60 protein-coding genes and 1 riboswitch (2 of these 61 cut by a window edge) are annotated in these 57,671 nt (G+C 32.0%); of the genes, 31 read left to right on the top strand and 29 right to left on the bottom strand.

From position 1 onward, the window contains the following. Window positions 1-121, bottom strand: partial view of a peptidylprolyl isomerase gene (locus KLA_RS05945; RefSeq protein ID WP_013619787.1) — the 5' end (the start) only. It extends 590 nt beyond the left edge of the window; the window shows 121 of its 711 coding nt (coding positions 1-121); it begins with the start codon at window positions 119-121; the stop codon falls past the left edge of the window. Between KLA_RS05945 and KLA_RS05940 the strand changes: the two genes are divergently transcribed. Both KLA_RS05940 and KLA_RS05935 read left to right on the top strand, forming a co-directional pair. Next, window positions 120-761, top strand: a complete 642-nt coding sequence (locus tag KLA_RS05940) for an NUDIX hydrolase (RefSeq protein ID WP_034644558.1) — start codon at window positions 120-122, stop codon at window positions 759-761. The two genes, KLA_RS05945 and KLA_RS05940, sit on opposite strands and share 2 nt — an antisense overlap. Window positions 762-799: 38 nt before the next feature. After that, complete coding sequence (locus KLA_RS05935) at window positions 800-1,606, top strand: lysophospholipid acyltransferase family protein (RefSeq protein WP_013619785.1); 807 nt, start codon at window positions 800-802, stop codon at window positions 1,604-1,606. Between the two features lie 85 nt (window positions 1,607-1,691). Here the strand turns inward: KLA_RS05935 and KLA_RS05930 are convergent, their stop codons facing one another. From KLA_RS05930 to xerD, 3 genes are all read right to left on the bottom strand, one after another. Further along, a complete protein-coding gene (locus KLA_RS05930; protein ID WP_034644557.1) occupies window positions 1,692-2,339 on the bottom strand; it encodes a hypothetical protein in 648 nt (215 codons plus the stop codon). Between the two features lie 5 nt (window positions 2,340-2,344). Further along, on the bottom strand, window positions 2,345-2,839 hold the full coding sequence (locus KLA_RS05925) for an RNA polymerase sigma factor (protein WP_013619783.1): 495 nt from the start codon (window positions 2,837-2,839) through the stop codon (window positions 2,345-2,347). Window positions 2,840-2,905: 66 nt separating this feature from the next. Beyond that, window positions 2,906-3,802 (bottom strand): site-specific tyrosine recombinase XerD, encoded by an 897-nt coding sequence (xerD, locus tag KLA_RS05920; RefSeq protein ID WP_013619782.1) that lies wholly within the window; start codon window positions 3,800-3,802, stop codon window positions 2,906-2,908. 173 nt (window positions 3,803-3,975) lie between these two features. On the opposite strand from xerD, the gene KLA_RS05915 reads away from it, so the two are divergent. From KLA_RS05915 to KLA_RS05900, 4 genes are all read left to right on the top strand, one after another. After that, window positions 3,976-4,527 carry a hypothetical protein gene (locus tag KLA_RS05915; RefSeq protein ID WP_034644556.1) on the top strand — a complete coding sequence of 184 codons (552 nt, stop codon included), beginning with the start codon at window positions 3,976-3,978 and terminating at the stop codon, window positions 4,525-4,527. 162 nt (window positions 4,528-4,689) lie between these two features. Further along, window positions 4,690-5,193, top strand: coding sequence for an outer membrane beta-barrel protein (locus KLA_RS05910; RefSeq protein WP_034644555.1), 504 nt, complete (start codon window positions 4,690-4,692; stop codon window positions 5,191-5,193). Window positions 5,194-5,271: 78 nt separating this feature from the next. Continuing rightward, window positions 5,272-5,694 (top strand): type II 3-dehydroquinate dehydratase, encoded by a 423-nt coding sequence (gene aroQ, locus KLA_RS05905; protein WP_034644554.1) that lies wholly within the window; start codon window positions 5,272-5,274, stop codon window positions 5,692-5,694. A gap of 10 nt (window positions 5,695-5,704) precedes the next feature. Next, the gene (locus KLA_RS05900; RefSeq protein ID WP_034644553.1) at window positions 5,705-6,433 is read left to right on the top strand and encodes a diphthine--ammonia ligase; all 729 of its coding nucleotides are present in this window, start codon (window positions 5,705-5,707) and stop codon (window positions 6,431-6,433) included. Window positions 6,434-6,441: 8 nt separating this feature from the next. Here KLA_RS05900 and KLA_RS05895 read toward each other — a convergent pair whose 3' ends face one another. Further along, the gene (locus KLA_RS05895; protein WP_013619777.1) at window positions 6,442-6,732 is read right to left on the bottom strand and encodes a DUF3817 domain-containing protein; all 291 of its coding nucleotides are present in this window, start codon (window positions 6,730-6,732) and stop codon (window positions 6,442-6,444) included. An 84-nt stretch (window positions 6,733-6,816) separates the two neighbouring features. Next, window positions 6,817-8,208 (bottom strand): dihydrolipoyl dehydrogenase, encoded by a 1,392-nt coding sequence (gene lpdA, locus KLA_RS05890; protein ID WP_013619776.1) that lies wholly within the window; start codon window positions 8,206-8,208, stop codon window positions 6,817-6,819. A 156-nt stretch (window positions 8,209-8,364) separates the two neighbouring features. On the opposite strand from lpdA, the gene KLA_RS05885 reads away from it, so the two are divergent. After that, window positions 8,365-9,267, top strand: coding sequence for an MBL fold metallo-hydrolase (locus KLA_RS05885; RefSeq protein ID WP_034644552.1), 903 nt, complete (start codon window positions 8,365-8,367; stop codon window positions 9,265-9,267). A gap of 3 nt (window positions 9,268-9,270) precedes the next feature. On the opposite strand, the gene KLA_RS05880 is transcribed toward KLA_RS05885, so the two are convergent. The 4 genes from KLA_RS05880 to KLA_RS05865 form a co-directional block, all read right to left on the bottom strand. Next, window positions 9,271-9,798 carry a DUF1572 family protein gene (locus tag KLA_RS05880; protein ID WP_034644551.1) on the bottom strand — a complete coding sequence of 176 codons (528 nt, stop codon included), beginning with the start codon at window positions 9,796-9,798 and terminating at the stop codon, window positions 9,271-9,273. Window positions 9,799-9,800: 2 nt separating this feature from the next. Beyond that, window positions 9,801-10,211, bottom strand: coding sequence for a peptide-methionine (R)-S-oxide reductase MsrB (msrB, locus tag KLA_RS05875; protein ID WP_013619773.1), 411 nt, complete (start codon window positions 10,209-10,211; stop codon window positions 9,801-9,803). Continuing rightward, the gene (gene msrB, locus KLA_RS05870) at window positions 10,211-10,699 is read right to left on the bottom strand and encodes a peptide-methionine (R)-S-oxide reductase MsrB (RefSeq protein WP_013619772.1); all 489 of its coding nucleotides are present in this window, start codon (window positions 10,697-10,699) and stop codon (window positions 10,211-10,213) included. The genes msrB (KLA_RS05875) and msrB (KLA_RS05870) overlap by 1 nt, the downstream gene beginning before the upstream one ends. A gap of 124 nt (window positions 10,700-10,823) precedes the next feature. Beyond that, complete coding sequence (locus tag KLA_RS05865) at window positions 10,824-11,357, bottom strand: hypothetical protein (RefSeq protein WP_034644550.1); 534 nt, start codon at window positions 11,355-11,357, stop codon at window positions 10,824-10,826. 172 nt (window positions 11,358-11,529) lie between these two features. On the opposite strand from KLA_RS05865, the gene KLA_RS05860 reads away from it, so the two are divergent. Together KLA_RS05860 and KLA_RS05855 are read left to right on the top strand one after the other, a co-directional pair. Then, the gene (locus KLA_RS05860; RefSeq protein ID WP_013619770.1) at window positions 11,530-12,339 is read left to right on the top strand and encodes a M48 family metallopeptidase; all 810 of its coding nucleotides are present in this window, start codon (window positions 11,530-11,532) and stop codon (window positions 12,337-12,339) included. 84 nt (window positions 12,340-12,423) lie between these two features. Beyond that, complete coding sequence (locus tag KLA_RS05855) at window positions 12,424-13,743, top strand: MFS transporter (protein WP_013619769.1); 1,320 nt, start codon at window positions 12,424-12,426, stop codon at window positions 13,741-13,743. 75 nt (window positions 13,744-13,818) lie between these two features. On the opposite strand, the gene KLA_RS05850 is transcribed toward KLA_RS05855, so the two are convergent. The 4 genes from KLA_RS05850 to KLA_RS05835 are packed head-to-tail and all read right to left on the bottom strand — an operon-like array spanning window position 13,819 to window position 16,715. Beyond that, complete coding sequence (locus KLA_RS05850) at window positions 13,819-14,541, bottom strand: head GIN domain-containing protein (RefSeq protein ID WP_034644549.1); 723 nt, start codon at window positions 14,539-14,541, stop codon at window positions 13,819-13,821. A 14-nt stretch (window positions 14,542-14,555) separates the two neighbouring features. Beyond that, window positions 14,556-15,632, bottom strand: a complete 1,077-nt coding sequence (locus tag KLA_RS05845) for a hypothetical protein (protein WP_034644548.1) — start codon at window positions 15,630-15,632, stop codon at window positions 14,556-14,558. Next, a complete protein-coding gene (locus tag KLA_RS05840) occupies window positions 15,613-16,161 on the bottom strand; it encodes a hypothetical protein (RefSeq protein ID WP_034644547.1) in 549 nt (182 codons plus the stop codon). The genes KLA_RS05845 and KLA_RS05840 overlap by 20 nt, the downstream gene beginning before the upstream one ends. Then, window positions 16,158-16,715 carry an RNA polymerase sigma factor gene (locus KLA_RS05835; protein ID WP_034644546.1) on the bottom strand — a complete coding sequence of 186 codons (558 nt, stop codon included), beginning with the start codon at window positions 16,713-16,715 and terminating at the stop codon, window positions 16,158-16,160. Before KLA_RS05835 ends, KLA_RS05840 begins: the two co-directional genes overlap by 4 nt. A 218-nt stretch (window positions 16,716-16,933) precedes the next feature. On the opposite strand from KLA_RS05835, the gene lon reads away from it, so the two are divergent. Continuing rightward, a complete protein-coding gene (lon, locus tag KLA_RS05830) occupies window positions 16,934-19,378 on the top strand; it encodes an endopeptidase La (RefSeq protein ID WP_013619764.1) in 2,445 nt (814 codons plus the stop codon). A 54-nt stretch (window positions 19,379-19,432) separates the two neighbouring features. Then, the gene (gene cmk / locus KLA_RS05825; RefSeq protein ID WP_034644545.1) at window positions 19,433-20,125 is read left to right on the top strand and encodes a (d)CMP kinase; all 693 of its coding nucleotides are present in this window, start codon (window positions 19,433-19,435) and stop codon (window positions 20,123-20,125) included. Window positions 20,126-20,182: 57 nt separating this feature from the next. Here the strand turns inward: cmk and KLA_RS05820 are convergent, their stop codons facing one another. After that, window positions 20,183-20,563 (bottom strand): LysM peptidoglycan-binding domain-containing protein, encoded by a 381-nt coding sequence (locus KLA_RS05820; protein WP_013619762.1) that lies wholly within the window; start codon window positions 20,561-20,563, stop codon window positions 20,183-20,185. 272 nt (window positions 20,564-20,835) lie between these two features. On the opposite strand from KLA_RS05820, the gene rpsA reads away from it, so the two are divergent. The 8 genes from rpsA (at window position 20,836) to mtaB (ending at window position 28,851) form a co-directional block, all read left to right on the top strand. After that, window positions 20,836-22,668 (top strand): 30S ribosomal protein S1, encoded by a 1,833-nt coding sequence (gene rpsA, locus KLA_RS05815; RefSeq protein ID WP_013619761.1) that lies wholly within the window; start codon window positions 20,836-20,838, stop codon window positions 22,666-22,668. Between the two features lie 210 nt (window positions 22,669-22,878). After that, window positions 22,879-23,418 (top strand): bifunctional pyr operon transcriptional regulator/uracil phosphoribosyltransferase PyrR, encoded by a 540-nt coding sequence (gene pyrR, locus KLA_RS05810; protein ID WP_013619760.1) that lies wholly within the window; start codon window positions 22,879-22,881, stop codon window positions 23,416-23,418. Window positions 23,419-23,428: 10 nt separating this feature from the next. Continuing rightward, the gene (locus tag KLA_RS05805; RefSeq protein ID WP_013619759.1) at window positions 23,429-24,355 is read left to right on the top strand and encodes an aspartate carbamoyltransferase catalytic subunit; all 927 of its coding nucleotides are present in this window, start codon (window positions 23,429-23,431) and stop codon (window positions 24,353-24,355) included. A gap of 6 nt (window positions 24,356-24,361) precedes the next feature. Beyond that, window positions 24,362-24,694 carry a hypothetical protein gene (locus KLA_RS05800; RefSeq protein ID WP_013619758.1) on the top strand — a complete coding sequence of 111 codons (333 nt, stop codon included), beginning with the start codon at window positions 24,362-24,364 and terminating at the stop codon, window positions 24,692-24,694. Between the two features lie 69 nt (window positions 24,695-24,763). After that, on the top strand, window positions 24,764-25,669 hold the full coding sequence (locus tag KLA_RS05795) for a ribonuclease Z (protein WP_013619757.1): 906 nt from the start codon (window positions 24,764-24,766) through the stop codon (window positions 25,667-25,669). A gap of 133 nt (window positions 25,670-25,802) precedes the next feature. Next, complete coding sequence (locus KLA_RS05790) at window positions 25,803-26,726, top strand: EamA family transporter (protein WP_034644601.1); 924 nt, start codon at window positions 25,803-25,805, stop codon at window positions 26,724-26,726. Between the two features lie 88 nt (window positions 26,727-26,814). Further along, window positions 26,815-27,462 carry a pyridoxamine 5'-phosphate oxidase gene (pdxH, locus tag KLA_RS05785; protein ID WP_034644544.1) on the top strand — a complete coding sequence of 216 codons (648 nt, stop codon included), beginning with the start codon at window positions 26,815-26,817 and terminating at the stop codon, window positions 27,460-27,462. Window positions 27,463-27,522: 60 nt separating this feature from the next. Next, on the top strand, window positions 27,523-28,851 hold the full coding sequence (gene mtaB / locus KLA_RS05780; RefSeq protein ID WP_034644543.1) for a tRNA (N(6)-L-threonylcarbamoyladenosine(37)-C(2))-methylthiotransferase MtaB: 1,329 nt from the start codon (window positions 27,523-27,525) through the stop codon (window positions 28,849-28,851). 88 nt (window positions 28,852-28,939) lie between these two features. Here mtaB and KLA_RS05775 read toward each other — a convergent pair whose 3' ends face one another. Further along, window positions 28,940-29,236 (bottom strand): N-acetyltransferase, encoded by a 297-nt coding sequence (locus tag KLA_RS05775; protein ID WP_013619753.1) that lies wholly within the window; start codon window positions 29,234-29,236, stop codon window positions 28,940-28,942. Window positions 29,237-29,435: 199 nt separating this feature from the next. Between KLA_RS05775 and KLA_RS05770 the strand changes: the two genes are divergently transcribed. Then, window positions 29,436-30,068, top strand: a complete 633-nt coding sequence (locus KLA_RS05770; RefSeq protein ID WP_235183522.1) for an alpha/beta hydrolase — start codon at window positions 29,436-29,438, stop codon at window positions 30,066-30,068. A gap of 55 nt (window positions 30,069-30,123) precedes the next feature. After that, window positions 30,124-31,068, top strand: a complete 945-nt coding sequence (locus KLA_RS05765; RefSeq protein ID WP_034644542.1) for a lytic transglycosylase domain-containing protein — start codon at window positions 30,124-30,126, stop codon at window positions 31,066-31,068. 79 nt (window positions 31,069-31,147) lie between these two features. Here KLA_RS05765 and KLA_RS05760 read toward each other — a convergent pair whose 3' ends face one another. Both KLA_RS05760 and KLA_RS05755 read right to left on the bottom strand, forming a co-directional pair. Next, window positions 31,148-31,663, bottom strand: a complete 516-nt coding sequence (locus KLA_RS05760; RefSeq protein ID WP_013619750.1) for a membrane protein — start codon at window positions 31,661-31,663, stop codon at window positions 31,148-31,150. Between the two features lie 7 nt (window positions 31,664-31,670). After that, window positions 31,671-32,558, bottom strand: coding sequence for a DUF6263 family protein (locus KLA_RS05755; RefSeq protein WP_034644541.1), 888 nt, complete (start codon window positions 32,556-32,558; stop codon window positions 31,671-31,673). A gap of 166 nt (window positions 32,559-32,724) precedes the next feature. On the opposite strand from KLA_RS05755, the gene rpmH reads away from it, so the two are divergent. Further along, a complete protein-coding gene (rpmH, locus tag KLA_RS05750) occupies window positions 32,725-32,886 on the top strand; it encodes a 50S ribosomal protein L34 (RefSeq protein ID WP_013619748.1) in 162 nt (53 codons plus the stop codon). A 117-nt stretch (window positions 32,887-33,003) separates the two neighbouring features. After that, the gene (carB, locus tag KLA_RS05745) at window positions 33,004-35,856 is read left to right on the top strand and encodes a carbamoyl-phosphate synthase large subunit (RefSeq protein ID WP_013619747.1); all 2,853 of its coding nucleotides are present in this window, start codon (window positions 33,004-33,006) and stop codon (window positions 35,854-35,856) included. A 143-nt stretch (window positions 35,857-35,999) separates the two neighbouring features. Here carB and KLA_RS05740 read toward each other — a convergent pair whose 3' ends face one another. From KLA_RS05740 to KLA_RS05695, 10 genes are all read right to left on the bottom strand, one after another. Beyond that, a complete protein-coding gene (locus KLA_RS05740) occupies window positions 36,000-36,629 on the bottom strand; it encodes a DUF1266 domain-containing protein (RefSeq protein ID WP_013619746.1) in 630 nt (209 codons plus the stop codon). A gap of 186 nt (window positions 36,630-36,815) precedes the next feature. Beyond that, complete coding sequence (locus KLA_RS05735; RefSeq protein WP_034644540.1) at window positions 36,816-37,550, bottom strand: LytR/AlgR family response regulator transcription factor; 735 nt, start codon at window positions 37,548-37,550, stop codon at window positions 36,816-36,818. Further along, window positions 37,543-39,246 (bottom strand): histidine kinase, encoded by a 1,704-nt coding sequence (locus KLA_RS17515; protein ID WP_051456048.1) that lies wholly within the window; start codon window positions 39,244-39,246, stop codon window positions 37,543-37,545. The genes KLA_RS05735 and KLA_RS17515 overlap by 8 nt, the downstream gene beginning before the upstream one ends. 97 nt (window positions 39,247-39,343) lie before the next feature. Continuing rightward, window positions 39,344-39,958, bottom strand: a complete 615-nt coding sequence (locus tag KLA_RS05725) for a hypothetical protein (protein ID WP_034644539.1) — start codon at window positions 39,956-39,958, stop codon at window positions 39,344-39,346. A gap of 96 nt (window positions 39,959-40,054) precedes the next feature. Continuing rightward, on the bottom strand, window positions 40,055-40,600 hold the full coding sequence (locus KLA_RS05720; RefSeq protein WP_013619742.1) for an acyl-CoA thioesterase: 546 nt from the start codon (window positions 40,598-40,600) through the stop codon (window positions 40,055-40,057). Between the two features lie 3 nt (window positions 40,601-40,603). Beyond that, window positions 40,604-40,969 carry a hypothetical protein gene (locus tag KLA_RS05715; RefSeq protein WP_034644537.1) on the bottom strand — a complete coding sequence of 122 codons (366 nt, stop codon included), beginning with the start codon at window positions 40,967-40,969 and terminating at the stop codon, window positions 40,604-40,606. A gap of 34 nt (window positions 40,970-41,003) precedes the next feature. Further along, window positions 41,004-42,335 carry a DNA recombination protein RmuC gene (rmuC, locus tag KLA_RS05710; protein WP_013619740.1) on the bottom strand — a complete coding sequence of 444 codons (1,332 nt, stop codon included), beginning with the start codon at window positions 42,333-42,335 and terminating at the stop codon, window positions 41,004-41,006. 108 nt (window positions 42,336-42,443) lie between these two features. Next, the gene (locus KLA_RS05705) at window positions 42,444-43,142 is read right to left on the bottom strand and encodes an ABC transporter ATP-binding protein (RefSeq protein WP_316931897.1); all 699 of its coding nucleotides are present in this window, start codon (window positions 43,140-43,142) and stop codon (window positions 42,444-42,446) included. A gap of 113 nt (window positions 43,143-43,255) precedes the next feature. Continuing rightward, window positions 43,256-44,287, bottom strand: coding sequence for a FecCD family ABC transporter permease (locus KLA_RS05700; RefSeq protein WP_034644535.1), 1,032 nt, complete (start codon window positions 44,285-44,287; stop codon window positions 43,256-43,258). 1 nt (window position 44,288) lies between these two features. After that, window positions 44,289-45,443 carry an ABC transporter substrate-binding protein gene (locus KLA_RS05695; protein WP_034644534.1) on the bottom strand — a complete coding sequence of 385 codons (1,155 nt, stop codon included), beginning with the start codon at window positions 45,441-45,443 and terminating at the stop codon, window positions 44,289-44,291. Window positions 45,444-45,511: 68 nt separating this feature from the next. Further along, a riboswitch (cobalamin riboswitch) is annotated at window positions 45,512-45,720 on the top strand. A gap of 92 nt (window positions 45,721-45,812) precedes the next feature. Between KLA_RS05695 and KLA_RS05690 the strand changes: the two genes are divergently transcribed. Together KLA_RS05690 and KLA_RS05685 are read left to right on the top strand one after the other, a co-directional pair. After that, a complete protein-coding gene (locus tag KLA_RS05690; protein WP_034644533.1) occupies window positions 45,813-47,678 on the top strand; it encodes a TonB-dependent receptor plug domain-containing protein in 1,866 nt (621 codons plus the stop codon). A 95-nt stretch (window positions 47,679-47,773) separates the two neighbouring features. Beyond that, window positions 47,774-49,021, top strand: coding sequence for a CARDB domain-containing protein (locus KLA_RS05685; protein ID WP_034644532.1), 1,248 nt, complete (start codon window positions 47,774-47,776; stop codon window positions 49,019-49,021). A 78-nt stretch (window positions 49,022-49,099) separates the two neighbouring features. On the opposite strand, the gene KLA_RS05680 is transcribed toward KLA_RS05685, so the two are convergent. Beyond that, entirely contained in the window at window positions 49,100-50,623 is a 1,524-nt protein-coding gene (locus KLA_RS05680) for a S41 family peptidase (protein WP_034644531.1), read from the bottom strand. A gap of 230 nt (window positions 50,624-50,853) precedes the next feature. Between KLA_RS05680 and KLA_RS05675 the strand changes: the two genes are divergently transcribed. The 6 genes from KLA_RS05675 to KLA_RS05650 form a co-directional block, all read left to right on the top strand. Next, the gene (locus KLA_RS05675; RefSeq protein ID WP_013619734.1) at window positions 50,854-51,363 is read left to right on the top strand and encodes an RNA polymerase sigma factor; all 510 of its coding nucleotides are present in this window, start codon (window positions 50,854-50,856) and stop codon (window positions 51,361-51,363) included. Then, a complete protein-coding gene (locus tag KLA_RS05670; protein WP_034644530.1) occupies window positions 51,350-51,769 on the top strand; it encodes a hypothetical protein in 420 nt (139 codons plus the stop codon). Before KLA_RS05675 ends, KLA_RS05670 begins: the two co-directional genes overlap by 14 nt. Window positions 51,770-51,778: 9 nt before the next feature. Beyond that, window positions 51,779-52,312, top strand: coding sequence for a DUF4252 domain-containing protein (locus KLA_RS05665; RefSeq protein ID WP_013619732.1), 534 nt, complete (start codon window positions 51,779-51,781; stop codon window positions 52,310-52,312). Between the two features lie 66 nt (window positions 52,313-52,378). After that, on the top strand, window positions 52,379-52,924 hold the full coding sequence (locus KLA_RS05660; protein WP_013619731.1) for a DUF4252 domain-containing protein: 546 nt from the start codon (window positions 52,379-52,381) through the stop codon (window positions 52,922-52,924). A 162-nt stretch (window positions 52,925-53,086) separates the two neighbouring features. Next, window positions 53,087-53,896 (top strand): mechanosensitive ion channel family protein, encoded by an 810-nt coding sequence (locus tag KLA_RS05655; protein WP_013619730.1) that lies wholly within the window; start codon window positions 53,087-53,089, stop codon window positions 53,894-53,896. Window positions 53,897-54,082: 186 nt separating this feature from the next. Beyond that, window positions 54,083-57,671, top strand: partial view of an endonuclease gene (locus KLA_RS05650; protein WP_034644529.1) — the 5' portion only. 2,081 nt of this gene lie beyond the right edge of the window; 3,589 of the gene's 5,670 nt are visible here — the first part of the coding sequence; the start codon lies at window positions 54,083-54,085; the stop codon falls past the right edge of the window.

Genomic DNA, 57,671 nt, shown 5'->3' with positions numbered 1-57,671 from the left:
CAACAGTATCATTTTTAACTTTAGTCTGTTTAACTTTTTGTTTGGGTTTGGGTGTATTGTTGCAACCAGTAGTTAAAATTAATAGTAATAGTATAGCGTAAGATAGTATCTTTGTATTCATGAATTTTGATGATTTTACCAAAAGAATTTCAAAAATAAAGAATCTTCCATTATTAGGTGAAGAATCTCATAATAAAATGGCTCCGTCTATTAGAATTGATGAGCTAAGTAGAATGAAAAACCAACGCGATAAAGCACGTAAGGCAGCTGTTATGGCATTATTTTATCCTACAAAGGAAAATAGTACTAATTTGCTGTTAATGTTACGTAAAACCTATAAGGGTGTACATTCCAATCAGGTTGGTTTTCCTGGAGGGAAAGTAGAGAAAGAAGATGAGAATTTGTTGCATACTGCTTTAAGAGAAACTTATGAAGAAGTTGGTGTGCCTCAAAATAAAGTTCAGGTTATGGGCAAATTGTCTTCAATTTATATACCTCCAAGTAATTTTGAAGTTCAGCCTTACATTGGTGTGTATCCTAACCCTACGCCTTTTGTAATACAGGAGTCAGAGGTAGAGCATTTGGTAGAGGTTTCTCTACTAGATTTTATGGATGATAGTAAAATTAGTACTCAAAATTTAACAACTTCTTATGCTAAAAATATTGATGTACCTGCTTTTAAATTAAATGGTTACGTGGTTTGGGGGGCAACTGCAATGATTATGAGTGAACTTAAAGAGCTACTAAAACAATTGTTATAATTATATAAATTTGTAGATTTGGCAACACAACAATAATTATGGGTTTATTTAAAAAGAATCCTTTTGGGCATATACTATTTTTAAAAAAATGGTTAATACGCGTTGCGGCAGTAATAACACACCGCAGGTACAAAGGGTTTAATAAATTAGAAATAGAAGGATCACAAATACTTAGAGATTTGCCAGATAAAGGCGTGCTTTTTGTGTCTAATCATCAAACTTATTTTGCAGATGTGGTAGCAATGTTCCATGTTTTTAATGCAAGTTTAAGCGGTAGAGAAGATTCTATTAGAAACATAGGTTACATTTGGAAACCAAAGCTTAATATGTATTATGTAGCTGCTGCAGAAACAATGAAAAAAAGTCTTTTAACTAAGATTTTGGCTTATGCAGGTTCTATTAGTATACAGCGTACTTGGCGTGCAGACGGGCAAGATGTAAAAAGGCAAGTAAAAATGAGTGATATATCTAACATTGGTACTGCTTTAGAAGATGGTTGGGTTATTACTTTTCCGCAAGGAACAACCACACCTTGGAAACCTTTACGTAAAGGAACGGCGCATATTATAAAAAAATATAAGCCAATAGTTGTGCCAGTAGTAATAGATGGCTTTAGACGTTCTTTTGATAAAAAAGGTTTACGTATTAAGAAAAAAGGTATTTTACAATCTATGGTTATAAAAGAACCTTTAGATATAGATTATGAAAACGACTCTTTTGAGTCTATTATAGATAGGTTAGGACACGCTATAGAGCAAGATCCATCTTTCTTAAAAGTAATCTCTAAGGCAGATTTAAAAGCTTTGGAAGAAGAAAACGAACTTAGAAAGTGGAAGTTAGATTAGTTTTAGCATTTAACCTCTTTACAAAAAACAAAAACCATCTGTAAAATTCAGATGGTTTTTTTGGTTATAAAAAGGGCTGTTTGGTTTAAATTTCCATTTTCTTTAGTTCAAAGTAATTTCTATTAAGCTTTTTAAGTAATAATCCATATAGTAAAAAGTAGATTAATGCAAAAAGTACGGTTGTTACTAGTGCAACCACAATAAAAGTAATTACCATTATAGATTTAAACTTCTCTGGAGATATACCTTGTGGTAACTCTTGGTTGTATACAGTAGTAAGCATATTTGGGTCAAAATAAACAGTAAAAGCTTGTGCAAGCATTGTAAATAATAACATTCCTAAGCTAAATATTATATAGTACTTTACAGTTTTTCTTGTGCGTATAATGTTTTTCATTAATGTTTTAGAGTCGTCTAAAACAGATATTTCCTTGTATCTTTTGTAAAACTGAAAAATAAAATAAAAAATACATGTGTATTGTATAAAAGTTACAATCATAAAAAATGTGCCGTAGGCATTGCCGTAGTACATTTTTGATACGTGCTCTCTTGTGCTAGGAAAAATAAAAAGTATATTAGGTAGTAAAAACTCTAAAATACTAATTATAAATATCCACTTTACGATAGAAGAAGATCTCTTCCATATCATTTTGTAAATATCATTGTAAGACAATTTAGGAAGCTCATCTCCCTTTTTTTGCCAATCTTTTTTTAAGATATCCAATTCATCCATATATATTAAGGATTTAAAATGGTTTTTAATTTTTTCTTTATTCTATTCATCTTTACTCTGGCATTAACCTCAGAAATACCTAGTGTTTCAGATATTTCCGCATAGTCTTTATCCTCTAGGTAAAGAAACACTAATGCTTTGTCTATGTCTCCTAGCTGCTTTACTGCTTTGTACATTAATTTTAGTTGTAATTCTTCTGTTTCATCATATTCATCGGCCTTAATTTTAAAAATTACAGACTCATAACTTTGTGTACTTACTTTTCTTTTAGATTTTCTGTATAATGTAATTGCAGTATTTAACGCAACTCTGTACATCCAGGTACTAAACTTAGAGTCACCTCTAAATTTAGGGTACGCTTTCCATAACTGTATTGTTATTTCCTGAAACAAATCATTATGAGCATCTTTATCATTAGTGTATAGTGTACAAACCTTGTGAACAATATTTTGGTTGTTCTCTAGTTCTGTTACAAAAGCATGTTCTAATTCTTTACTCACTTTTAAGTAGATAGTTGTAGCCTGTTAGTAGTTGTAATTTTGTATTTGTTACAAATAAATTTAAAATTATTTTCTAGGGTGGTAGTTTTCAATAACTTGGCTTAAGTGTTTTCTATCTATGTGTACGTATACTTCAGTTGTTGTAATACTTTCGTGACCTAACATTTGTTGTATAGCTCTTAAATCTGCTCCGTTTTCTAAAAGATGTGTTGCAAATGAGTGGCGTAGTGTATGCGGACTAATTGTTTTTTTTAACCCAATGGTTTCTGCAAGTTGTTTAATAATTGTAAAAATCATTGCACGGGTTAATTGCCTACCTCTTCTGTTTAAAAACAAAATATCTTCAAACCCTTTTTTAATGTTTAGATGATTTCTTATTTCATCCTTATATATATTAATGTACTTTTTATTAATGTTGCTAATAGGAACAAAACGTTGTTTGTCTCCCTTTCCTGTAACTCTTATAAAGTCTTCTTTAAAAAATAAGTCAGATAGTCTTAAGTTGGTAAGCTCAGACACACGTAAGCCACAACCATATAAAGTTTCTAACATAGCTCTATTGCGTTCACCTTCTGGTTTACTTAGGTCAATTGCATCTATTAAATCGTTAATTTCCTCAACAGACAGTGTATCTGGCAGCTTTCTTCCAATTTTTGGAGCTTCTATTAAATCCATAGGATTATCTGCTCTGTAATCTTCAAAAATTAAATAATTAAAAAAACTTTTTAGGCCAGATATAATTCTTGCTTGCGACCTAGGGTTAATACTTGCAGAAATTTCATAAATAAATTGCTGTGTAGTTTCCTTAGAGATAGAAATAGGAGATTCGGTGATGTTTTTTTTGTTTAAAAATGTAATTAATTTTTCAACATCTAAAACGTAATTCGTAATAGAATTCTCCATTAACCCTCTTTCAATTTTTAGAAAGTGTTGATAATCAGTTAATCCCTGTCTCCATTTCATATAGGTTAAAATTAAGTTAATAATTTGGATAAAAAAAGAGTTTTAAAACCCCTGTTTTTTATGTTTTTTACTCACCACAAATACTTACATTTACACAACAAAAACTGTAAGTAAACAAAATTAACAAACTATGTTTACTGCATAATTATAAACTAAAAATTAAAATTATTTTTATGAAAAAGTTATTTATTGTAGCTATCACAGCTCTAGGATTTACTTTTGCTGCACAAGCACAAGATGCAGCTACTTCTACTAACGGTGGTCAAACTGCTCAAGGTAAATGGTTAATTGAAGCTAACACTGGTTTTGGTGGTCAAGGTGGAACTCAAGCGGCTAGTACTTCTTTTGGTTTAACATCTGTAGATGGTGAAACTGCTTGGTCTTTAGGTGCTGAAGGTGGTTACTTTGTTGCTGATGATTTAGCGGTAAAAGTTGGTTTAGGTTACCAAGACTTAGGGGATGATGAAAGTGCATTTTCTTATAAAGTAGGTGCTAAATATTACATCGCTAGTATGATTCCTGTACAAGTTGATTATACAGGTACGAGTATTAAAGATGCAGATGAAAATCCTAGCTTTTTAGGTTTGCAAGGTGGTTATGCTATTTTCTTAGGTGAAAATGTTAGTATTGAGCCAGGTTTACGTTATAACATTGCTTTAAATGATGACTCATTTTTTAATGAAGATGTTTTTCAATTAAACATAGGTTTCGCTTTACATTTCTAAGCAAAAACTCACTAATAGTATTAAAAGCTGTCTAATATTTTAGGCAGCTTTTTTTATAAAGTTAAATGTTAACCTTATGTGAAATGTAGTTTTTTTATTACATTAAAAGTAGGTTTGTTGTGTATATTTGCTTTTGAATTTTTAAACAAAAATATTTATTTCATGAAAAAGTTATTTATTGCAGCTATTGCAAGTTTGGGGTTTGTCATTGGAGCTCAAGCTCAAGAAGGTTTTGGAGCAGGTGTTAATTTAGGTATTCCAATGGGAGATTTAGATGATTTTTATGGCTTTAATGCAGGTGTTGATATACAGTATTTAGGTGCTGTTTCAGAAACTTTTTATGCTGGGGGTACTATTGGGTATTCTCACTATTTTGGTAAAACTTATGATGCAGGTCCTGGTATTGAAATAGAGCAAGAAGATATTCAGTTTTTGCCAATTGCTGCCGTAGCTAAATTTATGATTACAGAAGATTTTTCTGTAGGTACAGATTTAGGTTATGCTCTTGGCCTTAAGGAAGATGTAGATGGTGGTTTTTATTACCGTCCTAAATTAGGTTATAGAATAGCAGATTCAATTGAGCTTAACTTATCATATGCTGGTATTAGTTTGGAAGATGATATAAATGCATCTACTTTTAACATAGGATTTATGTTTCAGTTGTAAAAATAACTGATATAGAATATTTAAAAGGAAGCCAATTGGCTTCCTTTTTTTATGCGTAATATTTAGTATTTTTACCATATGAAAATACTTATAATCAATGGGCCAAACCTAAATCTTTTAGGTAAAAGAGAGCCAACAATATATGGTAACACAACGTTTGTAGATTATTTTGCTAAGCTACAACTTAACTTTAAAAATGTTGAGCTTAGTTATTACCAGTCTAATATAGAAGGTGAACTTATATCTAAAATACAAGAAGTTGGTTTTTCTTATGATGGTATTGTACTAAATGCAGCTGCTTACACGCATACATCTATTGGTATTGGAGATGCAATAAAAGCTATAGAAACCCCAGTTGTAGAGGTGCACATCTCTAATACATTTGGGCGTGAAGAATTTCGTCATCAATCTTATATATCTCCCGTTGCTAAAGGCGTAATACTTGGTTTTGGCTTACAGAGTTATGACTTGGCTATACAGAGTTTTTTAGCTACAAAATAAAGCATCTATAATGCATAAAACATATTTTAACTGGAGTAGTGGTAAAGACTCTGCCTTGGCATTGTATAAGATGCAACAGTCTAATGCGTATAAAGTAGATAGACTTGTAACTTCTGTAAACTCTACATTTAATAGGGTATCTATGCACGGTTTGCGTTTACCGCTTTTAGAGGCGCAAGCAAAAGCAATTGGTTTGCCTTTACAGACCATTATGTTAAATGCAGATGTGTCTATGTCTAGTTATAATGAGGTTATGAAAACCACAATGCAAGGTTTAATTCTTAAAGGTTATACACACGCAGTTTTTGGTGATATTTTTTTAGAAGATTTAAAAAAGTATAGAGAAGACAAACTCAAAGAAGTTGGGGTAAAAGGTGTTTTTCCGCTATGGAAACAAGACACAAAAGTGTTGCTTAAAGAATTGGTGCAATTGGGTTTTAAAGCAATTACAGTTTGTGTTAATGCTAAATTGTTAGATGAGTCTTTTGTTGGTAGAGAGGTAGATGAAAGTTTTTTTAATGATTTACCAGAGAATGTAGATCCTTGCGGAGAAAACGGAGAGTTTCATACGTTTGTGTATGATGGACCTATTTTTAAGCAACCTGTGAGTTTTACAGTAGGCGAGAAAGTGCAGAAAGGATATGCGCCAACGACTAACAAAGATGACAATTGCTTTAAAAAAGATGAAGATACTACTTGGGATACTTCCTTTTGGTATTGTGATCTTTTGCCTAAATAAAAAAAGCCCTATGCTTTTAAGGCTTTAGGGCTAAAATATTTTTCTTCAATATAAAATGTACCAAAAGGTAGTAAAGACGCTATAAATAAGATAGCGTACCTTTTAATTCCCCATTTTAGATGTCTGCATACAAAAAATGCTAATATGGCATAAGCTATAAATAGTACACCGTGTGCATTACCAATATAAATGTTAGGGGCTTTAATATCTGCCATATATTTTAAAGGCATGCCAACACCAAATAATAATAGGTAAGATATTCCTTCTAGTATGGCAATAAGTCTAAATGCTTTAATCATATTTTTAAATTTAAAAAAGCCTAAAATCTAAGTGTAAAAAAACGCTTAGACTTTAGGCAATTTATGTATAAGTTTAGTTAACTATTACAAGTGTATAACCTCGTCATAAGCATCTGCTACGGCTTCCATAACAGCTTCACTCATTGTTGGGTGCGGGTGTATAGCTTTTAGTATTTCATGACCAGTAGTTTCTAGTTTACGTGCAACAACTGCTTCTGCAATCATATCTGTAACACCAGCACCAATCATATGGCAACCTAACCACTCACCGTATTTAGCATCAAAAATAACTTTTACAAAACCATCTGGAGTGCCAGAGGCTTTTGCTTTTCCACTAGCAGAGAATGGGAATTTACCTATTTTTAAGTCAAATCCTTTTTCTTTTGCTTGTTTTTCTGTTAAACCAACAGAGGCAACCTCAGGAATACAGTATGTACAACCAGGAATGTTACCATAATCTATAGGTTCTACGTGCATACCTGCTATTTTTTCTACACAAAGAATACCTTCTGCAGAAGCAACGTGTGCTAAAGCTGGTCCTGGAGTAACGTCTCCAATTGCGTAGTAACCAGGTATGTTAGTTTGGTAATAATCATTTACCATAATTTTGTCTCTGTCTGTAGCAATACCAACGTTTTCTAAACCAATGTTTTCTATGTTAGTTTTAATACCTACAGCAGATAAAACAACATCTGCTTGTATAATTTCTTCTCCTTTGCTTGTTTTTACGTAAACACTAACTCCGTTGCCAGAAGTATCTACTTTAGTAACCTCTGAAGAAGTTTTAACTTTAATGCCAGCTTTTTTAAAGCTACGCTCTAATTGTTTAGAGATATCTTGGTCTTCTACAGGTACTACATTAGGTAAATATTCTACAACTGTAACCTCTGTACCTATAGAGTTGTAAAAGTATGCAAACTCCATACCTATTGCACCACTACCAACTACTACCATTTTTTTAGGTTGTTCAGGTAAAGACATTGCTTCTCTGTATCCAATAATTTTTTTTCCGTCTTGCGGTAAACTTGGTAACTCTCTACTACGTGCGCCAGTTGCAACAACAATGTGGTCTGCGCTATATTCGGTTTCTTTACCATCTGCATCTTTAACAGCTATTTTTTTACCAGCTTTTAAAGTACCGTAACCTTTTATGACTTCAATTTTGTTTTTCTTCATTAAAAATTGAACTCCTTTACTCATCCCTTCAGCAACACCACGACTACGCTTAATAATGGCTCCAAAATCTTTATCAACATTTTCAGCATTTAAACCATAGTCACCAGCGTGTTTTAAATACTCAAAAACCTGAGCAGATTTAATTAATGCTTTGGTAGGGATACAACCCCAATTTAGACATACACCGCCTAAACTTTCTTTTTCTACAATAGCTGTTTTTAAACCTAATTGTGAAGCTCTAATAGCAGTTACATAACCACCTGGTCCACTACCTAAAACAATAACATCAAAATTGCTCATATATATACTTTTTTTTGTCTCAAATTTTAATCTCACAAATGTACAAAACCAATTAGCAATTAGCAATTACCAAAATCTATAAATATGAATAATAACATATTGCTAACTTTTTAGTACTTATCTTTATATTTTATACATAAAAACAAACACTATTTAATGATGAAAACAACAAAATTTGCTTTTTTACTGCCATTTTTAATGTTTGCAGCAATTGTGCAATCACAGTCTAATGACGTAAAAATACAAGTAGATAAGCTTACGCCGCAAATGTATATGTTAACAGGGCAAGGTGGTAACATAGGTGTTTTTGTTGGAGAAGAATATGTGTTAATGATAGATGACCAGTTTAGTAGGTTAAGCACAAAAATAAAGCAGGCAATAAAAAGCATTACAACTAAACCAATTGCATACTTGCTTAATACGCATATGCACGGAGACCACACTGGTGGCAATGCTAATTTTAACAACCAAACAACTACTATAATTGCACATCAAAAAGTTAGAGAACGATTGGTAAATGAGAATGAAAAGGCATTTTTGTCTAAAAAAATAGATTCTGTTACCGCACATAAGAAATTACCAGAAATTACATTTTCTGATACAATGTTGTTATATGATGCAGATGAAACTATAATGGCTATTCATGTGCATAACGCACATACAGATGGCGATGCGCAAATTTATTTTAGTAAAAATAATGTATTGCATATGGGAGATACGTATTTTTCTGGTAAATACCCTTATATAGATTTAAATCGTGGTGGTAGTGTAGGAGGTTATATAAATGCATTAAAGAAAGCGGCTATTTTAGCAAATGAAGACACAAAAATTATACCTGGTCACGGAAAATTATCAAATAAAAAAGAGTTAGAAAGTTATATTTTAATGTTAGAAACCATTTATGTTAATGTGAAGAAAGAAATTGGCGCAGGTAAAAGCCTAGAGCAAGTAATAGCTAATAAGCAAATTACTGCTAATTATGATGCTACTTATGCGTGGAGTTTTATATCTGCGGAAAAAATTAGAGAAACATTTTATAAAAGCTTAATGAATAAGTAGTGGTTATTTCCCAAACATTTTTTTGTTAAACTCTTCAGATTTTCCTGCAGGTATAGATAGTGATTGCCATTTTTTACCTTTTAACATTCTGCCAACATATGCAATTTGGGCAATGTGGCCAGCATAGTGTGCTAATTGTCTGCTAACTGCTGCCATTACAGAATGCTCTACAGCTCTAATTTTAATTTTAGTATTAAAATTGTCTTCGTTTATATTATCTATTGCAGTAAATAAGCAATCCCAACCCTTGTTCCAGTGTAGTAGCATTTCTTCCTTATTTTGGTATGGAGCAACAAACTCAGATTCTCTATTTCGCCATTCTTTTTCTCCGTCTTCTGTAAAAAAGTTTGTCCACCTGCTGAGCATATTACCTACCATATGTTTTACAATTATAGCTATACTATTGTCTGCTTCACCATAAGTCCAATGCAAATCTTCATTGGTAAGTTGGTCAAATGTTTTTTCTGCCATTGTTTTGTTTCGGTTAAACTCAAACAACATACTTTCTTTATAGTCATCAACAAAACTCATTCTTATTTTTTTAAAGACGGATTAAAATTTAAACTAGCAGAATTTATGCAGTAACGTTGCCCAGTAGTTTCTTGTGGGCCATCATCAAAAACGTGACCTAAATGTCCGCCACAATTAGCACAAACGGTTTCTACTCTTGTCATACCATGACTAGTGTCTTTTATGTATTCAATAGCGCCTTCTACTGCTTCATCAAAAGAAGGCCAGCCGCAACCGCTTTCAAATTTATGATCCGCTTCAAAAAGTTTAGCATTACAGCCTTTGCAATTGTAGCTTCCATCTTTAAAATGAAGATTAAATTCGCCGGTGTGTGGGTATTCTGTTCCTTTGTTTCTTAAAACGTTGTAAGACTGTTCAGGAAGCAGAGCTTTCCATTCTTCTTCGGTTTTTTCTACTGTATATTTTTTACTCATTATTTTGTAGGTGTAAATTTTAAAGCAGCGCCATTAATACAGTGTCTTTCTCCTGTTGTTTTTGGTCCGTCGTTAAAAACGTGACCTAAATGTCCGCCACAAACAGCGCAATGTTCCTCAGTGCGCTTGTATCCAATTTTATAATCAACATCAAAAGCTACATTGCCTTCTATTGTTCTATCAAAACTTGGCCATCCCGTACCAGATTTAAATTTATGTTCGCTTTTAAATAAAGGTGTATTGCATGCAGCACAACTATAAATTCCTTTTTCTTTAATATTTAATAGTTCGCTAGAAAAAGCACGTTCTGTACCTGCTTTACGCAATACGTTATATTGTAATGGAGTTAATTGAGCTTTCCATTCTGCATCTGTTTTTTCAACTTTAGCTAAAGTTTGTTTTTTTGTAGCTTCCTTTGTTTTTTGCGAGTTTCCTTTGCAACTTAAAAATAGGGCTACTACACTTAAAATTAGTAATTTCTTATACATCATCTTTATATTTTAAGGTTATTCAAATTTAGTCGATTTTAAACGCAATTCCTATCAAATTTAAGACATAAAAAAAGCCTCTACTTTTAAAAGCAGAGGCTAGTTATATTGTATAGTATTTTTACTATAAAGAAACGTGTATGATATTTTCTTCTTTAGTATCTAAAATGCCCATAACGTCATTAATATTTCCGGTATCTAATTTACCATTTACAGCTTCTGCAGGTAAAATAGCCACTCTAAATACTTGATTATCTGTATCTGCAGATTGTAAGGTTGAAAGATCAAAATCTGAATCTAAAAAGAACCTAGCATCTACAAAAGTATGATCGTAATTATAAATTAAAGTACCTTGGTCTAACAATCTAGTTTGTGGCATTAAACGCCAAACGTCTATAGGTTGTCCGTCCGTTCCATCTAATTGTTCCCATAAAATATAAACTAAAACAACGTCAGATTCAAAAACTTCAACAGTGTTAGGGAATTCAAAGGTTAATTCATAATTATTTTCATCAGAGAAGGTTCCGCTAACTTCATATATACTTCCTGTAATGTTTACACCATCTAATCCATCTACACCGTCAATTCCATCAGACCCGCTACAAGCCGTTAAAATTATTGCAAATATTGCTGCTACTGCTAAGGTAATTTTTTTCATAATATATAATTTGTTTCGTTTTTCTTTTTTTGAATGATTCAAAAAGCGTTCCAAATTTAAAATTAGAGAATTTATTTTGTAATTAAACTAAACAATTGAGATATTATCTATGATATTATTAAGACATAGAATATTTTTGTATTTTTAAAAACACACTAAACACATTACTATTATGAGAAAAATATTTTTAGTATTAACTATTTTTATAGCGGTTTCTGCTTGTAAAACAAATCCGTTTACAGGTAAAAAAACATTGAATATGTATCCTAACAGTTCAATATTTCCTACTGCTTTTGCGCAATATGATCAATTTTTAAATGAAAATAAAACAATAACAGGTACTAGCGAGGCAAAAATGATAACTTCTGTTGGGCAACGTATAGCCTCTGCTGCAGAACGTTGGTTAACGGCAAACGGCTATCCGGGTTATTTAAAAGATTATAAATGGGAATATAATTTGGTAGATGATGCAACTGTAAATGCTTGGTGTATGCCAGGTGGTAAAATTGTTTTTTACACAGGTATTTTACCAATTTGTCAAGATGAAACAGGTATAGCTGTTGTAATGGGGCATGAGGTAGCACATGCGTTAGCTGATCATGGGGCGCAGCGTATGTCTGCAGGACAGCTACAACAAATTGGAGCAGTTGCCGGTAATGTTTTAATTAAGGACGAAGGAACAAAAAATACATTTAACCAAGCATATGGCATAGGGTCCCAAGTAGGGGTAATGTTACCTTTTAGTAGAGGTCATGAAACTGAAGCAGACCGTATAGGATTGCAAATTATGGCTATTGCTGGTTATAACCCAGATGAAGCAGCAGAGCTTTGGAAAAGAATGAAAGCAAATAGTGGAGGACAGTCTCAGCCAGAATTTATGAGTACGCACCCATCTAACGACACAAGAATAAATAACTTAACACAATGGGCACCTGCAGCTAAGGAAGAAGCCAAAAAATTTGGAGTAACTTCTTTTAAGTAACATTGGCGTAAAAGTAAAATTCATTAATAATTGTATATTAGAGCTGTTCAAAACTAAATTTGAACAGCTCTAATATTTTTATTTATGACCAGTATTGCATTAGTAAAAGGAAGCAAAAAACTTTTAAACGCCTGGGCCTTTTATGATTGGGCAAACTCTGTTTACAGTTTAGTTATAGCATCTGCAATATTTCCTATTTTTTATGGAGCCCTATTTAGGGCTGCTAACATAGAAAAAGTAACCGTATTTGGCGGCGAAATTGCCAGGGCTCCTTTAATTAGTTATACCACATCATTAGCGTTTGTTTTTATAGCTATTATTACACCTTTAATTTCTGGAGTAGCAGATTATTTAGGAAATAAAAGGATGTTTATGAAGTTCTTTTGCTATTTAGGAGGTGTGTCTTGTATTGGTTTGTATTGGTTTTCATTAGAAAATATATACTTTGGTTTGGTTTGTTTTTTTATGGGGTTGGTTGGTTTTTGGGTAAGTTTTGCTATAAACAATTCTTATTTGCCAGATGTTGCGCATCCAGAACAAATGGATGCTATTAGTGCCAAAGGTTTTTCTATGGGGTATGCGGGTAGTGTTTTGCTATTACTTTTTAATTTACTTATGGTAATGAGGCCAGAAATTTTTGGTATTGAGACAGATACTAATGGTATTGCAGAACTTAAAGCAATGAAGTATTCTTTTGTTACTGTTGGTATTTGGTGGATAATTTTTAGTCAATATACATTTTATTATTTACCAAAAGGTAATAAGCAAGAAGGTGACCGCAGTAATGTAATCTTAAATGGATTTAAAGAATTAAAAGGAGTTTGGGGGCAACTTGGAAGTCAGGTTAAATTAAAGCGTTATTTAATAGCTTTTTTTGTGTATAGTATGGCTGTACAAACAGTAATGCTAATTGCTACTTATTTTGGAGAAGAAGAAATTGCTTGGGGGACAGATAAAGAGCGTACAACAGGCTTAATAGTTAGTATTTTAGTGATACAAATAGTTGCCATTCTTGGTGCATTAGTAACAGCAGCAGCATCTAAAAAGTTTGGAAATGTAAAAACACTTGCAGTAGTAAATATATTATGGGTAGTAATATGTGTTTATGCCTTTTTTATGGTAACACCTATAGATTTTTATATTGGTGCAGGCTGTGTAGGTTTGGTTATGGGTGGTATACAAGCATTGTCTAGGTCTACTTACTCTAAGTTTTTACCAAATACTAAAGATACTACGTCTTTTTTTAGTTTTTATGATGTTGCCGAAAAAATTGGAATTGTAATTGGTACTTTTTTATACGGTTTTGTGGCGCAAGTAACAGGTAGTATGCGTAATGCTATTGTGTTTTTAGCAATATTTTTTATTGCTGGGGTTGTATTGCTTTTACGTGTAAATAAGAAGTAATCAATACAGTAGTATTTGTAATAAAAAAAAGAGAGGTTGTAAATAGCACCTCTCTTTTTTTTTGTTTATAGTTTTTTATCCTTTAGAAACACCACCAGAACCAGAGGTTTTACTTTCTATTTTTTTAGGATTACCTCTGTATTTAATATCTCCAGAACCAGATACTCTAGCGTCTATAGTTTCTTTTGCAGTTACCTTAATATCTGCAGAACCAGATACTAATGCTTTTACATAGTCTGCTTCTAAATCATATGCAGAGATGTCTCCAGAACCAGAAACTCTAACTGTAAAGTCGGTAGCAGAGCCACTAAGATTTATGTCTCCAGATCCAGACATACTAGCTTTTAGTTCTTTTGTTTTAACTTTTAGGTTTATGTCTCCTGAGCCAGATATACTAGTTTCAAAAGTATTACTTACTAATGTTGTTTTGCCAATAATATCTCCAGAGCCAGATAATGTGGCTTCATTAATATGTTCTACAGGTACGGTAACTAATAATTTACTGTTTCTAGATGGAGATAAATTCATCCCTTTTTCAGCTTTAATCACAAGTTTACCATTCTTAACTTCGGTTTTAATGTGGCTTATAATATTTTCATCTCCGTGAAGTGTAATTTTTCCTTCTTTACCATCTATAAGTTCTACATCAAAAAAACCAGATACAGATATTACTTCATAATCACCTACATTTCTAGAGTCTGTAATAATGTTTCCGTTTCCTTTAACGCGTTTGCCCCATTGTGCATTTGCTGTAATTGCTATAGATAAAGCTAAGCTAAGTGTTAGTATTTTTTTCATAGTATGTGTTCTTGTTAATTTTTATGTATTGATATGCTTCCGTACTCGGTAGTTATGTTTACAAAGTTATTGCTGTTTTCTGATCCGCAAGAGCCTTTATAATTTTTTTGTGAGTTTTTAACTTCTTTTAAACTTAGGTTGCAATTGTCTACACCACTAATTCCTCCGTATGAAGATTTTAGGTTAAACTTAAAATTATAATTGTTATTGTACCCAACCTTAACACCTGTGTAATCTGCATTTATTATTACGTTGCCACAGTTTTCTGTAAGTTCAGAAATTTTTATAGAACCATAATCTGCATCTAAAGTGACGTTTCCGTTTACTTTACCAAGTTTTATACTAATGTAATCTCCACTACCTTTTATATTTTTAGCTTGGTTTACAGATATGCTACCATAATCACTAGTGTAGTCTATGTCTTGCGCGTTAATTATAGATGCGCTAGTATAGTCTGTGTTTAATATTAAGTTGCCTGCTTTAGTAATAGTAAAACCAGAATAGTCTGCATTAATTTTGGCGCTGTTAACGTAATCTATTTCAGATTTAGAGGTGTAATCAAAATTTAAGTTGTTGTTGCGTCCTCTTAATTCACCAATATCTAGCCTACCATAATCACAGTTTATGGTTGCGTGGCCATCAATCCTATCTAAAGTAATAGAACCATAATCATTAGTTAAGTCTATGTTATTTTTAACAGGTAGTTTAATAGTGTAGTTAATTTGCATATTAACGTTGTTGCTATTTCCCCAGCCCCAACTGCTGCTTTTGGCTATGTTGGTTTTAGCAGAAACGGTACTGCTAGACCCTTCAAAATTTACGGTAATATTGTCTAGTTTACGCTGAACTTTTTCTTCGTTATTACCACTAGTTTTAATATGTACTTCTATTTCTATACGGTTTTGATCCCATGAAGTAATATTAAGGTTGCCGTATTTGTTGTTAACTTTTAGTAATGCATTAGTATTAACAGTAAAGTTTTTTTTAATGGTTTTTTCTTTTGTGTATTTGCCTTTGTCATTATTGGCAGTACTTAGAAAAGGAATGGTAAGTAAGAGTAAAGTTATAATCTTATAGTGTAAAGTTTTCATCATTATAGTTCTTTAAATTTTTAATAGTATCAATTTGTTCCATAACATCTTTTACAAGATCTATTCTGGTTTGGTAATTGGTTATTATGGCGCTTAGTATAAGTTTTGTGTTGCCGCCGTTTACAAGGTTTTGTTCTAGTTTTTTATAGTCATTTTCTAATTTAGTTAACTGTAAAAGAGTATCATCTATAATTTTTTTAGTACTAGGAGATGTTTCTTTTTTTAATTCATTTACCTGATTATTAATTAAACTTGCAAAGTAAAACTTGGTTTCAGTTATTTCTGGGGCTATTTCTGCAATTTGCTCGTTAGTAGTTTGCTTTTGGTAAAAATATGAGAAACCTATTGCACATAAAAAAGCTATAGATGCTGCAATAGCAAATGGTCTCCAAGAGCGTTTATTATGTCTTTTGTTACTAGTGTTAAGCTTCTCTATAAAATTAGCAGTATGTGTGGTACTAGGTTCTTGAGTGTCAAAACTACCTTTTAACTCTTTAAATAAATTATCTATATCTATATTGTTTTTCATATGCAAGCGCTAGTTAATTGTTTACGCAAACTTTCTTTAGCTCTAGAAATTGTAGTTCTACAATTTGCATAGCTAATATTCATTATTTCACTTATTTCTTCATAGTCATACCCTTCAATTAAATGTAAGGTCAAAGAAACTCTATAATTGTCTTTCAATTGTTTCATGGCGTCCATCACTTTTTGAGCCTTCAATTGTGTTTCACCATTATCTATTGTACTACTATCATTATCTTTGACCCTGTACATTATGTCGTCTAAAGCAACTTCTGTGTTTTTTTGTTGCTTTCTGTATTGGTAAATACTATTGTTAATTACTATTCGTTTTAACCAAGCCCCAAAAGCTACTTCACCTTTATAGGTATGTAATTTTGTAAAGGCACTTAAAAACGATTCTTGCATTATATCCTCTGCTTCAGCGCTGTGTTTTACAATTCGGTATGCAGTATTGTGCATTGCTTTATAATACCTATTATAAATCTCTAGTTGTGCACTTTGCTTACCTTCTTTGCATTGTAGCAATAAAGTATTGATATGTTCTTTTTGTTGGCTCAAAAAAATGTATGGTTTGTTTTATAGATGATAGATTAATTTAATTGTTACAATTTTTTTTAATTCTGTTTGGTATTGGCATAAGAATTGACTTTATAAAGGCAATTAAACTACTGCACAAGCTACGTAATATGGGCTTTTGCTATGTATTTATAAAAATAACTAAATTTAAATAATAGATTTCTGTTTTTATTTTATGACAGAATGACTGAAATATAATTATGCGAGATTCAGAATTTGACAATTTGGCGCTACAAGGTATTAATGAAGAAGCAGAGCTTATACCATTATTAACACCTGAAGACGAGGAGGAAATGAGCAAAGAACAATTGCCAGAAATGTTACCTATTTTACCATTACGTAATACGGTACTTTTTCCGGGTGTTGTGGTGCCAATTACGGCAGGCAGAGATGCTTCTATACACTTAATTAAAGACGCTAATGAAGGGTCTAAGGTTATTGGTGTAGTTGCACAAAAAGATGAGCAAACAGAAAACCCAGGAATAGATGATATACACACTTTAGGTACTGTTGCCAGGATATTACGTGTTTTAAAAATGCCAGATGGTAATACAACAGTAATTATACAAGGTAAAAAAAGATTTGAGGTTGCAGAAGTGTTAACAGAAAAGCCTTATATGACAGCAACTGTACGTGAGGCTAGTGAGGTTAGGGCAGAGGAAGATACGCCAGAGTTTAAAGCCATTATAGAGTCTATTAAAGATATGGCTTTAAAGGTAATATCAGAGAGTCCTAACATACCTAGTGAGGCTTCTTTTGCTATAAAAAATATAGAAAGTAACTCATTTTTAATAAACTTTGTTTCATCTAACTTAAGACTGCCGGTTAAAGATAAACAAGAGTTGTTAGAGATAGAGAATTTAAAGGAAAGAGCTTTGGCTACCTTAAAATTTATGAATGTTGAAATGCAGAAACTGCAACTTAAAAACGACATTCAATCTAAGGTGCGTACAGATATGGACCGCCAACAACGAGAGTACTTTTTGCACCAACAAATGAGAACCATACAAGAAGAATTGGGTGGTGGCGCTACTGCAGAAGATGAACTAACAGAACTTAGAGAAAAGGCAAAAGACAAAAAGTTTACCAAAAAAGAAAGAGAGTACTTTAATAAAGAACTAAGTAAAATGCAGCGTATGAATCCGCAAGTAGCGGAATATGCAATACAGCGTAATTACTTAGACTTTTTTGTGAGTTTGCCATGGGGTGAATATTCTACTGATAAGTTTGATTTAAAAGCGGCTCAAAAAATATTAGACAGAGACCATTATGGCTTAGAAGATGTAAAAAAGAGAATTATAGAGTATTTAGCAGTGTTAAAACTGCGTAATGATATGAAATCTCCAATTTTATGTTTATACGGACCTCCTGGTACGGGTAAAACATCTTTAGGTAAATCTATTGCGGAGGCTTTAGGTAGAAGCTATGTTAGAATGTCTTTAGGAGGCTTAAGAGATGAGTCTGAAATTAGAGGTCATCGTAAAACTTATATTGGTGCAATGCCAGGTAGAGTTTTAAAAAATATTAAAAAAGCAGAGCACTCTAATCCTGTTTTTGTTTTAGATGAAATAGATAAGTTATCTAACAGTCATCAAGGAGACCCTTCTTCTGCCATGTTAGAGGTTTTAGATCCTGAACAAAACAATGAGTTTTATGACAATTTCTTAGAAGTTGGGTATGACCTGTCTAAAGTAATGTTTATTGCTACAGCTAATAATTTAGGAGCAATACAGCCTGCTTTAAGAGATCGTATGGAAATTATTAACGTATCTGGTTATACTATTGAAGAAAAGGTAGAGATAGCTAAAAGGCACTTGTTACCTAAGCAGTTAAAAGAACACGGTTTAAAGCCTAAAGATTTAAAAATTGGCAAAGCACAATTAGAGAAAATTGTAGAAGGTTATACAAGAGAATCTGGTGTGCGTACTCTAGATAAACAAATAGCTAAAATGGTGCGTTATGCAGCAAAATCTATAGCTACAGAAGAAGAGTATGAGGTTAAAGTAACTAATGAAATTGTAGAAAAAGTTCTTGGACCTGCTAGGTTAGAAAGAGATAAGTACGAGAATAATGATGTTGCAGGTGTTGTAACTGGTTTAGCTTGGACAAGTGTAGGTGGAGATATTTTATTTATAGAGTCTATTTTATCTAAAGGTAAAGGCGCTATGAATATTACTGGTAACCTAGGTAAAGTAATGAAAGAATCTGCAACCATAGCTTTAGAGTACATAAAATCTAATGCAGATTATTTTGGTATTAAAGACGATATTTTTGACAAGTATAATGTTCATATACACGTGCCAGAAGGTGCCACACCAAAAGATGGTCCTAGTGCAGGTGTAACAATGTTAACCTCATTGGTGTCATTATTTACACAGCGTAAAGTTAAAAAGAGCTTGGCAATGACAGGTGAAATTACACTACGTGGTAAAGTGTTGCCAGTTGGTGGTATAAAAGAGAAAATATTAGCGGCTAAAAGAGCAAGAATTAAAGAAATAATTTTGTGTGAAGATAACCGTAAAGATATTTTAGAAATAAAAGAAGAATATTTAAAGGGGCTTACTTTTCATTACGTAACAGATATGAGTCAGGTTATAGATATTGCTGTTACAAACCAAAAAGTAAAAAATCCTAAAAAAATCTAGATTACAAAAGGCTATTTAATTATATTTAAATAGCCTTTATTTAAGTACATTATTATGAAAAAAATAACAATAGCTATAGACGGGTATTCCTCTACAGGAAAAAGTACTATTGCTAAACAACTGGCAAAAGCTCTTGGCTATGTGTATGTAGATACAGGCGCAATGTATAGAGCTGTAACTTTATACGCCATAAGAAAAGGTTTTGTGTCAGAAACCAGTGAAGATTTTGAATCACTTATAGCTGCATTACCTAGTATTAGCTTAAAGTTTGTGCATAATGAAGATTTAGGCTTTTCAGAAATGTATTTAAATGATGAAAATGTAGAAAAAGAAATAAGAACGTTAGAGGTGTCTAAACAAGTTAGTAAAGTTGCAGCTGTAAAAGAAGTACGTACTAAACTTGTAGAAATGCAAAAGGCAATGGGTAAAGAAAAGGGCATTGTTATGGACGGCAGAGATATTGGATCTGTTGTTTTTCCGGATGCAGAATTTAAGGTTTTTATGACGGCTTCTCCAGAAACCAGGGCGCATAGGCGCTATAAAGAATTGTTAGATAGGGGAGACGATGTTACTTATGATGAGGTTTTAAAAAATGTTAGAAGCAGAGATTATATAGATTCTAATCGAAAAGAATCACCATTAGTTTTAGCAGAAGATGCCATTGAGTTTGACAATAGTGATATGGGACTTATAGAACAGTTTGAGCGTATGCATAATTACGCATTGCGCATTATAGAAAAACAATAATATAAAAAAACGGCAATCTAAATTTAGATTGCCGTTTTCTTTTAAAACCACTGTATTTTATAAATTTGGTATTACCAAAACTTGGTCAGGGTGTATTACGTCAGGATTTTTTAGAAGATTAGTATTTGCTTCAAAAATCTGTTTGTATTTCATAGGATCACCATAATAGTGCTTTGCAATTTTACTTAAAGATTCGCCACCTTGTACAGTATGTCTGTGGTAAACAGATTCATCAGCAACAGTAATGTTAGCTTTAACATCTGCAGGACTATCACCACCAATTTCTTTAATTTTATCCCAAATTAGGTTTTTTTCGTACTGTGTAGCAGCCTGCCCTTTAATTTTTAAAACGCCACTTTCTTCAGTCACATCTCCGTCTTTAATGGCTAATTTTTCACCAAGGTCTAAAACAGACTGGTATTTCGCTTTTACGCTCATAATGTTTATTATTTATAGTTAATTAATAATGCCTAATATAGTAAATATTACATCAATTTTAAAGTAAAAAACTTAAAAAAGCAATCCGTTTTTGTAATTGCCTGAAAATTAGTTAAAAAGAGTGTTTGTTTTACTAGAGAATAAGTTGTATTTTTGCAGCCCTTTTTAACGGTAGTATAAGAGGAAAAGGGATTAATTAAAACTTATATAACATCTTTTGTAGTGGTAGTATAACTCTTATAACGCTGCAAAATACAAATTTTAATCAGCAAATGGCTGAAGAGAAAAACAACGCCCAAGTAGAGGAATCTACACAGGCACCAGAAGTAAAAACTGCAACACCTAAGCAAGATCCAAAAGAATTTTTGGCAAGTTTTGATTGGGATAAGTACGAAGAAGGAATTGAGCGCGTAGACGATTCTAAATTAGAAGAGTTTGAAGCAATGGTTGCTGAGAACTTCGTAGATACTGCAGATGAAGAAGTAGTTACAGGTAAAGTTGTTCATTTAACTGAGCGTGAAGCTATTATTGATATTAACGCTAAATCTGAAGGTGTTATATCATTAAACGAATTCCGTTACAATCCAGATCTTAAAGTTGGTGACAACGTTGAGGTTTTAATTGATATTCGTGAAGACAAAAGCGGGCAATTAGTATTATCTCACAGAAAAGCTAGAACAATTAAGGCTTGGGACAGAGTTAATAATGCTTGTGAAAAAGAAGAAATCGTTAATGGTTTTGTGAAGTGCAGAACTAAAGGTGGTATGATCGTAGATGTATTTGGAATTGAAGCATTCTTGCCAGGTTCTCAAATAGACGTGAAGCCAATTAGAGATTACGATCAGTATGTTGGTAAAAACATGGAATTCAAGGTTGTAAAAATTAACCAAGAATTTAAGAACGTAGTTGTTTCTCATAAAGCTTTAATTGAAGCTGATATTGAAGAGCAGAAGAAAGAAATTATTGGTCAATTAGAAAAAGGACAAGTATTAGAAGGTGTTGTTAAAAACATTACTTCATACGGTGTGTTTATTGACCTTGGTGGTGTAGATGGTTTAATCCACATTACAGATCTTTCTTGGTCTAGAATTAACCACCCTAATGAGGTAGTTGAGTTAGATCAGAAAATGAATGTTGTAATTTTAGATTTTGATGATAACAAATCTAGAATTCAATTAGGTCTTAAGCAGTTAGAGAAGCACCCATGGGAAGCGCTTAGCGAAGACATGAAAGTTGGTGACAAAGTTAAAGGTAAAGTAGTTGTTATAGCAGATTACGGTGCGTTTATTGAAGTTGCTGAAGGTGTTGAAGGTTTAGTACACGTTTCTGAAATGTCTTGGTCTACTCACTTACGTTCAGCTCAAGATTTTGTAAAAGTTGGTGATGAGATTGAAGCTCAAATCTTAACTTTAGATCGTGATGACCGTAAAATGTCTCTAGGTATTAAGCAATTAACTCCAGACCCTTGGACTGATATTACTTCTAAATACCCAGTACACTCTAGACACAAAGGTATAGTACGTAACTTTACTAACTTTGGTGTGTTTGTAGAAATGGAAGAAGGTATAGATGGTTTAATTTATATTTCTGACCTTTCTTGGACTAAGAAAATTAAGCACCCATCTGAATTTGTAACAGTAGGTGAAACTTTAGAAGTAGAGGTATTAGAGTTAGATGTTGATGCACGTAAACTTAGCTTAGGTCACAAACAAACTACAGAAAACCCTTGGGATAAATATGAGACTGAATTTGCTTTAGACTCTGTTCACAAAGGAACTGTTGATGAAATTGTAGACAAAGGAGCAATTGTTAACTTTAACGAAGATATTGCAGCATTTGTACCTACTCGTCACTTAGAAAAAGAAGACGGTAAGAAAATTGCTAAAGGTGAAGAAGCAGAATTTAAAATCATTGAATTCAACAAAGAATTTAAGAGAGTTGTTGCTAGTCACACTGCAATCTTTAGAGAAGAAGAGCAACGTAATGTAAAAGCAGCTGTTAAAAGACAATCTGCTGCAGCTGATGAAGCTAAACCAACTTTAGGTGATGCTAACGAGGCTTTACAAGCGTTAAAAGATAAAATGGATGCTGCAAACAAAAAGTAAGCAAACATTTTAATAAATTTAAAAAGGTCTAAACGTAAGTTTAGACCTTTTTTTTATGCTTTTTTAGAACATAAATTATTGATAATGTATAACGTAAACACTATCAACCTAAAAAAATAAAAGAATAGTTAAAATAAGAGTTTACTTTATTTAACTAGTTTACATATAAATTCCTATTTTTGTAAAACAAAAGCCTTGGTATCCTAACCTATGAGTAAAAAAGTACTACTTTCCTCAAAAGAAATCCAAATCATATTACATAGATTGGCTTGTCAGTTATTAGAAAATCATACAGATTTTAAAGACACCGTTTTAATTGGTTTGCAGCCTCGTGGTACCTATTTAGCAAAAAGACTAACAACTATTTTAACACAAGAATATGGTGTTAAAGAAATAAACTTAGGCTCGCTAGATATTACATTTTATAGGGATGATTTTAGAAGAGGAGAAAAAACTTTAGAGGCAAGTAAAACCCACATTAACTTTTTAGTAGAAGATAAAAAAGTGGTTTTTATTGATGATGTACTTTATACAGGACGCAGCATTAGATCTGCTTTAACAGCAATACAATCTTTTGGTAGACCTGCAGAAATAGAATTACTAACCTTAATAGACCGCAGATTTAGTAGACATTTACCAATACAACCTAATTATAGAGGTAGGCAGGTAGATGCTATTAATGAGGAAAAGGTACAAGTACTTTGGCAAGAGAATGACGGGCAAGACATTGTCTATTTAATAAATGAATAAAACAACGAAAATGAGCGAGTTGAGTGTTAATCACTTATTAGGAATAAAATATCTTAACAAAAACGATATTAATCTCATTTTTGAAACCGCAGACCATTTTAAAGAAGTAATTAATAGATCTATAAAAAAAGTACCTTCTTTAAGAGATATTACTATAGCAAACATTTTTTTTGAAAATAGTACAAGAACAAAGCTTTCTTTTGAGTTAGCAGAAAAAAGATTGTCAGCAGATGTTATAAACTTTTCGGCATCACAATCATCTGTAAAAAAAGGAGAAACGTTAATAGATACTGTAAACAATATACTATCTATGAAAGTAGATATGGTTGTTATGAGGCACCCAAACCCAGGTGCAGGTGTGTTTTTATCTAAACACGTTAAAGCAGCTATAGTTAATGCCGGAGACGGAGCTCATGAGCACCCAACACAAGCATTATTAGATTCTTACTCTATAAGAGAAAAATTAGGAGATGTAGGAGGTAAAAACGTTGTAATTGTTGGTGATATTTTACACTCTAGAGTAGCTTTGTCTAATATACTTGCTCTAAAATTACAGGGGGCAAATGTAAAAGTATGCGGTCCAAAAACATTAATTCCAAAACACATAGAGTCTTTAGGTGTAACGGTAGAAACAGATTTGAGAAAAGCACTAAATTGGTGTGACGTTGCAAATATGCTGCGCGTACAAAATGAGCGTATGGATATTAGTTATTTCCCTTCTACTAGAGAATATACCCAGCAATTTGGAGTAAATAAAGCTTTGTTGCAAAGTTTAGATAAAGAAATAGTAATAATGCACCCAGGGCCAATAAACCGTGGTGTAGAAATTACTAGTGATGTTGCAGACTCTAATCAATCTATAATCTTAGATCAGGTAGAAAATGGTGTAGCTGTGCGTATGGCTGTACTTTACTTGCTTGCATCTAAAATAAAATAATTTACTATGGTTTTTGATAAAGATGGTACAACAACAATTGTAGACCAGGAGAATATCTCTTTGGCTAAATTTTTAGAAAATTTAAACAACGCTTACGAGAAAATAAAAAACGATAATATTATTGTAAATCTTTTTTCGTTTACAGCATTAACAAGTTCAGACGTGTTAGAGTTTTTAGACTTGTCTAATACACACAGAGGCTCTAATAAATCTTTTGTGTTGGTTACTAATAAAGTTTCTTATGATGATGTTCCAGAAGAAATATGTGTGGTGCCAACCATTAAAGAAGCAAGAGATATTATAGAAATGGAAGAAATTGAACGTGACTTAGGCATTTAATTTTCAATTTTACATTGTATTGTAAGTAAATTTATTTGCCATACAGTTAACTTATCAATTACAACTAATTTGCAATTAACAGTACTAGGTTGCCACGCAGCCACACCACGCACACTAGCAAATCCTACATCACAAACATTAGAGATTAAAGGACATTTATTTTTAATAGATTGTGGAGAAGGTACACAAGTCCAACTTAGAAAAAGTAAGCTTAAGTTTTCTAGAATTAAGCATATTTTTATTTCTCACTTACACGGAGATCATTTTTTTGGACTTCCGGGCTTGGTGTCTACCTTTAGGTTGTTGGGCAGAGAAAAAGAATTGCACGTTTACGGTCCTAAAGGTATAAAAGAAGCAATTACTATGTTATTAAAACTTGGGGATTCCTGGACAAATTACCCGTTATATTTTCACGAGTTAACGAGTAAAGAATCTACCGTAGTTTTTGAAGATGATAAAGTAAAAGTATCTACCATACCTTTAAACCACAGAATTTATACAAACGGTTTTTTGTTTCAAGAAAAAGAAGCAGAGCGTAAATTAAATATAGAAGCAGTAGCTTCTTATGAAATAGATAAGTGTTATTATCAGAAAATTAAAAACGGAAAAGATATTATTCTAGATAGTGGTGCAATTGTGCCTAATAAGGAACTTACTTTTAATCCGCCTAAGCCTAAAAGTTATGCATTTTGTAGTGATACTGTTTTTGAGCCAAGTATTGTGCCTATTATAAAAGGAGTAGATGCATTGTATCATGAAGCTACTTTTTTAGACTCTGAAGCAGAACTAGCAACAAAAACAAAACATTCTACAGCTAAACAAGCGGCAACAATAGCAAAGCAAGCAAATGTTGGTGCTTTGGTTTTGGGGCATTATTCTACACGTTACAAATCTACCAACTTATTTAAACAAGAGGCAGAAGAAGTTTTTACTCCAGTGTTATTAGGAGAAGATGGTAAGGCATTCGATTTTTAAGACTCTTTACTGTTATCAATTTTTTAAGTTTTATCTTTGCCGGCTTTTTAGAGTATAAATAGGTGTAAATTTATGTTGTAATAACACAACTAACATATTGTATTATACTGTAAAAGCTAATAATAAATCTTATATGGAGAAGTTAAGAGGGGTGCTATATGTTCTTATAGGTGCGGCTAGTTATGGTGTGTTGGCAACGTTTGTTAAAAAGGCTAATTTAGAAGGTTTTAGTACTAGCGGATTAAATACATTACAGTATTTAATAGGTTTTGTAGGGGTAGCATTATTGGCATTACTTAGTAAAAAGAATCGTGCAGTTACAAAAACTAAAGAAAATAAAAACGGGAAGCTTAAGCTCGTACTTTTTGGTACAGCAGCAGGTTTAACAAGTTATTTTTATTACTTAAGCCTTAATTATATTCCGGTTTCTGTAGCTATTATTTTTCTTATGCAAGCCATTTGGATGGGTGTTGTTTTAGAAATGATTTTAAGTAAAAAAGTAGATAAGCTTAAATTGTTTGGAAGTTTATTAGTAATTGTAGGTACTTTATTTGCCGTTAATGTTTTTAATGAAAGCAAGGCTATAGATCCAACAGGTTTTGTTTTAGGTGTAATGGCAAGTATGTGTTATACTGCTACATTATATGCATCTAACACTATAGCTGTAAGTTTACCTAATATGGTTAGGAGTAAGTATTTGGTTTTAGGTGGTTTGTTAATTGTATTACTTATTTGGAATACAGATTTACTAACAGAATTTGATTATGCAAGTTGGAGTTTTTGGAAATACGGATTGTTTTTAGGTTTTTTTGGTGCAGTATTGCCGCCAATAGCGTTTAACAAAGGGTTTCCAATTACAGGAATAGGTTTAGGTAGTATTTTAACCTCATTAGAAATACCTGTTTCTATTTTAACAGCTAGTATAATTTTAGGAGAAGAAATTAAAGGTGTACAATGGTTTGGGGTATTTATAATTATAGTATCTGTAGCAGTTATTAATTATAAGAGTATTTTAAACGATATTAAAAACACTAAAAACCAGTCTGCTTCTGCTTAAATAATTGCTAAATTTGTAGTGATAAAATTGTAATTGTTAAAAGTAGAAAAAAGTATAATTTTTACAATTTAATATTAGAAATTACACTATGAAAAAGGATTTAGGAGACTACAGAAAATCATACCAAAAAAGCGAACTGTTAGAGAGTGGTATATCAGACAACCCTATAGAGCTGTTTCAAAAATGGTTTTACGAGGTAGAAGCTACAGATGGTGTAGAGGAACCTAATGCTATGACAATTTCTACCATAGGATTAGATGGTTTTCCTAAAAGCAGAGTAGTATTGCTAAAAAAATACACCTATGAAGGTTTTATTTTTTATACAAACTATAATAGTGAAAAAGGAAAAGCAATAGCTAGTAATCCTAATATGTGCATCTCTTTTTTTTGGCCAAATTTAGAAAGGCAAATTATTATAAAAGGAAAAGCAGAAAAAATAGCAGAAAACTTATCTGATGGTTATTTTGAATCTAGACCAGATGGTAGCAAGCTTGGCGCCATAGTGTCAGACCAAAGTACAGTTATACCTTCTAGAGCATATTTAGAGCATAAATTAAAAAGCTTAGAAGAGAAATATAATGGTAAAGAAATAGAAAGACCAAAACACTGGGGAGGATATATTGTAAAGCCTGTTTCTGTAGAATTTTGGCAGGGAAGACCAAATAGGTTGCATGACAGAATAAGATATGAGTTGCAAGAAGATTACAATTGGAAGATAGAAAGACTTGCTCCATAAATGGTCTAGAAGTAATTTGTATATTTGCACCCCAATAAAAAATGCTGTAATTAATTAAGGATGAAGAAGAAAGTAGCTTTTTACACACTAGGTTGTAAACTAAACTTTTCAGAAACTTCTACCATTGCACGTAGCTTTGTAGATGAAGGTTTTGATAGGGTAGATTTTGCAGAAGCTGCAGATATGTATGTTATTAATACGTGTTCTGTAACAGAAAATGCAGATAAAAGATTTAAATCTATTGTAAAACAAGCTCAAAAGAAGAATCCAGATGCATTTGTTGCGGCAGTTGGTTGTTATGCACAATTAAAGCCAGAAGAATTGGCGGCGGTAGACGGTGTAGATTTGGTTTTAGGTGCAACAGAAAAATTTAAAATTACAGATTACATAAACGATTTGTCTAAAAATGATTTTGGAGAAGTACATTCTTGTGAAATTGAAGATGCAGATTTTTATGTAGGTAGTTATGCAATAGGAGATAGGACACGTGCATTTTTAAAGGTACAAGATGGTTGTGATTACAAATGTACCTATTGTACAATTCCGCTTGCTAGAGGAATTTCTAGAAGTGATACATTAGAAAATGTATTAAAAAATGCAACAGAAATATCTGCAAAAAATATTAAAGAAATTGTACTTACTGGTGTAAATATTGGCGATTATGGTAAAGGTGAGTTTGGAAACAAAAAACACCAACATACCTTTTTAGATTTGGTAAAGGCCTTGGATACTGTAGACGGTATACATAGACTTAGAATATCTTCAATAGAACCAAATTTATTAAAGAATGAGACTATAGATTTTGTGTCTAAAAGCAATTCTTTTGTTCCGCATTTTCATATTCCGTTACAGAGTGGTAGTGATACTATTTTAAAATTAATGCGCCGTAGATATTTAACCAATTTATACACAGATCGTGTAGCTAAAATTAAAGAAGTTATGCCGCACGCTTGTATTGGTGTAGATGTTATTGTTGGTTTTCCAGGAGAAACAGACGAGCATTTTTTAGAAACATATCACTTTTTGAATGAATTAAACATATCTTATTTACATGTTTTTACTTATTCTGAAAGAGATAATACGGTTGCTGCAGAAATGGATAATGTAGTGCCTAAAAACGTTAGGGCTAAGCGTAGTAAAATGTTAAGGGGTTTATCTGTTAAAAAGCGTAGAGCTTTTTATGAAAGTCAGCTTGGTAGCACTAGAACTGTTTTGTTTGAGAGCGAAAACAAAGAAGGTTATATTAATGGTTTTACAGAAAATTATGTAAAAGTAAAAGCGCCTTGGAACCCAGAGTTGGTAAATACGTTACATACAATAACGTTAACAGAAATAGACGAAGATGGTTTAGTGCGTTTTGATTTTGTAAAAACTGAAGTTGTGGTGTAATTAAGAGAAGGAGTGAAGTACGTAATTATTAAAAAATAAAAAAAGGTGCTTTAAAGCAGAACAACTTTTAAAGCACCTTTTAATTTTTTTAGATACGTATACCAATAGGTAACATTTCTTTGTAGAGTCTTTTGTTTCTTCTTAAAAAGCTAGCAACATCTGGGCTAGTAGGTACTACTCGCATATTCTTTTCTTGAATATCGTTTAAAACAGCTTTAATAAAGTCTTCTTTAAATTCTGTTTCAATTATTTCCTCAGGAATAATTAGTTTTGTTAAAAACACTTTACGTTCTTGTGAAGAGTATTCTAATTTAGCTAAATGCCCATTAACTCTAGTTTCATACTGACGTAAAAAACTATTGTCCTTAATTTCTACTGCATTCATATAGTATATGGTTTTAAATTGAAGTTAAAATATGCGCTATTGTGTTCTAAAATAACGATATTTAGTATCGTGAAATCATTATATATTTTAAAAAATAAAATGATGACAACCTAACAAAGTTACGTTAAAAATACGTAAAAACCTAGTTTTCAATTTACTAAAGATTTAGTTGTTATAATATATGCTTAATGTTTACTTAATGCCCGGTATGGCGGCCAACCCATCAATATTTAAAAATATTAAATTACCAGAAGATACATTTCATCAGCATTTATTATCTTGGTTTATACCCAGTAAAGGGATGAGTTTAGAAGAGTACGCTATAAAAATGTGTACTAAAATTACTGAAACTAACGTTGTATTAATAGGTGTGTCTTTTGGAGGTGTTTTGGTGCAGGAGATGGCCAAGCACATAAAAGTTAATAAGGTCATAATTATATCTAGCGTAAAAACAAAGTATGAGCTTCCAAGGCGTATGCGCTTAGCAAAATATACTAAAGCCTATAAATTACTGCCAACAGGTTTGGTAACCAATATGGAAGTATTAGCAAAATATGCTTTTGGTGAGACAGTAACAAAGCGACTAGAATTATATGAAGAGTATTTATCTGTTAATGATAAGTATTATATAGATTGGTCTTTGGAGCAAATAATAAATTGGAATCAGGAAAAAAGTGATCCAAATTTAATACACATTCATGGAGATAGCGATCCTGTTTTTCCAATAAAACACATAAAAAACTGTGTAACAGTGCCAAAAGGAACTCATATAATGATAATAAATAGGTTTAAATGGTTTAATGAGCATTTGCCACAAATAATTTTAGAATAGAATAGGTATTTTAATACCTTTGATAACAATTGAATTTAAAAGAAATAGATAGAAGATGAAAGTAGTTAAAAGTATATTGATGTTTTTTGGAGTAGTTTTTGTTGCTGGTGCTTTAATGTTTGCAGTGCAAAGCAGTGCTGTAATACCACAAGAAACGGATGAAAACACAGAGGAGGTGTCTCCAGAAAACGCATACAAAATTACATCTATAGAAATTCCGGAAGATTTAAATTTTGCAGGAGAACCTGTACCACTTACAGACCCTGAAGTTATGGAGCGTATAGATCGTGAGTTTTTGGTAAATACTTACTGGCAATCTAATGCTTTGTTATTAATGAAAAGAGCAAATAAATATTTTCCTATTATAGAACCAATTTTAGCTAAAAACGGAGTTCCGGATGATTTTAAATACCTAGCGGTTGCAGAAAGCGGATTGCAAAATGTAGTATCACCAGCAGGTGCAACTGGGTTTTGGCAAATTATGAGAGCTACTGGAAAAGAATACGGTTTAGAGGTTAATAGTAATGTAGATGAGCGTTACCATATACAAAAATCTACAGAGGTTGCTTGTAGGTACTTAAAAAAGTACAAAGAAAAATTTGGTAACTGGACGTTAGCTGCGGCTTCTTATAATGCAGGAGCAGGGGCTATAAATAAGTATTTAACGCAACAAAAAGTAGACTCTTATTACGATTTGCTTTTAGGGCAAGAAACAGGTAGATACCTTTTTAGAATTATGGCTATAAAAGAAATATTATCTGCACCAGAAAAATATGGTTTTGAAATTTCTGAAGAAGACATGTATAAAGCAGTACCTAGCTTTACGGTAGATTTAGATGTTCCTGTAGCTAATTTTGCAGATTTTGCTAATGAGTATGAGATTAACTACAAAATTTTAAAAAGACATAACCCTTGGTTAAGGGAGCCACATTTAAATAACAACTCTAGAAAAAAATATACTATAGAGATTCCTAATAAAGGATATTATAAAGTAGATTAAATTATTTATTATTAAATTAAAAAGCCCTTTAAACATTGTTTAAAGGGCTTTTTAATTTAATGTGTATTGTTAAAGTAAATTAGATTTTCTTCATTTGTTGCTTCATCATTTTTATTTGATCTGCAAGCATACCTTGTTTATCTAACTTTTTAGCTTCGTTTAAAAGCATTGTAGCTTCTCTTTTACGTCTTTTTTGCATAGCAATACCTGCTAAGCTCAACTTAGCCATAGCAACGTCATAATCCATTGTTAAGCCTAATTTTAAAGCTTTTTTAAAGTACTTTTCTGCTTGTGTTAAATTTGTTTGCGAAAAAATAATACCATGCAAATAATTGTAATAGCCTTGTTGCTTAACAGTTAAAGCACTTTCTGGATTTTTTATTTTAGTTAACCATTTTTGAGTTCCAGCAAGATCTTGCTTTCTCATTCTTAAAAAGGCAAGTAAAATAATTTCATTTCTAAAATAAAGAAATACAAATACAAGAGAAAATAAGATAAGGGCAATACCATTACCTATGTTGCCTTCTATAAATTGATATACTGCGTATGCTATTATTAAGGCTGCTATACCTATTTTAATGTTTTTGTTGAACATATTGTTATTATTCTATTGTTTTATAAATAATTGTTGATGTAATTGTTGTTGGTATTTTTTGATCTCCTAGCATTGGTATTGTAGAGTTACCATCAGATGTGCCTGTAACTTCCATAGTGTTAATAAAACCAGTTTTAGCATTAGCTGTTACTTTAGTGGTTTGCGTACCTGTTAAATCCATATTAGCATTTGCATCTTTAACGGTCATTACAACATCTGCAGTACAGCTTAGAGTTGTTGTGTTGGCATCTTGCGCATCTAGCGTCCATTTGTTTTTGGTATTTAACTTTCCAGAGTATTCATTTTCCCAAGTATCACCAACAGCAACTTTGTTTGCAGCGTTAGGGTAAATGTATGTCATTTGTTTAAAGCTATTGGCTAAACCTTCTGTTCCGTATTCTTTTCCTAAAGAAGTTTTTATGGTAGCTAAAGTAGTTGCATCTGTAATACCAGAAGCATCCATCATTTTAGTTACTAATTTGTCTCCGCCATCAACATTTGTAATATTACCGTTACTAGCCAATGTGATTTTTACAGGAACATTTAAAATAGAATTAAACATTGTAGACTGTATGTCTCCTTCTTTAACTTCTTTAGCTTTTACATCCATTAAAACCCCTTGTAGGTTAGATGTCATTTTCATATTAAGATCTGTAAAAGACATTTCAATACTATAGGCACCATCTTTTTTTTCTAAAACTTTCATCTTATACTCGCCTGTAATATCATTGGTAAGCTCGTGAGACATACCTTGCATTTCTTGGGTAATAACTTGTTTAGCATTTTGTTGCACAATAAAAACATCGCCAACAGAAAGTTTGTACTCTAATTTAGTTTGTGCATTAATGCTTGTTAAACACAGTAAAACCGAAGCAAGGAAGAATAATTTTTTCATTTAAAAATAGTGTTATAAATTTGCAAACGCAAAAGTACTAAAAACAAACTAAAATATTTTATTAATTAGGTTTGCTATTGAAAAAACTCTTCGTATATTTGCGCCCAGCTTTTATAAAGCTAATTATTTAAGATTATATATTACACTATTATAAAGATATTCTATTATGCCGAAAAGAACGTTTCAACCATCAAAAAGAAAAAGAAAGAACAAACACGGTTTTAGAGAGCGTATGGCTTCTGTAAACGGAAGAAAAGTTCTAGCTAGAAGAAGAGCTAAAGGAAGAAAAAAACTTACTGTATCTTCTGAATTGAGACATAAGAAATAATGATTATATTTATCATAAAATAATTAAGGTGTTACTTTTTTAAAGTAACACCTTTTTTTTGACTATATCGTAGCAAAAAAAAATAAATTACACCCAACACAGTAAAAATTAGTTATAATGCCAAAAAGAGAAGACATTAAATCTATTTTAATAATAGGTTCTGGACCAATAGTTATAGGACAAGCGTGCGAGTTTGATTATTCTGGATCACAAGCACTACGCTCTTTACGTGAAGATGGAATTGAAACAATCTTAATTAATAGCAACCCTGCTACAATTATGACAGATCCTACAATGGCGGATCATATTTATTTAAAGCCATTAAATACCAAATCTATTATAGAAATCTTAAAAAAGCACCCTAACATAGATGCTGTTTTGCCAACAATGGGTGGGCAAACAGCGTTAAACTTATGTATAGAAGCAGATGAAAAAGGAATTTGGGAAGATTTTAATGTAGAAATTATTGGTGTAGATATAGACGCCATTAATATTACAGAAGATCGTGAAAAGTTTAGAGAGTTAATGCTTAAAATTGGTGTTGGTATGGCGCCACAAGCAACAGCAACATCTTTTTTAAAGGGTAAAGAAATTGCTCAAGAATTTGGTTTTCCACTTGTAATTAGAGCTTCTTACACATTGGGTGGGGCAGGAGCATCTATCGTTTACAAACCAGAAGATTTTGATGAATTACTTAGTAGAGGGTTAGAAATTTCTCCTATACACGAGGTAATGATAGATAAAGCTTTATTAGGTTGGAAAGAATATGAACTAGAGCTTTTAAGAGATAAAAATGACAATGTTGTAATTATCTGTACTATAGAAAATATGGATCCAATGGGGATACATACAGGAGATAGTATTACGGTTGCACCAGCAATGACACTTTCTGATTCTACTTTTCAGAGAATGAGAGATATGGCAATTAAAATGATGCGTAGCATTGGTGATTTTGCCGGTGGATGTAACGTACAGTTTGCTGTTAGTCCAGATGAAAAAGAAGATATTATAGCCATAGAAATCAACCCTAGAGTATCTAGATCTTCTGCATTAGCTTCTAAAGCTACTGGTTACCCTATAGCAAAAATAGCGTCTAAATTAGCAATTGGTTACCATTTAGATGAGTTAGATAATCAAATTACAAAATCTACTTCTGCTTTATTTGAGCCAACTTTAGATTATGTAATTGTAAAAATACCACGTTGGAACTTTGATAAGTTTGAGGGGTCTGACAGAACTTTAGGTTTACAGATGAAGTCTGTAGGTGAGGTTATGGGTATAGGACGTTCTTTTCAAGAAGCATTGCATAAAGCAACACAGTCTTTAGAAATTAAACGTAATGGTTTAGGTGCAGATGGTAAAGGTTACACTAACTACGATCAAATTATACAAAAACTAACTGTACCAAGTTGGGATAGAGTTTTTGTAATTTATGATGCTATACAATTGGGTATACCGTTAAGCAGAATTCATGAGATAACTAAAATAGATATGTGGTTCCTACGTCAGTATGAAGAATTACATAATTTAGAAAAAGAGATTTCTAAATATACAGTAGAAAGCTTACCACGTGAGTTATTATTAGAAGCTAAACAAAAAGGTTTTGCAGACAGGCAAATAGCGCATATGCTAGACTGCTATGAGAGTGAAGTTCATAAAAAGCGTTCTGCCCAAGGTATAAACAGAGTATTTAAATTGGTAGATACTTGTGCAGCAGAATTTAAAGCTATGACACCGTATTACTATTCTACTTTTGAAGCAGAAATAGAAACTGCAGACGGTAAACGCTATGTACAAAATGATAGTGTTGTTACCGATAAAAAGAAAATTGTAGTATTAGGTTCTGGACCAAACAGAATAGGACAAGGTATAGAGTTTGATTATTGTTGTGTGCACGGTGTTTTAGCAGCGTCTGAATGTGGATACGAGACTATTATGATTAACTGTAACCCAGAAACGGTTTCTACAGATTTTGATACGGCAGATAAGTTATATTTTGAACCTGTTTTTTGGGAACATATTTATGATATTATTCAGCATGAAAAACCAGAAGGTGTAATTGTACAACTAGGTGGGCAAACAGCATTAAAACTTGCTGAAAAACTATCTAAATACGGTATAAAAATTATAGGTACTAGTTTTGAGTCTTTAGATTTAGCTGAAGATAGAGGTAATTTTTCTAAAATGTTATTAGAGAATAATATACCTTTTCCTAAATATGGTATTGCAGAAACGGCAGATGAGGCATTAACACTTGCAGATGAGTTAGATTTTCCTTTGTTAGTTAGACCTTCTTATGTATTAGGAGGGCAAGGGATGAAAATTGTAATTAACAAGCAAGAGCTAGAAGAGCACGTTGTAGACTTATTACGTAAAATACCTAATAACAAATTATTATTAGATCATTATTTAGATGGTGCAATAGAAGCAGAAGCAGATGCAATTTGTGATGGTGAAGATGTTTACATAATTGGTATTATGGAGCATATAGAGCCTTGTGGTGTGCACTCTGGTGATTCTAACGCAACATTGCCTCCTTTTAACTTAGGAGAGTTTGTAATGCAGCAAATTAAAGATCATACTAAAAAAATAGCCTTAGCATTAAATACAGTAGGTTTAATAAACATACAATTTGCTATTAAAGATGATATGGTTTATATTATTGAAGCAAACCCAAGAGCCTCTAGAACAGTACCTTTTATAGCAAAAGCCTACAAAGAGCCTTACGTAAATTATGCAACTAAGGTAATGCTAGGAGAGAAAAAAGTAAAAGACTTTAATTTTAATCCACAGTTAGAAGGTTTTGCTATTAAACAACCAGTATTCTCATTTAATAAATTCCCTAATGTAAATAAAAACTTAGGACCAGAAATGAAGAGTACAGGAGAAAGTATTTTGTTTATAGACAGTTTAAAAGATGATGATTTTTATAACTTATATGCAAGACGTAAAATGTATTTAAGCAAATAAAAATATTACATACAGTAAAAAATCCCTATTAGAATATTTTCTAATAGGGATTTTTTTATGGAATAAAAAGAAACCCCAAGAGGGAGAGAAAAATTCTCTTCCCTAAGTGGGGTTAGTGTAACGTGATTGTAACTGTTTGTTTTTTAATTGTGTAAAGGAAGTATGTTGTAGATTGATTTTTCTCCTTTTGTTATTGTTTTAGCCAGTTTTTGAAAATTTTCTTTCTCAAGATCATCAGGGTTCCAAGCGTTACGTCCTTTTTCAAAATCACTATAATAAGTATCCCAGTCTTTGTATTTTTCCTTAGCTAGTGTTAATGTATTAGCCAAAATACTTAAACATTCTTCTTTGGTTAAATAATCTGCAGCATACCCCATACTTACATTATTTGCAATTCTGGCATAATCCCATGATTTGTACTTGTATTCTCTAGTTTTAAGTTCTTCTGTAGTTTTTAATAAAGACTCTTTAGAATTAATGTCCCAAGCACTTTCTAGTATTCTTATAGCACCAGAGCTGTCAGACTTATCAAAAGGGAAAACAAAAATTTCACTATAAGCAGAAACCAATTCACTGTTACTAGTGTAACCTGCATTAGTCATCATAGTTTCTACATCACTTAAGCCGCCATAACCGTTAATAAAGTATATGCCTCCAAGCATAAAACTACTTAAGGTATCATCTTTTAAGTTCTTAGAGTCTGAGCAAGAAACGGTACTTAAAACTGCAATAAAACATAAAGAAAGCAATTTTAAGGATTTCATTATTTTCATAATTATAGGTTTTTATTAATATAATAGTGTTCTTTTATTATATGGGCTAAGGTATAACCTAGTTGTAAGCTTTATTAGAGCGGATGTATATCTGCTTTAAGTTAATATATATTCGTCTATAAACGTTATTGTTTTTGTGTGGTTTATTTTTATTTACGTGTAGTTCTGGTATATATTGTAGTAGTACTATTGGTTAAGTAAGCGCTCTACAAAATCGTTTTTACGTCGTGCAGAAACGGGTATTTTTTCACCAGATTTTAGAAAAATATAACCGTTTTTATCATACTTGTCTACAAAACTTAAGTTTACAACATAGGATTGATGCGTACGCATAAAGTTTTTTTCTGGAAACTGATTTTCAAATTCTTTTATAGGTTTAGATGCTATGTAAGATTTGCCATCATTTAAATAAAAAGTAGTGTAACCTTTGTCTGATTTGCAATGTGTTAAAAATTTAAATTCTATTACCTGTAGTCCTTCTTGTAAGCGTAAAACTAGTTTTTCTTTTTTTCGGTCTATCATTTCAGACTTTACAACTTGCAATTGTTCTTGCGCAACTTCAATTTTGGTCTCTATAGCTTTATCAATAGCAACCTCTAGCTCTTCAATATCTACAGGTTTTAAAATGTAATCTACAGCTCCGTTTTTTAGAGCCTGTAAGGCATATTGCTCATAGGCAGTAATAAAAATTACATTATATTTTAAATTGGTAGTTTGTTCTAAAAAATCAAAGGCGTTACCATCTAGTAAATTAATATCTAAAAAAATTAAATCTGGTTTACAAGCATTGGCAACAACCACAGCTTCTTTTACAGACTCACATTCACCTAGTATTGATATTTCTTTATTTAAGGACGTTATCATTGCTAATAGTCCTTTTCTAATATATAATTCGTCTTCTACAATTAAAGCTTTAAGCATCTTCTTGTTCTATTTTATATGGTAAAGTAAGTGTTACAATTGTACCTTGTTCATTAAACTCAGACCTGTCTTGTATAGTTAAACCAGTTTCTACATGCAACTCTTTAGACATTATTTTTAATCGTTCTGCTGTAATTTGTGTAGAAACAGATTTTTTAGATTTTTTGCCGCTTTTAGACGCATAAATACCAAGGCCATTATCTTTTATGATGCAAATAAGTTTGTTATCTGTAAAGTTAATTTGATGTTCAATTTCTGCGTTTTCAAAATTAGTATTAAATCCGTGTTCAATAGCGTTTTCTACAAAGGGCTGCATTAGCATTGGAGGCACAGAAATACTAGATGTATCTATATTTTCATCAACTTTTAATAGATGTTTAAAGCTATTTTCTCTACTCATATTTTGTAAGTCTATATAATTTTGTAGAGCTTGTAGTTCTTCTTTTAAAGGCACAAGTTTTTCTCTTGAGTTTTCTAAAATTATACGTAGTAGTTTAGAGAATTTTGATAAATAAATTATGGCTTTTTTATCTTCCTTATTTAAAATCATTCCCTGTATTACAGACAAGCTGTTAAATATAAAATGAGGAGTCATTTGTGAACGCAGCAGTCGTTGTTCTGTTTGTATTTGTACGTGTGCAGTTATAATGTTACGGTATTTAAAAATAAATAATACAGCCAGTAGTATTACAATAAGTACAACAAGTAAAAAAGCACCCCAAATTTTCTGTTTTTCAGCAAGAGCTAGCCTGTTATCTATAATTTTAACTTGCTTTTTTAAGGTAGTTTCTCTGCTATTTGCAAACTCTAATTGTTTTGATGATGTTTCTAAAGCCTTTATTTTTTCACTTATTTTTTGCTTAAAAATAGCTTCATTTACAGCTTCAATAGTATCTATATACTCTGCAGCCTCATCTAGTTTTTGCTGATTTTTATAGAATAAAAAGTAGTTGCTATAAATATTTTTTTTATTGTAAAGTGTAGCGTTTTCATTTTTTGCTAAAGAACTAATAGCAGAATCTAAATAAATTTTAGCTTTTTTGTATTTCTCTTGTTTTAAATAGGCAAAACCAATGTTAGAATAGTTTACATTATTATTTCTGTTAGAAATTTGCATTGTTTTTTTTAAGTATGTAATTGCCTCATCCCATTTTTCTAACCCCATTAAAGTTAAAGCATAGTTGTTTGTAAAAAGAGGAAGTTTTCTGTACTTAGGTAGTGTAATTTTGTTGTAAGTTTCATGTGCTTTTTTGTACTCATAATTATGGTAGTACATCATTCCCCATTTAAAACAAAGCTTTTGAAATTCAATAGAATCTTTTTTTCTAAAAACAGGAGCTACTTTTTCACAATATTCAATACCTTTAGTAATATCATTAAGATCTATAAGGTTTTCTGCCATTAAGTTAAAAGCTCTAACCAGGTTGGTTGTATCTTTTAAGCGCATAGCTTCCTCTGTCATTTTATTAGAAAAAACCAATCCGTTAGAGTATTGCCTGGTTCTACCGTAGGATTTAGTTATATAAAATAACTCTTCTAAACTTAATTCTTTTAATTCACTTTTTTTGGTAAGTGTATCAATAACAGCCTCAAAATCTCTAGCCTCAAAAAGTTCTTTTGGAGATTGTTGAGCTTTTAAACCCGTGTATATAAGGGAGCACAACAAAAATGTGATAATAAACTTTAACTTCTTCATAAATAGGAAGGCTATTACTTTTTCTTTAAGTGATAAAAATAGAATTAATTTTTAGATACCTTTAGATTAATTATGGTGTTTTTGGTTTGATGTTTAATTAATTATAAACTTCTTGGTCTATAACACTTTTTTTATAAGCTTTAAAAGCAAAAAAGATAAATACTAGCGTAATTAGACTACCTAGAATAAGACTGTTTGTAGCTCCTAAAGACTCAGAAATTGATATAAGTATTCTTTTTAAACCTCTTCTAGAGCCAGATACAGTTACATTTTCACCAGCTTCTAGTTTTAGTGCACTATCATATAAAGCAAAAGTTAATAATGCAGCTACCAAACTGTATAAGGAAGGTTTTATCCAAGCTTTGGTTTTTTTCTGAACTTTGTTTTTAGAAAAGTTTGTTTTAGATACTAGTGTGTTTAATATACTTTGGTATTCTTCATCTGTTTTAAAATCTAAGTACGCTTTTTCATTTTTACCCTTTTCTGTAAAAAATACCTGAAAACCTAAATCTTCCTTAAACGGAACTATTTTTTGAATAGCAGTATACTCAAAAGTATGTTGTGTATTAAGTAATCCTTTTTTATCAGAATCTAATTCGGTATTAAAAGCCTCAAGCGTTTTATAATCCTCATCAGACAATCTAACTTTAGAGTCTGTAAGTAGAATGTTTTTAATGTATGTAGCCTTTGTATTAATTATAAACTGTTGCATTAACCTAAATTTTTCAATTTAAGTTAAATGTATTGTTTACTACCTACTTACAATAGGACCAGTATATATTTGGAGGGTTTTAATATATATATGTAATTACTTTATAGCAATTTTTACGTTTTCTTTTTCTAAAGAATCTAAAAAATCTTCTACTTTAAAGTTTGATGACTCAAACGTGTTACTTCTTTTAAAGGCTTGTTCTTTACGTCTAATACTACGCGCAAACCTACGTATGCCTTGTTTGTCTTCTACCAATAAGCCAGGTACAACAAGACTTTTACCGTGTGCATCCTTAGCAACCATTGTAAAGTATGATGAGTTACAATGTTTTTTTACACCTGTAGTAATATTTTCAGATTCAACCCTTACGCCAACAACCATAGATGTTCTTCCTGTATAGTTTATAGATGCTTTTAAGGTTACCAGTTCACCAACTTCTATAGGGTTTAAAAAGTCTACCCTGTTTACAGATGCAGTTACACAGTAGCTCCTAGAGTGTTTAGATGCGCAAGCAAATGCAATTTGGTCCATTAGGTTTAAAATGTAGCCACCATGTACTTTACCACCAAAATTAGAGTGAGATGGTAACATTAATTCTGTAATAGAAACTTTAGATTCACTTGCTGTTTTAAATGTACTCATAATTTAATTTCTTATGTGTGGAGATTTTTCTTTAGTAACCTCTGTAATAAAATATTTAGTATCTCCTAACCAAGCAAAAGTAGCATAACGCTCTACATAAGTAACCTTTACGTAGTTACCTTGGTAATCTTTAAGCTTTTCTATAATATCCTTGTCTTTGTCTAAAACCGAAAAAGAAAATATTTGTGCGCCAGAAATACCTTGACTAATTTCTCCTTCCCAAGTTTTAATAACCACACCTTTATGACTAAATTTAATAAGTTCTCCAGACCTATAACCTTCACTAATTGGTACGTAGTAAATAAATGCATAAATAGCAGTAAATACTGCAACAATAATTAATAAGGTAATTGCTAAAGCTTTTTTCATTAGTAGTAGTTATATGGTTGTTAATTGTTTAGTTTTAATTGTCGTTATGGTTGTCTATAGCACGTTTTAAAATAGGTTCTGGAATAGATTTTTTAGCTTTTGCACCCATTTTTTTCAATTTTTCTATAGATGTAATAATGTTTCCACGGCCTTCTACCAACTTGTTCATAGCCCCTTTATATTCATTTTTAGCTTCATCCATTTTTTTACCAACCTTGGTTAAGTCGCCAACAAACCCCTCAAACTTATCATATAACGCGCCAGCTTGCCTAGCAATTTCTATGGCATTACGTTGTTGTTTCTCATTATTCCACATAGTATCTATAGTACGTAAAGTTGCTAGTAAAGTAGCAGGTGTAACAATAACTATGTTTTGCTCAAAAGCCTTATTATATAAATTGTTGTCATTGTTTATTGCAACAGCAAAAGCAGGCTCTATAGGTACAAAAAGCAACACAAAATCCGGACTCTCCATTTCGTATAAATCTTCATACTTTTTGGCAGACAATTGGTCTACGTGCTTACGTAAAGATACTATATGTTCCTTTAAAAATTGTTCTTTTTCTGTTTCATCATCAGCATTTACAAAACGCTCATAGGCAGTTAATGATACTTTAGAATCTACCACCATTTTTTTGTTATCAGGTAAATTTATAATAACATCTGGCAGTACTCTAGAGCCATCTTCTCTGGTAAAACTCTGTTGTACACTGTATTCTCTGTCTTTTTCTAAGCCAGATTTTTCTAATACACGTTCTAATACCAATTCTCCCCAATTCCCTTGCATTTTACTATCGCCTTTTAAAGCTTTGGTTAAGTTTTCTGCCTCTTGGGTAATTTTAAGGTTTTGACTTTGTAGGTTTAATAGCTGTTCTTTTAAGGCAGAATGTATACTGATGTTTTCTTTTTGACTTTCATCAACTTTTTTCTCGAACAACAGAATTTTTTCTTGCAATGGATGCAAAATGTTTTTAATATTTATTTGATTTTGTTCTGTAAACTTAGTACTCTTTTCATCTAAAATTTTATTTGCTAAGTTTTCAAATTCTTTTGTAAATTTTTCCTGAAGCTGTTCTACCTCTTGCTTTTGCTCTGTATTTTTAAGCTGAAGATTTTCTATGTCTGCTTGGTACCTAGTAATTTGGTTTCCTAAGTGCTCTTTTTCTTCACGCAATGCATTTTTTTCATCCTCTAAAGACAAAATTTTATTTTCTAAAGCAGTAAGGTTTTGGTTTAAAATAGATTCTCTTTCTAATATAGCACTTTGGCTAGATTTAGTTTTTAGGTTCTGAATGTAATTTCCTAAAAAATAACCAGCAACAAGGCATATTACAGCAACTAAAAAGTAAATTAAAAAATCGGTCATAATGTAAATAGTGTCTATAAAAAAGTAAAGATAAACGTTTTGTTTGTTGTTTTCTTTAAAGCCTAATAGAAGTAATTAACATCTAATAAATAATATTATATTTTATGCTTAAACAACCTTAAAACTAGCACTTTTTGCATCAAAAATAATAGTGTCTTTAGGGAAAAGGGCATCAAATTTATTAGTGGCTATTAAGTTTTGTGGTGTGCCAAAATGACTTTCGTTTTTATCTAGAATTAAAATTTTATCACACAATTGTAAAGCAACTTCAATTTCATGAGTGGTAAACAAAATAGTTTTTTGGGTTTTGTGGGCTATGTTTTTTAATAGTTTTAAAATAGTTGCCTTGTGGTACAAATCTAGGTGAGATGTTGGCTCGTCTAACAAAATAATAGAAGTGTCTTGTGCCAAGGCCCTTGCAATCATTACTTTTTGCAGTTGCCCATCACTAAGTTCATAACACTTTTTATGTTGTAATTCATCAATTTGCACCAAAGAAATGGCTTCTGTAATTTTATCTTTATCTGTAGTTGTAAGCGTACCAATCCAATTGGTGTATGGCTGTCTTCCTAAAGCAATTACTTCTAAAACAGTTAAGTTTTTAGAGGCTATTTTTTCTGTTAACACAACACTTATTTTAGCAGCTAACTCCGCAGGTTTATAGTCGTTAATTTCAATAGTATCAATACTAATAGTACCACTAAGTTTTGGTTGCACATTACCCAAAGTACGCAGTAAAGTAGATTTTCCTATACCGTTTACGCCAACAATAGCCGTTAACTCTCCTTTTTGTAAAGCAAAATTAATATCCTTAGAAATAACATTTTGTTGTTTTTTAGAGCTGTAACCAACACTTAGGTTTGTTACTTGTAGGGCTATATGTTGTTGTTCTTTTTTGATGTTTTTTACAATTTATAAATTTAAAATACCATTTTCTTTTTACGAACCAAAAGCCATATTACTACAGGAGCACCAATAATAGAGGTTATAGCGTTTATAGGTAATACATAGGCGCTAGATGGTAATTGTGCAATAGTATCGCACAGGAGCATTAAAATAGCACCGTATAACAGTACTGCGGGTATTAGTATTTTGTGGTTTGTAGTATTAAATACTTGTCTGGTTAAATGTGGAACAGCCAAACCTATAAAAGCTATAGGACCTGCAAATGCAGTAATACCACCAGCTAACAAACCTGTAGCTACAATAATTAAAAAGCGCTGTTTTTTAATGTGTACACCAAGGCTACGCGCATAGTTTTCTCCTAATAAAAAAGCATTTAAAGATTTTATAGTAAAGATGCTTATAAAAATTCCTATACCAACTATTGTTCCTAGCAAACCTATTTGGGACCACGATAAATTACCAAGACTACCAAAAGACCAATAAATATACTGTTGTAGTTGCTCTGCGTCTGTAAAGTATGATAATACACTAACAATAGCAGCAGTAATGCTGCCAAACATTAAGCCAATTATTAAAAGAGCCATAGTGTCTTTTACTTTAGCAGCAACAACAAGTACAGATAATAATACTAAAAAACTACCAGTACTAGAAGCAATAGCTAAAGTTACATTATTTACAACGCCAAAAGTAAATACACCAGATAATACTGAGGCTCCCATAATTAAAATTGCAGCACCCAAACTTGCACCAGAACTAATACCTAAAACAAAAGGTCCCGCAAGCGGATTCCTAAAAAGAGTTTGCATTAATAAGCCACTTAAAGCCAACCCACTACCTGTAAGTATAGCAGTTAAAGCTTTTGGTATTCTATAATTTTTAATAATATACCTCCAAGATTCTTTTTCTAAATCTCCACCAAAAATTACACTTAATGTATCTGTAAATGGTATGGTTACAGAGCCCAAACTTATACTAACACAAAAGCATATTACCAGTATTGCTAGTAATACTATAAAAGCTAAAGTATATTTTTTTTGATTTGGCACGTTATTGTAAAGGTTTAAAAAATGTAGTTTGGTAATTAGGCAAAACCTCAGGATGAAAAATAGAAATAAGGTCTTTTAAAACCAAATCTGGTCTGTTGGGAGCAAGCTCAAAAAACAATACTCCGCCAGTTTCTCCTTTAACTAACGTAATGGTGTATATTTTTTTATTCTTATACGCATCAAACTGGGTGTAATGCTGGCTAGACTCTGCAACTTCTTTATAACTAGAGTTGCTAGATGGTGATATCCAAAAATCGGCTTTGCCAGCTTTATCAAAAACACTTTCTATACTTAAACCAACACCACCAGTTTCTTGCAAATCACTCCATAAATAATTAGCGTTTGCATCTTTTAAAAATTGAGCCATCCAGCTTTTTCCGCCAGCTACGTGCCATAAATCTTTATATAAACCGCCAGTTAAAACGCTAGGTCTATTGGTTGCTTTTTTAGCTAAAGCTTTAGCATTATTATAATCTGTTTCAATAGTTTTAAAAATTGAATCGGCTTTAGCCTCAGCGTTAAAAAACGGAGCAAAAAACTTAATCCATTCTGCTTTGCCAAGTGGAGTTTCTTCTGTCCAATCACCATTAAAAACAACAGGAATATTAGAGCGTTGTAAGGTGCTGTATGTTTTATTGTTATTGTCTATGCCAAAACCAACTACCACATCTGGATTTAAAGCAATAACCATTTCTGTGTTTAAAGATTCGTTTACGCCTAATTCTTCAATTTTACCTTCATTAATCAATGTTCTGGCATTAGTAGAAGAAATATAGTCTGTGTTAGGAAAACCTACTAATTTATCTAAAACACCAAGAGATTCTAATGCAGGTATATGCGTAGTAGATGTAGCCACTAGTTTTTTAATAGGAACGGTTACAATAGCATCATAATCGTTTTTATTTAAGGTAATTGTTGCTGCCTTATCTTTAGGAATTAAAGCATAAGTAAAAGCAGATTCTGCATTTGGCCAAGGAGATGTGATTTTTAAAATTGTAATACCATTTGCTTGCTTAGTTATGCTAAAACCTTTGGCATAATTAAGCTTTATGTTACTTTCTTTTTGTGTGGTGTTAGGTAAAGGTTTTTGAGCCTTTTCTTTACAAGCAGCTAATAGTATAAAACAACTTAAAAATATGGATTTTAAAATTTTCATTGGCTATAAATTAAAGTCCAAAAGTAGTGTAATTTAAATTTGAATAAAAAAATTGAGTAAAAAGGATTACTTTTGCGCCGAATTTTGGTTCTGCTATGTAGCGTAGTAAGATTAAAAGGGAATTTGGTGAAAATCCAAAACTGTTCCCGCAACTGTAAGCTTAGTTTACCAAGGGTAAATGCTTTTTGTAACTACAGATCCACTGTCTAATATTAATGATGGGAAGGAAAGCAAAAAGACGCAAGTCAGGAGACCTGCCATATTCAAAACAACTAATGTTAAACTTTCGGGATAAAAGTTTACGTATGGGTACAGACATACGCAGAAATTAATATAATTTCTACTCCCGTTTTATTAATGAAACACAAAATGAACAAAAAAATTATTGGTTTATGTGCGGCTGTATTGGCTAGTGCAACTGTTGTAGCGCAACAAGAACAAGAAAAAGTAAAGGTTCAAAAATTAGATGAAGTTGTAGTTAGTGATTCTCGCTTTGAACTTAAAAGAGAAAACTCTGGTAAAACAGTGATAAAAATTACAGCGGAAGAGTTAGAAAGAAGTCAAGGTAAAACAGTAGCAGAAATTATAAACACAAAAAGCGGATTTTCCATTGCTGGTAGTACTAGCAGGCAGGGTACTGTTTTGGGTGTGTTTGCTCGTGGTGGTAGAGGAAGGCAAGTGTTAATTATTATAGATGGTGTACGTGTATCAGATCCATCTTCAGTAGGTCAAGAGTACGATTTAAGATTACTTACAGCAGCAAGCATAGAGTCTATAGAGATTATTAAGGGAGCAGCTAGTACACTATATGGTACAAATGCAGCTACTGCGGTAATTAATATAACAACAAAAAAAGCTGCAAAAGATGCTATCTCTGGTAATTTTCAAGCAAGTGTTGGTACAAATCAAACAGCGGCTAACCAGAATTTTGATGTAAATGAGTTCGCTAACAGTGCACGTGTAAGTGGTACTTTAGATAAGTTTACATATAAAGTTGGTTTCTCTAACAGGTATTCAGACGGTTTATCTGCCATTGTTACTCCAGAAAATGAAAAAGATGATTTCTCTAACTACAGTACAGATGTAAATTTAGGATATACTTTTTCTGATAATTTTTCTGTAAATGTATACGGAAACCAAACAAAAAATAGTGGTGAGTATGATGAGTCTTTTGGGATGCTAGATGCTCCGTACTCTTTTACAAGTGATCAAAAAAGAGCTGGCTTGTCATCTACTTATAAATATAATAAAGGTTCTGTTGTGATAAATGGAGCTTACAGTGAGTATAGCTCAGAAAACAAATCTGCTTTTCCTAGTGCTTACGAGGGTAAGAACATAGTGGTTGATGTGTATAATAAATACAATTTTAATGATACTTTTTATACTGTTTTAGGTGTAAATTACATTAATGATGAAACGGAATATGCAGAGATACAAGATTTTTCTATTGTAGATCCTTATGCAAATGTAGTATATGTGTCAGATTTTGGTTTAAACTTAAACCTTGGTGCTCGTTTAAATAATCACTCTGAGTATGGCTCTAATTTTGTTTACAATTTTAATCCATCTTATGTAATTAAAAATACAAATGGTTATGTTAAATTGATGGGTTCTTATGCAACATCATACATTACTCCAAGCTTAAACCAGTTATTTGGTAATTTTGGTGCCAATCCAGACTTAGATCCAGAGGAAGACCGCACAATAGAAGGTGGTTTAGAGTATGCTGCAAATGACAAATTAAGAATTAGTGCTTTATATTTTAATAGAAAAGAAGAAAATTTTGTTTTTTACGGAGCAACAGGTTATGACAATGCAGAAAATACAATTGAAGCAAAAGGTGTAGAAGTAGAGTTAGACTATACGCCAGTTAACGCTTTAAATATTGGAGCAAATTATACATTTACAGAAAGAGAAGGAGATGCAGGTATACGTTTACCAAAACATAAGGTAAATGCATTTGCAAACTACAATTTTTCAGACCGTACAAATGCATCTTTAAATTACACAATGGTAGGCAATAGATCAGATTCTGATTTTGCAACTTTCCCGGCTACTAATGTAAACTTACACGCTTATACGCTTTTAGATTTATACATCTCACATACACTTATAAATAATAAATTAACTGTATTTGCTAATGCAAGTAACTTGTTAAATGAAGAGTATACAGAGATATTAGGTTTTACAACAAAAGGAGCTAACGTAAGGTTGGGTTTAAACTTAACTTTATAATATAAAACGTAAAGAATAACTTACTATTACTGTAGGTTATTCTTTACCTTAAGTAAATTTATGTATATTTGATTTAACAATAAATCATATATATCATGAAAAAAAATTACATTTTTATTTTACTATTTTTTTACTCCGTTTTTTCTCAAAGTCAAGATTTTATACAGAATATAGTTTATTCTAAATCACCTACTAGTGTTCAAAATGTAGGAAGTCCTTATGAGTTTAATTTAACATTTGATTTAATAGGTACTAGGTCTCCATTAGGAGATAGAATTCGTCAATTTATGTATTTCATTACGGAGGTTGGTGACAATTCATATTTTACAGATTGGCCTGTAACTGGCGTTAAGTATGCAGGCGATTATACATCCATTTCAGGCGGATATCGATACTCTTTTGATGAAATTCAGTTAAAAAATAAATTCCCCTCTTATCCTGCGGGTAATTATAAAGTACTAATTATGGCATATAAAGGAGGGAACAATTGGGTTTTTTATGGAGGTTATCCTGCACATATTAATGATTATACCTTTAATTTTAATTTTAATGATTTTTGCTCAGATTGTGGAGATGGAATTTATTATGGGAATGATGATGATGGTGATGGACTATTAGAGTATTATGATGATTGTCCAAATGAAGCTGGACCTATTTCAAACAACGGATGCCCTATAATACAAGGAAATTCAGATTTAGAAATTGATAATGTAAATTCATTAGCATATTCTGCATGTAGTTCTTGTTTACCTTGGTTTGATTTATTTTTAGATAGTAATAAGAGACACTTAATAGCTGGTGGTGTTGGTAAGTTAACATTTAATAAATTAAAGATTAAAAATGTTGGAAATGCAATATCTAATACAAGTAAATTAAAATTTTATTTATCTAAAAATAATACACTTGATGAAGATGATTTAACTTTGAAGTCTATAACATTACCTGTTATAAGTGTAAGTGGATCATATGATATTTCTGAAAATATAAAAGGATGGGATATGTTTGATAATCCTGATAGTTCATCTAATAATGGAAATTATTATATAATTATAGTTCTTGATACTGAAAACACTAATAATGAAGGAGCGATTGGTGAGATGAATAATATTTTAGCTTTACCGATATCCTACAACAGTAGCGCTACTGCAAGCAGTAAACTATCTAATATCAGTGATAGAAATAATAGAGCATATTTTATTGAAGTTTATAACTTTAGTGGTCAAAAAATTTTAGTAAAAAAAGTGGATAATATAGAAGAAGAGAATAGAGTAATATCTTCTTTAAAAGGTGGTGAAATTTATATAATAAATAGTAGTAATAAAAGTAAAAAAATATATAGGTAACTTATGTGTTTTTAAAATAAAAAGGCTCACTATATAGTGAGCCTTTTTGTTTTTAATACCGAGTTGATAAAACCTAAACTATTTACTAGTAGGCTTAATATCATTTGGCATAATATACATTTCAGAACTAAATTTAGGGAATTTAACACCTTCTGTAACATTGGTAGCGTTTGCATCTTTTTTTAAGTCGAACTTACCAGCAGTACCAAGCATATCATCTAAAGCAGCACGTAATAATACTTCATTAGTATCACCAAAAGGTTTTATATTTTTGTAGTATTCATATTCTTTAACTTCTACATCAGGTACAAAACCATCACCATAATCATTTTCTCCTAATTTATTAAATATCTGAAAAACAATTGGCTGCATACCAACAGTGTGTTTTGTACTTCTGTTATCAGTATCTGTATATGGTTCTGTGTTAGAATTACCTGGTGCATCTACAACAGTAATAGAACCTTCATTTTTACCAGTTGTTTTTTCTCCAATAACCTTAACATTAATGTAAGGTCTTAATCCATTTATAATCATTTCACTAGCAGAAGCTGTTCTTTCTGTGCCTAAAACATAAAGTCTAGTTATGCCTGTTAACCTATTCATATCAGTTGCTCCAGAATATGCTCCTGTTGTTTTGTCATATAAAAAAACATCTTCAAAAAACGGATAAACACTGCTATTGTTGGCATCTCTTTTTGCGTTGTATTTTAACTCGGCAAAAACTTCACCACTAACTGTATTTGTTTCTGCAGTAGCTTCACCATAAATCATACTAGCCAATAAAGCAGAAGATAAAACAGAGCCACCACCATTGTATCTAAAATCTAAAATAAGTTCATTAACCCCAGCAGCTTTTAATTCTCCAAAAGCATCGTTTAATTCTCCGTTGTAGGTTCCACGGAAACCTTCGTAAACAAGGTATCCAATTTTACGGCCTCCTTCTTCTATAACGCTTGTATGGTGAACAGGGTTTATAGATAAAGTTGCAGCTGTAAGTGATTTTTCTTCAGTTTGTGTTATTACATCAGTTTCAGAAACGGTTGCTAAACCTAACGTTACACTTTCTTGAGTGTATAGTTTATTAACAATAAGATAATTATCAATAGTCATTACCTCACCATCAACTTTAGAGATGATATCACCTCTTTTTAATCCAGCTGCTTCTGCAGGTGAACCTGCAGCAACAGAGCCTATAACTTGTACAACATTATCAGTTGCACCAACTCTTACTAAAGGCCCTCTAGTAATACCGTAAGTAGTACTAATACCATTAAAACTCGCTAGCTGCTCATCTACATCCTCTATAAACCAAGAGAAATCATCTTTTTCAGTATATTTTAAAGCATTAAAAACATCTTCAGGGCTACTAAACCCATTTAAATAGGAATAAAAGGCATCTTGGTCATCGTCTTTAGTGTCTGCTAAAGCGGTAACATCTGGTTGCCAATAATACCAATGGTTTAATCCTTTCCAGATAAATTCGTTTATTTCATTGTTAAGTGTTACTGCTTGTGGTGTTTCTCCGCCGCCATCATCATCATTTTTATCACAGGATGTTAAAAATAAAAACAACCCAGATAATAGAATTACTGTTTTTTTCATAATAGTTATTTATTTAGTGTAAGAACATAGCTAGTCGCAACTATTGTTCCATAATTTTACACATATATTAAGTATGTGTTACATACGTTATATATAGTGTGTCGGTTTACAATGCTGTAAATTACTGACAACTTTTACAAAAAAAAATTTTTTTGTAACAAAAATCATTCTATGTCGTCTTGCTTATATAAACCTAGTAATAGTGTTTGTAACAACAACTAAACTAAAAAATGAAACAATCAGAATTTCTAAATGTGGTAATGCCTTTTAAGGATAAACTGTTTAGACTAGCCAAAAGATTACTAGTCTCTACAGAGGAGGCAGAGGATGCCACCCAGGAAATACTGTTAAAATTGTGGTCTAAAAATGACCGTATGAAGGGATACGCAAATGTTGAAGCTTTTGCTATGACAATGACAAAAAACTTTTGTTTAGACAGGTTAAAATCTAAACAAGCTAGTAATTTAAAATTGGTGCATAGTAATTATACAGACAGTAATGCATCTTTACAACGACAAGTAGAAGCGCAAGACAGTGTTAATTGGGTAGAGAAAATAATGGAGAGTTTGCCAGAACAACAAAAAATGGCACTGCAACTAAGAGATGTAGAGCAGTACAGTTTTGAAGAAATTGGCAAATTACTAGAGATGACACCTGCAGCAGTTAGAGTTGCATTGTCAAGAGCAAGAAAAACAGTGAGACAAAAATTAATGGAAAAACATAATTATGGAATTGCATAATATAGAAAAATTATTAGAAAAGTATTTTGAAGCTACCACTACGGTTGCCGAAGAAGAAACATTAAAAGCCTATTTTTTACAGGGTGATGTTGCTCCGCATTTACAAGAGTACACAACAATGTTTACTTATTTTTCTAACGCCAAAGAAGAAACTTTTACCAAGCAGGTACCATTAAAACCTAGAAAAAGAAATTATAAATGGTTATCCGTAGCAGCAGTAGCAGTTTTAGCATTAGGCATATATTTTGGTAATGATTACCGTGAGCAAAAAGAAGCTGAATACGTTTTACAAGAAACTGAAAAAGCATTTAGCCTTATAGCTCAAAACTTAAACAAAGGCACCGAAAAACTGGTTTACCTTAACAAATTTGAAGAAGCAACAAACAAGATTTACAAAACAAATTAAAATTAAATTATGAAAAAATTATTAATCATAGCAGTACTTACTGCGCTACCATTTACAGGATTTTCACAGTCAATTTTTGACAAGTTCGAGGATTTAGATAACGTATCATCTGTTATTGTAAATAAAAGTATGTTTAATCTACTAACTAAGATAGATGTAGACGTAGATGATAAAGACACACAAGACTTTATAGATATAGGAAAAAGTATAAGCAGCTTAAAAGTTTTTATTACTGAAGATAAAGCTATTGGAGCAGATATGCTTACCACAATGAAATCTTACTTAAAAACAGCATCTTTAGAAGAGCTAATGCGTGTAAAAGATAAAGATGCTAATATTAAATTTTATATTAAAAGTGGTAAAGATGAAGACCACGTAAGCGAACTTTTAATGTTTGTAAGTGATGTAAAAGGCGCTAAAATTGACAATCGTAAAATAGAAACTGTTTTAGTATCTATTACAGGAGATATAGATTTAAACAAAATAGGTTCATTAACAAGTAAAATGGGCTTGCCAGAACAATTAAACGAAGTTAAAAAGTAACAACACATATTTCTATCAAGGTTAATAACTAACCTTGATAGTTATTAATAAATAAAAATCATCAATATGAAAAACGGAATAAAATACATAACAGCAGCATTAATTTTGTTGGTTACGTTAGGCTCTTGCTCTTCTAGTCAAAGCCTGCAAGAGTATTACGTAGATAGCAGCGAAAATGATAATTTTTTATCTTTTGATGTTCCTACAAGTATATTAAATATAGCATCTGCAAATTTATCTCCAGAGGAAAAAAAAGCAGTAGAGTCTATAAAAAAAGTGAACGTTTTGGCATTTAATAAAACTACAGATAATGTAGATTCTTATAAAGTAGAAAAAACAAAAGTAAATGCAATTTTAGGGAATAAAAAATACACGCAGTTAATGAAAATTAACTCTAAAATGGCAAAAGGTGTAGTTAAATTTACTGGTGAAGAAGATGCTATAGACGAGGTAATTGTTTATGGTTATAAAGATGATAAAGGTTTTGCATTAATCCGTGTTATAGGAGATGATATGAACCCTGCATACTTAGGTAAATTTATAAGTGCAATGGAAAAATCTGACGTAGATGAAGGAGCACTAAAAAAGATAGGAGATCTAATAGGAAGCTAGTTTTCTAGATTTTTATTTGTTACAAGCCTGTTTAACTATGTTAAGCAGGCTTTTTTTGTTATGAAACGGTAAAATGTTAACAACTGTTAATGTGTTTTAAATTTTTTATAAAATACATTTTATATATTGTACCCAACATTAACTATTTAAACATTAACAATTATGGAGAATCCAGAAAAATGGATGAATTTGGCAATCGAGAAAATAATGGATTATGGCCCAAAAATTATTATGGCTATAATTATTTATCTTGTTGGAGCGTGGCTTATTAAAAAACTTATTGGAGTTGCAAGAAAAGTAATGGCAAAAGGCAATTATGATGAGTCATTACAAAAGTTTTTATTAAACCTTGTAAACTGGGGATTAAAAATATTTTTAATCATTACAGTTATTTCTACTTTAGGAGTAGAGACTACAAGTTTAGCAGCTGTTATTGCAGCCGCAGGTTTAGCTATTGGTTTAGCATTACAAGGCTCTTTAGGTAACTTTGCAGGAGGCGTTTTAATTATGATTTTTAAACCTTACAAAATTGGAGACTTAGTAGAGGCTCAAGGCGTATTAGGTTCTGTAAAAGAAATTGAAATTTTTACAACTAAATTAATTACACCACAAAACAAATTAGCAATAGTACCTAACGGTGCAATGGCAAATGGTAACATTATTAATTATACAGCAGAAGGTAAAATGAGAGTAGATACTACTGTTGGTATTGGTTATGGAGAAGATATGAAAAAAGCAAAACAAGTGCTTTTAGAAATGTTACAAGCCAACCCTAAAGTATTAAAAGACCCTGCACCATCTGTAAATGTAGAAGAGTTAGCAGATAGTTCTGTAAACTTAGCGGTGCGTCCTTTTTGTAAGCCAGAAGATTATTGGGATGTTTATTTTGCAACCATTGAAGGTTCTAAATTAGCGTTAGACAATGCTAAAATTGAAATTCCTTATCCACACGAGGTACAAATTAATAAATAAGACAACCTGTTTTTTTATATAAAGACCGCTATATGCGGTCTTTTTTTTTGTTCAATTTTAAACAAACAAAAACAGTACATAACGTTATCAACAATTAATAGTAATCGTTAATAATAAGTTAATATTAGACAAGTAATTATAATATCTTTTAAATGTAGTTTTATCGCCAACAAACCTATATAAAAAATGATGAAAAATTACCTTAAAGTATTAATTTCCATTGGAATGCTGCTTTTAACGGCCATAGGCTATTGTCAAGTGCCAGCATACTACAACGGAACAGATGTTACACAAACAGGTGGTAACTTAAAAACCGACTTATCTAACTTGGTTACAACAACACAAACAACTGTACTAAGTTATACACCAGGCGTTTGGGACGCTTTAAAACAAACAGATTTAGATCCGGCAAACTCTAATAATGTATTGTTAATTTATGGTTATAATGATGCAGATGGCAATACAACAACAGACCGTACCAGAAGTAAAAATAACAATGGTGGTGGTGTTGGCGATTGGAACAGAGAACATGTTTTTCCAAAATCATTAGGAAATCCAAACTTAGGAACATCTGGTCCGGGATCAGATGCACACCATTTAAGATCATCAGATGTGCAGTTTAACTCATTACGTAACAATCACCCATTTGGTGATGGTAGTGGTAATGCAGGTTTAATGAGTGGTAATGTTTGGTATCCTGGAGATGAGTGGAAAGGAGATGTAGCCAGAATGATAATGTATATGTACATACGTTATGGCAACCAATGTTTACCTACAGCAGTAGGTATAGGTGCAACTACGTATAGTGCAGATGTTCCAGATATTTTTTTACAATGGAATGCAGAAGATCCTGTGTCTCAAGTAGAAATTAATAGAAATGTATTGTTAGAAGGAATTCAAGGAAACAGAAACCCTTTTATTGACAATCCTGCTTTTGCAACTGCTATTTGGGGAGGACCACAAGCAGAAAACAGATTTAATAATACAAGTTCAGATACAGAAGCTCCAACTGCACCTTTAAATTTAAGTGCAGCAAATACAACAGAAACAGAAACACTTTTAAGTTGGGACGCAGCTACAGATAATGTAGGTGTTACAGCGTACCAAATTTTTAACGGTACTACTTTAGCAGGTGTTGTTAGCGGAACATCATACCTAGTAACAAACTTAACAGCAGAAACTACGTATACTTTTACTATAAAAGCATTAGATGCAGCAGGTAATATGTCTGCAAATAGCAATACAGTAACAATAACAACTTTAGAGGATACCATAGTTACACCACCAGCAGGAGATTATATTATTTCTCAAGGGTATGAGAGTACTGCTACAGATAACTGGAACTATACAGTGTCTCCAAACAATTGTAATGATGGTGGTAGTGATGTTTGGGATGTGGTAACAAGTGTAGGATCTATAAGTACCGCAAATACAGGAACAAATTTCTTTGGAATTAGAGATTTAGAGGGGAATTGTGGTACAGCAGATGGAGGTACATTAACTTTTGACGCTGTAGATATATCTACTTATACAGATGTGAGTTTATCATTTGCAGTAAATGTTGTTGGTTATGATGTTACCAATGGAGATACAATTAGCTATGAGATCTTTCACGATGGTACTTCACAAGGAGTACAAGTTATAACTGTTGGCAGTCCTTACAGCACTGCAGATTGGGAGCAAATTACAACTGCTGTTCCTAACACGGTTTCCTCAGTAAGTTTAAGGTTATTTGTTAAACAAAACGGAGGTAGTGATTACGCTGGTTTTGATGACGTTCGTTTAGAAGGAACTTCTTCTTCTACACCGGTAACTCCATCAATATTAATAAATGAAATTGATGCAGATACACCTGGTACAGATACACAAGAATTTGTAGAATTGTTTGATGGAGGAGCAGGGAATACTCCTTTAAATGGTCTTGTTATGGTACTTTATAATGGCTCTAACAACCAAAGTTATGCTGCGTATGATTTAGATGGCTATACAACAGATGCAAATGGCTATTTTGTAATTGGTAATGTAGATGTACCAAATGTAAGTTTAGTTATACCAAGTAATGGTTTGCAAAATGGTGCAGATGCTGTTGTTATATACACTGGTGATGCTTCAGATTTTCCAAACGGTTCTAGTGTAACTACAGATAATATAGTTGATGCTGTTGTGTATGATACTAACGATAGTGATGATTTAGAATTATTAGTGTTGTTAAACGCTGGTGAAGCTCAGGTTAATGAAGGCGGAGCAGGAGATAAGGACAATCATTCTTCACAACGTATTTTAAACGGAGCAGGAGGCGCACAAAATACATCTACATTTGCACAAGAAACACCAACACCAGGTGCTGCAAACGGAGAGGTTGTAGTTGTGCCACCAACAGAGGCTACAATACTAATTAATGAGTTAGACGCAGATACAGCTGGTACAGACACACAAGAGTTTGTAGAATTGTTTGATGGCGGAGCAGGTAATACTGCTTTAGATGGTAAAGTGTTGGTTTTTTACAACGGCTCTAATAACCAGAGTTATGCTGCTTATGATTTAGACGGATACACAACTAATGCGAATGGATATTTTGTAATTGGTAATGCAGATGTACCAAATGTAAATATTATAATACCAAGTAATGGTTTGCAAAACGGAGCAGATGCTGTTGCTTTGTATACAGGTGATGCTGCAGATTTTCCAAATAATTCTGCAATAAGCACAACAAATCTTTTAGATGCTTTAGTGTATGATACCAATGATAGTGATGATGCTGAGTTGTTGGTATTGTTAAATGCAGGAGAAGCACAAATGAACGAAGGTGGAGCAGGAGATAAAGATGCACATTCTTTGCAACGTTATACTAATGGTTCTGGCGCAGCGTTAAGCACTGCTAATTATGTACAGGCTTTGCCAACACCAGGTGCATCTAACACAAATGCTACAGAACCAATTACTTTAGTAATTAATGAAGTAGATGCAGATACAGCAGGTACAGACACACAAGAATTTGTAGAATTGTTTGATGGCGGTAAAGGTAACACGGCTTTAGATGGTTTTGTTTTAGTACACTATAATGGCTCTAACAACCAAAGTTATGCAGCGTATGATTTAGATGGATATACAACCAATGCAGAAGGTTATTTTGTAATGGGTAATGTAGATGTGCCAAATGTAAGCTTAGTAATACCAAGTAATGGTTTGCAAAACGGAGCAGATGCAGTGGCTTTGTACACTGGTAATGCATCAGATTTTCAGAATGTAGCTGTAACAACTAATGGTTTAATTGATGCTTTGGTGTATGACACTAATGATAGTGATGCTACAGAATTGTTAGCTCTTTTAAATCTAGGTGAAGCTCAAATTAATGAGGATGAATTAGGTAATAAAGACGGACATTCATCACAACGCTTTCCAAACGGACAAGGAGGAGTAAGAAATACAGCAACGTATACACAAGCTATTCCTTCTCCAGGAACAGAAAACGGAGCTGTTATACCACCACCAGCAACTATTAGTATTGCAGAGGCAAGAAATGTAGCAGACGGAGAAGTGGTTACTGTAACAGGAGTGTTAACTGTTGCAGATGCTTTTGCTGGTTCTGCTTATATACAAGATGCTACAGGAGCAATTGCTATTTTTGATGAGTTGGTACACGGAGAAGGTGTTTTTATGGTAGGTGATTCTATTACTGTAACAGGTACAAGATCTGCTTTTAATGATCAATTACAAATAGCAACGGTTACCAATGTAGAAAACAATGGTGCACCAACAAACGCAATTACACCAG

Source organism: Cellulophaga geojensis KL-A (genome assembly GCF_000568425.1).
Classification (GTDB): Bacteria; Bacteroidota; Bacteroidia; order Flavobacteriales; family Flavobacteriaceae; genus Cellulophaga; species Cellulophaga lytica.
Note: the sequence above shows the minus strand (reverse complement) of the source record. Positions and strands in the feature narration are given on the sequence as shown.

Bases quoted from the DNA above. Each gene is read 5' to 3' on its own strand.
- KLA_RS05940 (WP_034644558.1), top strand. From the start codon at position 120: ATGAATTTTGATGATTTTACCAAAAGAATTTCAAAAATAAAGAATCTT.
- KLA_RS05935 (WP_013619785.1), top strand. From the start codon at position 800: ATGGGTTTATTTAAAAAGAATCCTTTTGGGCATATACTATTTTTAAAA.
- KLA_RS05930 (WP_034644557.1), bottom strand. From the start codon at position 2,339: ATGGATGAATTGGATATCTTAAAAAAAGATTGGCAAAAAAAGGGAGAT.
- xerD (WP_013619782.1), bottom strand. From the start codon at position 3,802: ATGAAATGGAGACAGGGATTAACTGATTATCAACACTTTCTAAAAATT.
- KLA_RS05915 (WP_034644556.1), top strand. From the start codon at position 3,976: ATGAAAAAGTTATTTATTGTAGCTATCACAGCTCTAGGATTTACTTTT.
- KLA_RS05910 (WP_034644555.1), top strand. From the start codon at position 4,690: ATGAAAAAGTTATTTATTGCAGCTATTGCAAGTTTGGGGTTTGTCATT.
- aroQ (WP_034644554.1), top strand. From the start codon at position 5,272: ATGAAAATACTTATAATCAATGGGCCAAACCTAAATCTTTTAGGTAAA.
- KLA_RS05900 (WP_034644553.1), top strand. From the start codon at position 5,705: ATGCATAAAACATATTTTAACTGGAGTAGTGGTAAAGACTCTGCCTTG.
- KLA_RS05895 (WP_013619777.1), bottom strand. From the start codon at position 6,732: ATGATTAAAGCATTTAGACTTATTGCCATACTAGAAGGAATATCTTAC.
- lpdA (WP_013619776.1), bottom strand. From the start codon at position 8,208: ATGAGCAATTTTGATGTTATTGTTTTAGGTAGTGGACCAGGTGGTTAT.
- KLA_RS05885 (WP_034644552.1), top strand. From the start codon at position 8,365: ATGATGAAAACAACAAAATTTGCTTTTTTACTGCCATTTTTAATGTTT.
- KLA_RS05880 (WP_034644551.1), bottom strand. From the start codon at position 9,798: ATGAGTTTTGTTGATGACTATAAAGAAAGTATGTTGTTTGAGTTTAAC.
- msrB (WP_013619773.1), bottom strand. From the start codon at position 10,211: ATGAGTAAAAAATATACAGTAGAAAAAACCGAAGAAGAATGGAAAGCT.
- msrB (WP_013619772.1), bottom strand. From the start codon at position 10,699: ATGTATAAGAAATTACTAATTTTAAGTGTAGTAGCCCTATTTTTAAGT.
- KLA_RS05865 (WP_034644550.1), bottom strand. From the start codon at position 11,357: ATGAAAAAAATTACCTTAGCAGTAGCAGCAATATTTGCAATAATTTTA.
- KLA_RS05860 (WP_013619770.1), top strand. From the start codon at position 11,530: ATGAGAAAAATATTTTTAGTATTAACTATTTTTATAGCGGTTTCTGCT.
- KLA_RS05855 (WP_013619769.1), top strand. From the start codon at position 12,424: ATGACCAGTATTGCATTAGTAAAAGGAAGCAAAAAACTTTTAAACGCC.
- KLA_RS05850 (WP_034644549.1), bottom strand. From the start codon at position 14,541: ATGAAAAAAATACTAACACTTAGCTTAGCTTTATCTATAGCAATTACA.
- KLA_RS05845 (WP_034644548.1), bottom strand. From the start codon at position 15,632: ATGAAAACTTTACACTATAAGATTATAACTTTACTCTTACTTACCATT.
- KLA_RS05840 (WP_034644547.1), bottom strand. From the start codon at position 16,161: ATGAAAAACAATATAGATATAGATAATTTATTTAAAGAGTTAAAAGGT.
- lon (WP_013619764.1), top strand. From the start codon at position 16,934: ATGCGAGATTCAGAATTTGACAATTTGGCGCTACAAGGTATTAATGAA.
- cmk (WP_034644545.1), top strand. From the start codon at position 19,433: ATGAAAAAAATAACAATAGCTATAGACGGGTATTCCTCTACAGGAAAA.
- KLA_RS05820 (WP_013619762.1), bottom strand. From the start codon at position 20,563: ATGAGCGTAAAAGCGAAATACCAGTCTGTTTTAGACCTTGGTGAAAAA.
- rpsA (WP_013619761.1), top strand. From the start codon at position 20,836: ATGGCTGAAGAGAAAAACAACGCCCAAGTAGAGGAATCTACACAGGCA.
- pyrR (WP_013619760.1), top strand. From the start codon at position 22,879: ATGAGTAAAAAAGTACTACTTTCCTCAAAAGAAATCCAAATCATATTA.
- KLA_RS05805 (WP_013619759.1), top strand. From the start codon at position 23,429: ATGAGCGAGTTGAGTGTTAATCACTTATTAGGAATAAAATATCTTAAC.
- KLA_RS05800 (WP_013619758.1), top strand. From the start codon at position 24,362: ATGGTTTTTGATAAAGATGGTACAACAACAATTGTAGACCAGGAGAAT.
- KLA_RS05790 (WP_034644601.1), top strand. From the start codon at position 25,803: ATGGAGAAGTTAAGAGGGGTGCTATATGTTCTTATAGGTGCGGCTAGT.
- pdxH (WP_034644544.1), top strand. From the start codon at position 26,815: ATGAAAAAGGATTTAGGAGACTACAGAAAATCATACCAAAAAAGCGAA.
- mtaB (WP_034644543.1), top strand. From the start codon at position 27,523: ATGAAGAAGAAAGTAGCTTTTTACACACTAGGTTGTAAACTAAACTTT.
- KLA_RS05775 (WP_013619753.1), bottom strand. From the start codon at position 29,236: ATGAATGCAGTAGAAATTAAGGACAATAGTTTTTTACGTCAGTATGAA.
- KLA_RS05770 (WP_235183522.1), top strand. From the start codon at position 29,436: ATGCCCGGTATGGCGGCCAACCCATCAATATTTAAAAATATTAAATTA.
- KLA_RS05765 (WP_034644542.1), top strand. From the start codon at position 30,124: ATGAAAGTAGTTAAAAGTATATTGATGTTTTTTGGAGTAGTTTTTGTT.
- KLA_RS05760 (WP_013619750.1), bottom strand. From the start codon at position 31,663: ATGTTCAACAAAAACATTAAAATAGGTATAGCAGCCTTAATAATAGCA.
- KLA_RS05755 (WP_034644541.1), bottom strand. From the start codon at position 32,558: ATGAAAAAATTATTCTTCCTTGCTTCGGTTTTACTGTGTTTAACAAGC.
- rpmH (WP_013619748.1), top strand. From the start codon at position 32,725: ATGCCGAAAAGAACGTTTCAACCATCAAAAAGAAAAAGAAAGAACAAA.
- carB (WP_013619747.1), top strand. From the start codon at position 33,004: ATGCCAAAAAGAGAAGACATTAAATCTATTTTAATAATAGGTTCTGGA.
- KLA_RS05740 (WP_013619746.1), bottom strand. From the start codon at position 36,629: ATGAAAATAATGAAATCCTTAAAATTGCTTTCTTTATGTTTTATTGCA.
- KLA_RS05735 (WP_034644540.1), bottom strand. From the start codon at position 37,550: ATGCTTAAAGCTTTAATTGTAGAAGACGAATTATATATTAGAAAAGGA.
- KLA_RS17515 (WP_051456048.1), bottom strand. From the start codon at position 39,246: ATGAAGAAGTTAAAGTTTATTATCACATTTTTGTTGTGCTCCCTTATA.
- KLA_RS05725 (WP_034644539.1), bottom strand. From the start codon at position 39,958: ATGCAACAGTTTATAATTAATACAAAGGCTACATACATTAAAAACATT.
- KLA_RS05720 (WP_013619742.1), bottom strand. From the start codon at position 40,600: ATGAGTACATTTAAAACAGCAAGTGAATCTAAAGTTTCTATTACAGAA.
- KLA_RS05715 (WP_034644537.1), bottom strand. From the start codon at position 40,969: ATGAAAAAAGCTTTAGCAATTACCTTATTAATTATTGTTGCAGTATTT.
- rmuC (WP_013619740.1), bottom strand. From the start codon at position 42,335: ATGACCGATTTTTTAATTTACTTTTTAGTTGCTGTAATATGCCTTGTT.
- KLA_RS05695 (WP_034644534.1), bottom strand. From the start codon at position 45,443: ATGAAAATTTTAAAATCCATATTTTTAAGTTGTTTTATACTATTAGCT.
- KLA_RS05690 (WP_034644533.1), top strand. From the start codon at position 45,813: ATGAACAAAAAAATTATTGGTTTATGTGCGGCTGTATTGGCTAGTGCA.
- KLA_RS05685 (WP_034644532.1), top strand. From the start codon at position 47,774: ATGAAAAAAAATTACATTTTTATTTTACTATTTTTTTACTCCGTTTTT.
- KLA_RS05680 (WP_034644531.1), bottom strand. From the start codon at position 50,623: ATGAAAAAAACAGTAATTCTATTATCTGGGTTGTTTTTATTTTTAACA.
- KLA_RS05675 (WP_013619734.1), top strand. From the start codon at position 50,854: ATGAAACAATCAGAATTTCTAAATGTGGTAATGCCTTTTAAGGATAAA.
- KLA_RS05670 (WP_034644530.1), top strand. From the start codon at position 51,350: ATGGAATTGCATAATATAGAAAAATTATTAGAAAAGTATTTTGAAGCT.
- KLA_RS05665 (WP_013619732.1), top strand. From the start codon at position 51,779: ATGAAAAAATTATTAATCATAGCAGTACTTACTGCGCTACCATTTACA.
- KLA_RS05660 (WP_013619731.1), top strand. From the start codon at position 52,379: ATGAAAAACGGAATAAAATACATAACAGCAGCATTAATTTTGTTGGTT.
- KLA_RS05655 (WP_013619730.1), top strand. From the start codon at position 53,087: ATGGAGAATCCAGAAAAATGGATGAATTTGGCAATCGAGAAAATAATG.